This window comes from Pseudescherichia sp. AS216 (assembly GCF_037152055.1).
GTDB lineage: Bacteria > Pseudomonadota > Gammaproteobacteria > Enterobacterales > Enterobacteriaceae > Pseudescherichia.
Map to the genome: position 1 here is coordinate 173,015 of NZ_JBBCMV010000005.1, position 56,493 is coordinate 229,507.

The following is a 56,493-nucleotide window of genomic DNA, read 5'->3' on the forward strand; positions in this document are numbered from 1 at the left end:
CAATGTGGTTGCACTTCCTGAAGAGCAGGAAAGCATGCCTGCGCGCCCCTCTACCTCCTCCAAACCATAACCTCGCAAGAGCTTAGGCCGCGATCGCTAGCCATAGGAAATCGTCCGAATCGCCTGCATTTCCCCTATAAGCATCTATCCTTAATCAGGATGTATCACAGATGGAGACGACTTATGGCAAACGACCAGACGAAAATTCAGGATCCCACTACACAGTATTACACTGAGGGATTTCCGAAGCAGAAACAGCCCGCGCCAGGGGTGCAGGCTAAAATGGATCCCGTCCCAGACTGTGGCGAGAAGAGCTATGTAGGTAGCGGCCGCCTTAAGGATCGTAAGGCACTGGTGACAGGGGGCGACTCCGGCATCGGACGCGCTGCCGCCATCGCTTACGCGCGTGAAGGCGCTGATGTGGTTATCAACTACCTGCCCGCTGAGGAAGAGGATGCGCAGGAAGTCAAAGCGCTGATTGAAGCGGAAGGGCGCAAAGCGGTGCTGATCCCAGGCGATCTGACCGATGAAGCCTTTACCCGCTCCTTGGTTAACCAGGCGCGCGATGCGCTGGGTGGTTTAGATATCCTGGCGCTGGTTGCCGGTAAACAGACCGCCGTGGAAGATATTGCCGATCTTACCTCAGAGCAGTTTGAGCAGACCTATAAAACCAACGTCTTCTCGCTGTTCTGGATCACGCAGGAGGCGCTGAAGTTCCTGCAGCCGGGTGCCAGCATTATCACCACCTCCTCGGTGGAAGCCTACCAGCCAAACGCGACCCTGTTGGACTATGCCTCTACCAAGGCGGCAATCCTAAACTTTACCCGCGGGCTGGCAAAACAGGTGGCCGAGAAAGGCATTCGTGTGAACAGCGTTGCCCCAGGTCCAGTCTGGACTGCGCTGCAGATCTCCGGTGGCCAGCCGCAGGAGAAGCTGCCGCAGTTTGGCCAGTCTACACCGCTGAAACGCGCCGGGCAGCCTGCTGAGGTCGCTGCTGTTTACGTCTACCTGGCAAGCCAGGAGTCGAGCTACGTGACTGCCGAAGTACACGGTGTCACTGGCGGAATGCATTTGAGCTAGTTTTGTAGGCAATAAAAAAGGGGGCCGCCATGGCCCCCTTCTCCTTGTCTGAACACCGCGCTTATTTGGCGCGCGTGACCTCTTCACCCACCAGACCAATCTTCAGATAGCCTGCCTGATGCAGAGTGTCCATCACCTTCATCATCGTTTCGTAATTGACGGTTTTATCCGCCCGGAAGAAGACGGTGGTGTCCTTCTTACCTTCGGTCAGGCTATTCAGCGCGTTAACCATCGTCTCTTCGGTCACCGGATCGTTACCGATAAACATGCTGTTATCCGCTTTCACCGACAGGTAGATCGGCTTCTCCGGACGCGGTTGCGGCTGACTGGAAGAGGCCGGTAGGTTTACCTTCACATCAACGGTGGCCAGCGGGGCCGCCACCATGAAGATGATCAGCAGCACCAGCATGACGTCGATAAACGGCGTCACGTTGATCTCATGCATTTCACCGTTATCGTCCAGATTTTCATTAAGACGCATTGCCATACGGAATTAACCTAAACGTAATTTCTGTGCGGAGTGAACCGGCGCAGCCGACGGGCTGGCAGCCAGGTCGAGATCGCGGCTCTGCAGCAGCAGCACCTGCGCGGCGACATCGCCCAGCATGGCTTTATAGCCGCCGATAGAGCGAGCAAAAATGTTGTAGATCACAACGGCCGGAATAGCAGCCACCAGACCGATAGCCGTTGCCAGCAGCGCCTCGGCGATGCCGGGTGCCACGACAGCGAGGTTAGTGGTCTGCGTCTGGGCGATACCGATAAAGCTGTTCATGATGCCCCATACGGTACCAAACAGGCCGATAAACGGTGAGATGGCCCCAATGGTAGCGAGGAAGCCGTTACCGCGCCCCAGATGCCGGCCCACAGCGGCGACGCGACGCTCCAGACGGAAGCCGGTACGCTCTTTGATGCCTTCGTTATCTTCCGAGCCAGCGGAGAGCTCAAGCTCGTTCTGCGCTTCATTCAGCAGCAGCGTGCTCAGGCTGTTGGCGTGGAAACCGGCTGCGATTTCGCTTGCTTGATCCAGCGTGCGCGCTGCGCTTAACAGCTTCTGCTCGCGCTTAAGGCGGCGCTTATGTGAGAACATCTCCACGCTTTTGCTGAAGAAAATGGCCCAGGTAACTACGGACGCCAGAATCAAACCAATCATCACCAGCTTCACGACGATATCGGCATGGTGATACATACCCCAAACGGAGAGATCCGTCTGCATCAAATTATTACCCACTCTGTATCTCCGGACGCAAATCACAAAATCTTGGCGTAATAATATCAAAACAGCATCGAATTGATAGTAGTTCTCATTAGTATTTACATACTGGCCTAATTTTGACAAAGTTTCCTTGCGCTTACGCAGTAAAAAAGGCGGTAAAGGTAATTTTCAGAGTTTTCGATTCAACATCGTATTAAAAAAATTTCGCTCTCCCTGTGCTTACAGGGGCCAATTTACCTCCTGCCGTGGTAGTCTGGACATCCAGACGTATAAAAATCAGGGTAGCGTGAAGATGACAGCGAAGCACATTGATACCGCGCTGGTAAATGCCGGACGCAGTAAAAAATACACCCAGGGTTCAGTAAACAGCGTGATCCAGCGCGCCTCGTCGCTGGTCTTTGACACGGTGGAAGCCAAGAAGCAGGCAACGCGCGGTCGGGCCAAAGGCGAACTGTTCTACGGTCGCCGGGGAACGCTGACTCACTTCTCCCTGCAGGAAGCGATGTGTGAGCTCGAGGGTGGCGCAGGCTGCGCGCTCTTCCCCTGCGGCGCGGCCGCCGTGGCAAATACTCTCCTCGCCTTTGTTGAGCAGGGCGACCATGTCCTGATAACTAACACTGCCTATGAGCCAACGCAGGACTTCTGTACCAAAATTTTAGCGAAGCTCGGCGTTACGACCGGCTGGTTCGATCCGCTGATCGGTGCGGATATCGCTAATTTGATCCAGCCCAATACAAAAGTGGTGTTTCTCGAAGCGCCCGGCTCTATCACCATGGAAGTCCACGACGTTCCGGCGATTGTGGCGGCGGTCAGACGCGTGGCCCCAGAGGCGATCATCATGATCGACAATACCTGGGCGGCGGGCATCCTGTTTAAGGCGCTGGAGTTTGGAATCGATATCTCCATCCAGGCCGGAACCAAGTACCTGATTGGTCACTCGGATGCGATGGTTGGCACGGCGGTGTCCAATGCCCGCTGCTGGGATCAGCTGCGCGAGAATGCCTATCTGATGGGCCAGATGGTGGATGCGGACACCGCCTACATGACCAGCCGCGGCTTGCGCACTCTGGGCGTGCGCCTGCGTCAGCACCAGGAGAGCAGCCTGGCGATTGCCGAGTGGCTGGCGACGCATCCGCAGGTGGCGCAGGTGAACCACCCTGCCCTACCGGGCAGCAAGGGCCATGAGTACTGGAAGCGGGACTTTACCGGCAGCAGCGGTCTCTTCTCATTTGTGCTGAACAAACGCCTGAGCAACGACGAGCTGGCGGCCTATCTGGATAACTTCAGCCTGTTCAGCATGGCCTACTCCTGGGGCGGCTTTGAGTCACTGATCCTCGCTAACCAGCCGGAGCAGATTGCCGCCATCCGTCCTGAGGGAGAAGTTGACTTCACCGGGACGCTAATCCGCGTACATATTGGTTTAGAAAACGTTGACGATCTGATGGCTGATTTAGCGGCAGGATTCGAGCGTATCGTGTAAAGTGTATGAGGCTGGTACAAATTTAGACAAAACCAGTGGAATTGTCTGCATTTCTTGCGCTAACGATCAAGGTGCTGCGGGCATTTCAGGAGTACAATAAGCCTTAATTACGCGGTTCCACAGGAATGTCCATGGCTGTTATTCAAGAAATTATCGCTGCGCTCTGGCAACACGATTTCGCAGCGTTAGCTAATCCACATGTTGTTGGCGTTGTTTACCTGGTTATGTTTGCGACGCTGTTTTTGGAAAATGGACTGCTTCCTGCCTCATTCCTGCCCGGCGACAGCCTGCTGCTGCTGACCGGGGCGCTGATCGCCCGCGGCGTGATGGACTTTGTCCCGGCGCTGGTGATCCTGACCACTGCCGCCAGCCTTGGCTGCTGGCTGAGCTATATCCAGGGCCGCTGGCTCGGTAATACGCGGGTGGTTAAGGGCTGGCTGGCGCAGCTGCCGGCCAAGTATCACCAACGTGCCACCTGCATGTTTGACAGGCATGGCCTGCTGGCATTGCTGGCCGGGCGCTTCCTCGCCTTCGTGCGCACCCTGCTGCCGACCATGGCCGGTATCTCCGGGCTGTCAAACCGTCGTTTTCAGCTGTTTAACTGGCTGAGCGCCCTGCTGTGGGTAGGCGTGGTTACCGGCCTCGGCTATGCCCTGAGCATGATCCCCTTCGTGAAGCGTCATGAAGATCAGGTCATGACCTTCCTGATGATCCTGCCGGTATTCCTGCTGATCGCCGGGCTGCTGGGCACGCTGGTGGTGGTGATTAAGAAGAAATACTGCAACGCGTGATCTCTTCATTAGGGTAAAAGCCGGATGGCGCTGTGCTTATCCGGCCTGGATCGTCCTCATACCCCTCTAATCCTTGCTGCATCCTCTCCCGGCGTCACGCCAAAGTAGCGCTTGAACTCGCGACTGAACTGCGAAGGGCTTTCATAGCCAACGCGTATCGCCGCCGCACTGGCCTTCATACCGTCGTGGATCATTAGCATTCGCGCCCGATGCAGGCGGTAGGTCTTCAGATATTGCAGCGGCGAGGTGCTGGTCACCGATTTAAAGTTATGGTGAAACGCCGACACGCTCATGTTCGCTTCTGCGGCCAGTTGGTCCACGCTCAGGCTCTCGGTGTACTGGCTTTCGATACGTTTCAGCACCCGGCTGATGAGGCTAAAGTGGGTCTGGCGGCTTACCAGCGCCAGCAGCGCCCCGCCGCACGGCCCGGTCAGCACATGGTAGAGGATTTCACGCACGATCTGCTTACCCAAAATCCGCGCATCCAGCGGCCGGGCCATGACGTCCAGCAGCCGCTCGATGGCGCAAAGGATCTCCCCGGATAGCGTAGCCGAATTGATGCCGCTTGCCGCCATGGCCGGCTGAAAATGCTCATCCTCGCCGATGTCCATCAGCAGCTCCTGCAGCTGCAAAATATCTACGTTCAGACGGATCCCCGCCAGCGGCACCTCTGGCGTGGCGAAGGTTTCGCACTCAAAGGGCAGCGGCACGGTAAGCAGCAGATACTCATTGGTGTCGTAGCGAAAGACACGATCGTTGATATAGCCGATTTTATGCCCGGAAAAGAGGATCACGATGCCTGGCTGGTACATGACTGGCGTACGTGTCCCCGGCTGGGTGCCATAAAGCAGACGCACGTCGGGCAACAGAGCGCTGAGCCTGTTTTCATTACTTTTCAGCTGCTTAATTTGCTCCGTCAGCTGAAGGCAGATCGCTTCGCGGTTCATTTCATCCCACTCCACTCGCGTTTTTTATTGCGTCCAGTGTGCGCGCTTTTGTGCGTTTTCTCCAGTGGGCGGGAGAAATGGGCAAGACATCGGCAGGAATGTGCATTGAGAGCGCCGGACGCGCGGACCACAATAGTCTCCAGCAGGCAGCCCGCTGCCGTTTGTCTTTTCACCGATACAAGGGAAAGCGTCATGAATAACTTTAATCTGCATACCCCCACCCGCATCCTGTTTGGTAAAAACGCTATTGCCGATCTGCGCGACCAGATCCCGGCAGGTGCCCGCGTGCTGATCACCTACGGCGGCGGCAGCGTCAAAAAAACCGGCGTGCTGGATCAGGTCTATAGTGCACTGCACGGCCTCGACGTGCTGGAGTTTGGCGGCATTGAGCCGAACCCCTCTTACGAAACGCTGATGAAAGCGGTAGCCATTGCCCGGGCAGAGAAGATCACCTTCCTGCTGGCGGTCGGCGGCGGCTCGGTGCTGGACGGCACGAAATTTATCGCTGCCGCTGCGCACTACGCTGACGGCATCGATCCGTGGCACATTCTGCAAACTGGCGGTAGCGAAATCAAAAGCGCGATCCCGATGGGCTCCGTGCTGACCCTGCCGGCCACCGGCTCCGAATCTAACAAAGGCGCGGTCGTCTCCCGTAAAGCCACCGGCGACAAGCAGGCGTTCCACTCCCCGTTCGTCCAGCCGGTATTCGCCATTCTTGACCCGGTCTACACCTACACCCTGCCGCCGCGTCAGGTGGCAAACGGCGTGGTGGATGCCTTTGTCCATACCGTTGAGCAGTACGTGACCTATCCGGTCGATGGCAAAATTCAGGATCGCTTCGCGGAAGGTATTCTGCTGACGCTCATCGAGGATGGCCCGAAAGCGCTGCAGGAGCCGGAAAACTACAACGTACGCGCCAACGTGATGTGGGCGGCAACCCAGGCGCTGAACGGCCTGATTGGCGCAGGCGTACCGCAGGATTGGGCAACCCATATGCTGGGCCACGAGCTGACAGCGATGCACGGCCTGGATCACGCTCAAACGCTGGCGGTAGTCCTGCCCGCGCTGTGGAATGAAAAACGCGACGCCAAACGCGGCAAGCTGCTGCAGTACGCCGAGCGCGTGTGGAACATTACCGAAGGCAGCGATGACGAGCGCATTGACGCGGCCATTGCCGCCACGCGTAGCTTCTTCGAGCAGATGGGTGTCCCGACCCGCCTCTCTGGCTACGGCCTCGACGGTAGCTCTATCCCTGCACTGCTTGAGAAGCTGAACGAGCACGGCATGACCCAACTAGGCGAACATCAGGATATTACCCTCGACGTTAGCCGTCGCATCTACGAAGCCGCGCGTTAAAGGTTTTTTCTTCTAATACTTTCGTTTTTGGGCTTTTCGTCCAGACTTAAGTCACTCAACTCCACCTGGGCCAGCCCGGGTGGATTTCATATAAGGAGGAATGCATGGCAAATCCAACCGTGATTAAGCTTCAGGACGGCAACATCATGCCGCAGCTGGGCCTCGGCGTATGGAAAGCGGGCAATGAGGAGGTCATCTCCGCCATTCATAAGGCACTGGAGGTGGGTTATCGTTCGATTGATACCGCTGCAGCCTACAAAAATGAAGAGGGCGTCGGCAAGGCTATCGAAAGCGCCGGGATCCCGCGTAGCGATCTGTTTATCACCACGAAATTGTGGAATGACGATCAGACTCGTCCTCAGGAAGCGTTGCAGGCGAGCCTCGACAAGCTGAAGCTCGATCATGTTGATCTCTACCTGATGCACTGGCCAGTACCGGCTAGCGATCGTTACGTTGAAGCCTGGAAGGGGATGATCAAGCTCCAGGAGCAGGGGCTGGTGAAGAGCATCGGCGTCTGTAACTTCCAGATTAGCCACCTGCAGCGTCTGATCGATGAGACTGGCGTGACGCCGGTGATCAACCAGATCGAGCTGCATCCGCTGTTACAGCAGCGTCAGCTTCATGCCTGGAACGCCACTCACAAGATCCAGACCGAATCCTGGAGCCCGCTGGCCCAGGGCGGCGAAGGCGTCTTCGATCAGAAGATCATTCGCGAGCTGGCTGATAAGTATGGCAAAACCCCGGCGCAGATCGTGATCCGCTGGCACCTTGACCAGGGCCTGGTGGTGATCCCGAAATCGGTTACCCCGGCACGCATTGCGGAAAACTTCAAGGTGTGGGACTTCCGCCTCGATAAAGACGAACTGAGCGAAATCGCGAAGCTTGATCAAGGCAAACGCCTTGGTCCGGATCCGGATCAGTTCGGCGGCTAAGCGCCTCTGCAATCTTTCAACCCGGCCTGTGCGCCGGGTTTTTTATTGCCCATCGCCCTGCACAAGAAATATCCTGCAACAATTCCACTTCATTATTAGGTGTATTTCTTACCCGCCTCAATGCAGCATATTATCGATATAACCCATTGATTATTCATAAAATCTATTTCATTTTTATATTTCATCCGCACGATGAATAAGGATATAGCTGTGGCGGAAACAAAAACGTCGGGCGTCCGTTGGCTCCCGCTCATCATCATCGTTGCCGCTGCGGCGGCTCTCTGGCACCTGACACCTCCCTCTGGCTTGAGCGTAGCGGCCTGGCGCTCGGCTCTGATTTTTGTGGCAACCATTGCCGCCATTGTGGCAAAGGTGCTGCCGATTGGCGCAGTGGGCATTATCGGCATCACCGTCTTTGCACTGGCCTATGCCGCCGGGGACACCACCGCCAGCGGGGCCATTACCACGGCGCTCAGCGAACTGAATAGCTCGCTGATCTGGCTGATCGTCGTCGCCTTTATGATCGCCCGCGGTTTTATTAAAACCGGCCTCGGGCGGCGGATCGCGCTACAGATGATCCGCCTGCTGGGTAAACGTACCCTGGGGCTGGCCTACGGGCTGGCGTTTGCCGATCTGATCCTCTCCCCGGCAATGCCCAGCAATACCGCCCGCTGCGGAGGTGTCATCTACCCCATTGCCGACTCGCTGGCGCGCAGCTTTGGCTCTCGCCCGGATGACGAATCCCGCAGTAAAATCGGCACCTTTCTCATTACCTGTATCGGCAACGTCAACGACGTCACTGCCGCACTGTTCATGACCGGCTATACCGGCAACCTGCTGGCGGTGAAGCTGGCGGCTAACGCCGGTGTAACCTTGACGTGGGGAAGCTGGTTTATGGCTGCCCTGCTGCCCTGCCTGGTATCGCTACTGATCGTCCCACTGCTGGTCTACTGGCTTACCCGCCCGACGATCCGCCATACGCCTGATGCCCCAGCGCTGGCCCGTCAGGAGCTGGCGCAGATGGGCAGCATGTCACGCGGCGAGTGGCTGATGCTCGCTACGGTGGTGGTGCTGCTGATACTGTGGATTTTTGGCGATGCGCTCGGCATCGACCCGACAACGGCGTCGTTTGTTGGCCTCTCCATTCTGCTGCTCTCTGGCGTGCTGAGCTGGGAAGATGTGAAGAGCGAAAAAGGGGCATGGGATACGCTGATCTGGTTTGCAGCGCTATTGATGATGGCCAACCAGCTGAAAAAACTCGGGTTCACCACCTGGTTTGGTAATCTGATTGGCGATAGCCTTGCCAGCTCGCTGCACGGTACCAGCTGGGTGGTGGTTTTGCTCTTGCTGAACGCGGCCTACTTCTACACCCACTACTTTTTTGCCAGCGGCAACGCGCAGATTGCCGCGCTCTACGCAGTGTTTCTTGGCGTCGGGCTGCATCTGGGGATCCCGGCAGCGCCGTGCGCGCTGATGCTGGCGTTTACCAGCAGCCTCTACTGCTCCCTGACTCAGTACACCCACGCTCGCGGCCCGATCCTGTTCGGTGCGGGCTACGTGCCCACCGGGGTTTGGTGGCGCACGGGGTTTCTGGTCAGCCTCTTCAACCAGGCGGTCTTTATTAGCGTCGGACTCGCCTGGTGGAAGATGATTGGGCTGTATTAGCCTTTAGCGCCAGCCTTGCTGCGCACTTTATTGCCTGCCGGCGTCTGGCGCTGGTGGGCAATCGGCGTGTGCTTGGTGAGCGCCGGGCGTGTATGGCGGTTCTGGCGTTTTGCCTCACGCATCTCGTCCAGCGTCGGCGCGGGCACCAGGCAGTCGCGACGGCTACCGATCAGATGCTTTTTACCCATCTCTTCCAGCGCCTGGCGGATCAGCGGCCAGTTTTTCGGATCGTGATAGCGCAGCAGCGCTTTATGCAGGCGACGCTGTTTCTCGCCTTTCGGCACTACGACGTTCTCACTCTTGTAGCCAATTTTACCGAGTGGGTTCTTGCCGGTGTAATACATGGTCGTCGAGTTGGCCAGCGGCGACGGATAGAAGTTCTGCACCTGATCGAGGCGGAAGCGGTGCTTTTTGAGCCACAGGGCGAGGTTCACCATATCTTCATCACGCGTTCCTGGGTGCGCGGAGATAAAGTACGGGATCAGGTACTGCTCTTTACCGGCCTGCTTCGAGTAGGTATCAAACAGCTCTTTGAAGCGGTCGTAGCTGCCCATCCCCGGCTTCATCATCTTCGACAGCGGGCCTTCTTCAGTGTGCTCTGGCGCAATCTTCAGGTAGCCGCCCACGTGATGGGTCGCCAGCTCTTTGATATAGCGCGGATCTTCCACGGCGATATCGTAGCGCACGCCGGACGCGATAAGGATCTTCTTGATCCCCTTCAGATCGCGGGCGCGGCGGTAGAGGTTGATCGTCGGCTCATGGTTGGTATCCATATGCGGACAGATATCCGGGTGGACGCACGACAGGCGGCGACAGGTCTGCTCCGCACGCGGCGACTTGCAGCGCAGCATATACATGTTGGCGGTCGGGCCACCCAGATCGGAGATCACGCCGGTAAAGCCAGGCACGGTGTCACGAATCGCTTCGATCTCGTTGATGATCGACTCTTCAGAGCGGCTCTGGATAATGCGCCCTTCGTGCTCGGTGATGGAGCAGAAGGAGCAGCCGCCAAAGCAGCCGCGCATGATGTTGACCGAGAAACGGATCATCTCATAGGCGGGAATGCGGCTGGTGCCGTAGGCCGGATGCGGCACGCGCTTGTAGGGGAGCGCAAAGACGCTGTCCATCTCTTCGGTAGAGAGTGGGATCGCCGGCGGGTTGATCCAGATGTAGCGATCGCCGTGCTTCTGCATCAGCGCTCGCGCGCAGCCCGGGTTGGTTTCATGGTGCAGGATGCGCGAGGCGTGGGCATAGAGTACCTTGTCAGCCTTCACCTTCTCAAAGGAGGGCAGCAGAACGTAGATCTTTTCCCACGGTTTCGGACGCGGCGGCTGGATGACGACGGCTTTCGCTTCGGTCTTTTTGGGTTCGACAGGTTTGTTGTCGGCACACGGCAGATCGTCCCCGTAAGGATGGGGGATCGGATCAATCTTGCCTGGCATATCAATGATGCGGGAGTCTACCCCACTCCAGCCCGGCAGCGCCTCTTTGACCATAATCGCGGTGTTGCGCACGTCACGGATGCTGGCCACCGGCTCGCCCTGCGACAGACGATGGGCGACCTCAACCAGCGGACGTTCACCGTTGCCGAAGATCAGCATATCGGCTTTGGAATCCACCAGCACCGAGCGACGGACGGTATCTGACCAGTAGTCGTAGTGCGCGGTACGGCGCAGGCTGGCCTCAATGCCGCCAAGGATCACCGGCACATCTTTCCACGCCTCTTTACAGCGCTGGGTATAGGCCAGGGTGGCGCGATCCGGGCGCTTGCCCGCTACGTTATCCGGCGTATAGGCATCGTCATGGCGCAGCTTACGATCGGCGGTGTAGCGGTTGATCATCGAGTCCATGTTGCCCGCGGTAACGCCGAAGAACAGATTCGGTTTGCCGAGGCGCATAAAGTCCTCTTTGCTGTTCCAGTCCGGCTGGGCAATGATGCCGACCCGGAAGCCCTGAGCCTCCAGCATCCGTCCGCAGATCGCCATGCCGAAGCTCGGGTGATCAACATACGCATCTCCGGTAACCAGAATGATGTCGCAGCTATCCCAGCCAAGCTGATCCATCTCTTCTCGTGACATGGGCAAAAACGGCGCGGGGCCGAAACAGGCAGCCCAATACTGCGGCCATGAGAAGAGGTCGCGATCCGGCTGGATCAGGGAAATAGCGCTCATAATGCTTCCGAAGAAAAAATAAACAAAAGGGCGGGGATTATACGCTTGAACAGTGGGGAGAATGAAGAAGTTTCATGCAGACAGATTAACGCCCGGTGGCGCTGCGCTTACCGGGCCTACAGGTTTCAATAAGGTTAAGGAGCCGGGTTCACCAGCAGCTGGCCGATAGAGCCACGGTCTGACATCTCCAGGGTCTGGCTAAAGAACTGGAACGGGAAGTGCGGCCACGAAGGCTGGCCGTAGTAGACCAGCAGCTCAACCTGCCCATCCACCCAGACGGTATCCTTCATGCCCCGATCCTCCGGGAACGGCATCGCGCCGTTGACGTTGCGGATCAGGAAGCTGACGCCCTCAATATGGAACGACTGCGGCGTATCGGCGCGTACCGTCCAGCGCTCCCACGTCCCCTGCTGGGCGGTAATATCAATACGCTTGATATCCCACAGCTGGCCGTTGATCCCCGGATCGTCGCCGAGGGCAATATCGCGGCTGCGCACCGCTGCCCCGCTCATCAGATCCGTCGGCAGCAGCCGCAGCGGCAGCGTATCGGTTACCAGCGGCAGCAGCCCGGTAGGACGCAACGTCAGCACCAGGGTAGAGATCAGAATACTCGATGGCTCAAAGAAACCGCGGATGCGGTCAACGATGCTCGCCGCCTCGCCGCAGGTGATCGACACCTCGTCGCCATCGGTCATATTCACGAGAATTTCACGCCGCTCGCCGGGGGCCAGCGAGAGCTGTTTCACCGATACCGGCGCAGGCAGGAAGCCCTGGTCGCCGGAGATAACATGCAGTGCCCGGCCATCGCTCATCTGCAGCTGATAGCGGCGGGCGTTGGAGGCGTTCAGCAGGCGCAGGCGCACCCAGCCGCGTGACACCTCGACATAGGGGCTCTGCGCGCCGTTAACCAGCAGCGTATCACCAACAAAACCGCCGCTGCCCGGCTCGCTGTACTCCGGTGTGCCGAAGTTATCAAGCCGCTTGTCCTGAATAATAACGGGAAAGTCATCCACGCCGTAGTGATTAGGGATCGGCAGGGATTTACTCACCTCATCCTCAATCAGCCACATTCCCGCCAGGCCGTTATAGACCTGTTCAGCGGTACGGTTTGGCGTGTTGGCGTGATACCAGAGCGTTGCTGCGCTCTGGCGGATCGGCAGCACCGGTGCCCAGTCAGCGCTGGGAGACATCATCCGCGCCGGGCCACCAATCAGGGGGCCAGGAACCTGCAGGCCGCTGATGGTCATGGCGACGTTCTCTGCCAGCCGGTTGCTGTAGATCATCTTCACGTCATCGCCGCTCCAGACGCGAATAGTCGGCCCAAGATAGCGCCCGTTAATGCCCCACACCTGGGCGCGGGTACCCGGCGTAAAGGACCAGTGCGCCCGCTGCAGGGTCAGAAACAGCGGTTGCCCACGGCGAGATTCAACGAGCGGCGGTACAGGCAGCGGCTGCTGCTGTCCGGCAGCGTTGGCCCGCAGCGGAACCGCGCCTACACAAAGCGCAGCGCCGGAGGCCTGGATAAACTGACGCCGACTGAGTGACATATCTTGCTCCCTGTAAAACGGACTAAAGCGCGTAAAAAGGTACGGCTACATCTGGCGCTTGCCAGCGGCCTCGCGGGCGGCGACTTCGCTATCAAGTTCGGCAATCTTTTCCGCCATCAGTGCACGACAGTGGGTTGCCAGCTCGCGCACCTGATCTTTGCCAAACTGGCTGGTGTCCACCGGCGGCAGCATTTCGACGATCACAAGGCCGTTATTTAAACGGTTAAGGTTAATTTTATTGGAGGTGTTCGAAACACATACCGGAATAACAGGCACGCCAGCGGCGATAGCCGCATGGAATGCGCCGGTCTTAAACGGCAGCAGCCCGCGTCCGCGGCTGCGTGTACCCTCCGGGAACATCCAGATAGAGATATCGCGCTTTTGAATGTTTTTGACTACCTGAGCGATGGTTCCGTGCGCTTTGGCGCGGTTATCACGGTCGATCAGCAGGTTACCGGTCAGCCAGTAGAGTTGACCAAAAAACGGGACCCACAGCAGGCTTTTCTTGCCAACGGTGACGGTGCGCGGCTGCACAATGCTGGCTGCGGTGACCATATCGTAGTTGTTCTGATGGTTGCCGATGTAGATCGCATTGCCATACGTCGCCGCCTCCGGCGGCAGACGCAGCTCAACTTTTAAGCCCATAACCGGTGCCAGACGGCCAAACAGATGGCCAAAGGTGGCGACGTGTTTTGGATTCCGTGGGCTAAACAGGCAGTAGATACAGCCAAAGATACAGACCAGGATGCTGTAAATAACAATAATGATTGCACGTAAAATGAATAGCATAGCTACCTCGAAAGCCCGGACACCCGCCCATTATAGTGTAGCGGCTGACGGCGTACGGCTTTGTTCCATCGGGTCCGTGAAAAAGGTATTGTTAATCGTAACCTGCGATTTAACAATGACTTTACGGGAAATTTTATGGATAGCTCCCCCTTCGGCGCGAAGGGGGAGAAGCACACAGGAATTACTCTTCGCTGTCGCCAGGGGTTGCCCGACGCGGCGAGTCGATCTCGACCTTGTCGATACGCTGGAGTCCGCGCATCAGCGTCCCGCGACGGCCACGCTCGCCGTGCACCTTCTGCAACTCTTCCGGGCGCATTTTGATTTTGCGCTTGCCGGCGTGCAGGGTCAGCGTGCTCTGCGGCGGCAGGATAAAGAGGTGCGCCAGGCTATCCTCCCCCTTCGCCGCTTCGGCTGACGGAATGCTGATGATCTTATTCCCTTTACCTTTCGACAGCTGCGGCAGATCGCTAATCGGGAACATCAGCATGCGCCCGGCGGCGGTGATCGCCAGCAGCAGGTCGCTGTCGTCCACTATCTCCAGCGGCGGCAGCACATGCGCGTTTTCCGGCAGGGTGATCAGCGCCTTACCGGCCCGGTTGCGGGCAATCAGATCGTTGAAGGTGCAGACGAAGCCATAGCCCGCGTCAGAGGCCATCAGCAGCTTCTGCTCCTCACCGGCCATCACCATATGCTCAACGGTGGCACCCGGCGGCAGCGTCAGCTTGCCGGTCACCGGTTCGCCCTGCCCGCGCGCCGACGGCAGCGTCAGCGGATCGACGGCGTAGCTGCGCCCGGTGGTATCAATAAACACCACCGGCTGGTTGGTTTTGCCTTTTGCGGACGCTTTCCAGCTGTCGCCCGCTTTGTAGCTCAGGCCCTGGGCATCGATGTCATGGCCTTTGGCGCTGCGCACCCAGCCCATCTGCGACAGCACAATAGTCACCGGCTCGGACGGTAGCATGTCATGCTCGCTCATTGCCTTCGCCTCTTCACGCTCGTGCAGCGGCGAACGGCGATCGTCGCCGAACGCCTCGGCATCGGCCTGCAGCTCTTTCTTCAGCAGGGTGCTCATCTTGCGCTCGGAGGCCAGCGTGCTTTGCAGACGGTCGCGCTCTTTTTCCAGCTCGCTCTGCTCGCCACGGATTTTCATCTCTTCCAGCTTGGCGAGATGGCGCAGCTTAAGTTCGAGGATCGCTTCAGCCTGGGTTTCGCTAATGCCAAAACGCGACATCAGCACCGGCTTAGGTTCATCTTCACCACGGATGATCTCAATCACCTCGTCGATGTTGAGGAACGCCACCAGCAAACCTTCAAGGATATGCAGGCGCTTGAGCACCTTCTCCAGGCGATGGTTCAGGCGGCGGCGCACGGTATCGCGGCGGAACGCCAGCCACTCGGTGAGGATCTCCAGCAGATTTTTCACCGCCGGACGCCCGTCGAGGCCGATCATGTTCAGGTTGATGCGGTAGCTCTTCTCCAGATCGGTGGTGGCGAACAGATGGTTCATCACCTGATCCATATCTACCCGGTTGGAGCGCGGCACCACCACCAGACGGGTCGGGTTCTCGTGATCGGACTCGTCGCGCAGGTCGTCCACCATCGGCAGCTTTTTATTGCGCATCTGGGCCGCGATCTGCTCCAGCACCCGCGCCCCAGAAACCTGGTGCGGCAGGGCGGTAATCACCACCGCGCCGTCCTCTTTTTTCCACACCGCGCGCATGCGCACGGAGCCGCGACCGTTCTGGTAAATTTTACGGATCTCGGCCCGGGAGGTGATGATCTCCGCTTCGGTCGGGTAGTCCGGCCCCTGGACGATATCCAGCAGCTCATCGAGGGTGGTCTTGGGCTGGTCGATTAGCGTAATGGCCGCCTGGGCCACTTCGCGCAGGTTGTGCGGCGGAATGTCCGTCGCCATGCCAACGGCGATCCCGGTGGTGCCGTTCAGCAGAATGTTTGGCAGGCGGGCAGGCAGCATTTTCGGCTCCTGCATCGTGCCGTCAAAGTTAGGCACCCAATCGACCGTCCCCTGCCCCAGCTCACCCAGCAGCAGCTCGGCGTATTTAGAGAGGCGCGACTCGGTGTAACGCATCGCCGCGAAGGATTTCGGATCGTCCGGCGCGCCCCAGTTCCCCTGGCCGTCAACCAGCGGATAGCGATAGGAGAACGGCTGGGCCATCAGCACCATGGCTTCGTAGCAGGCGCTGTCGCCGTGGGGATGGTATTTACCCAGCACGTCGCCCACGGTACGGGCGGATTTTTTAAACTTTGCGCTGGCGCTGAGGCCCAGTTCAGACATGGCGTACACGATACGCCGCTGCACCGGCTTCAGGCCGTCGCCGATAAACGGCAGCGCACGGTCCATGATGACGTACATGGAGTAGTTTAGGTAGGCGTTTTCAGTGAATTCATGTAGCGCGAGGCGCTCTGCCATATCGCTCATTACGTGTGATTCCTCAGCGTTTGCACCCAATTATTCAGGGGCAATATTGCCGCAGATTTTACCTTATCTGCCCTCCTGAGTCACAAGAAAAAGGCCGGATAACCGGCCCTTCAGCGATTTACTTAGCGAGCTTGGTGATCTGCTTCACTTCAATCTCAAACTCGTTCCAGTCTTTGTCAACTTTACCCTGAATTTCAACCTGATCCTGCGGGGTCACGTTCTGGCCGTTCCAGCGTTTTTGATCGATTTCCACATTGACCGTACCGCTGGCATCGCGGAAGACATAGCGATCGTCAGAGAGGCGCTCGATAATGTTGCCCCGCAGCTTCACCCAGCTGTCATCTTTCAGATCTTTCGCCTTCGCCGCGGTGGTCGGGCTGACGCTGTTATCCACAAATCCGCCCGGCTGGGTCTGGTTTTGCGTCTGGGTTGGCGTAGCCGATGGCCCGCTGAAGCCCCCCTCGGCAGCGAAAACGGGGGCGGAGGCCATCATGGCGATGGCGGCAATAGCAGCTAATTTTTTCATCGTGTATCTCCTTTTTGTCTCGAGTCATGCTCCATTAAACAGGGTAGATCTTAACGAGTTCTTAAGCGGAAAATTTAAATTTTTTTACTGTACAGCCGTGGGTTACAGGAGGTTTACTGCCTAAAAGCAGGCTACGGCAAGGAGAGGCAGATGCGAATTTTACTGGTGGAAGATGACAAGCTGATAGGCGATGGCATCAAAGCCGGACTGGGTAAAATGGGCTTTACCGTTGACTGGTTTACCACAGGCGGCATAGGGAGAGAGGCGCTCTATCGCGCGCCTTACGATGCGGTGATCCTCGATCTGACCCTGCCCGAGGTCGACGGGCTGGCGATCCTGCGCGACTGGCGTCAGGCTGGTCGCAGCGAGCCGGTGCTGATCCTGACCGCACGCGACGCCCTCAACCAGCGCATTGAGGGATTACGCCTCGGGGCGGACGACTATCTGTGTAAACCCTTCGCTTTGATTGAAGTGGCGGCGCGACTTGAAGCGCTAATCCGCCGCAGCCATGGCCAGATCCACAGCGAGCTACGCCACGGTAACGTCACGCTCGATCCCACTCGTCTGGTGGCCCTCGTCGCTGGCGAAACGCTGATCCTCAAGCCAAAGGAGTTTGCCCTGCTGGAGCTGCTGATGCGCAATGCCGGGCGCGTGCTGCCGCGCAAAGCGATAGAGGAGAAGCTCTACAGCTGGGATGACGAGGTGTCGAGCAACGCCGTTGAGGTACATATCCATCATCTGCGCCGCAAGCTGGGCGCGGAGTTTATCCGCACCGTGCACGGCATTGGTTACACCCTGGACGGCGAATGAAACTGACGCAACGTTTAAGCCTGCGGGTTCGGCTCACCCTGCTTTTTTGCCTGCTGGCGTTAGCCGCCTGGCTGGTTGCAAGCGTGGCCGCGTGGCAGCAGACCACCCACAAGCTGGATAAGCTCTTCGATACCCAGCAGATGCTTTTTGCCAAACGCCTGCTGGCGATGGATCTCAACGAGGTCCCTGCTCCGCTGCGCCAGGTCTCCACGCCGGACAAGGTCAGACATGGTCATCTCGATGATGACGCGCTGGCTTTTGCTATCTACTCCCGCGACGGCAAACTGCTTCTGCACGATGGCGAAAACGGTCGGGATATACCCTATCACTATCGTCGGGACGGCTTCAGTAACGGGCAGCTCAAAGACGATAACGATGCCTGGCGTCTTCTCTGGCTCACTGCCCCTGACGGGAGATACCGCATTGCGGTGGGCCAGGAGTGGGAGTATCGCGAAGAGATGGCCATGGAGATCGTGACCTCCCAGCTTACCCCGTGGCTTGTGGCGCTGCCGCTGATGCTGCTGTGCCTGGTGGTGTTGCTCAGCCGCGAGCTGCATCCGCTGAAAAAACTGGCGCGGACGCTGCATCAGCGTGCACCAGATACCACCGACATGCTTCCCACTGAGGCGATCCCACCGGAGGTGCGGCCTCTGCTGGACGCGTTAAATAGCCTGTTTGCCCGTACCCAGCAGATGATGGCCCGCGAGCGGCGCTTTACCTCAGACGCAGCTCATGAGCTCCGCACCCCCCTTGCCGCGCTGAAGGTTCAGGCTGAAGTGGCACAGCTCTCATGGGACGATGCCGAGGGTCAGCAGCGTGCGCTGAGCCAGCTGCACTCCGGCATTGATCGCGCGACACGGCTGGTGGATCAGCTTCTTACCCTTTCGCGCCTCGACTCGCTCGATAATCTGGACGATGTCGAGCAGATCCCGCTGGCGGATCTCCTGCAATCGGCGGTAATGGATATTGATGCCTCGGCGCACCGGGCTGGCATTGCCATCCACCTTGGTATCCATGCGCCAGAGGTGACGCGCCCCGGCCAACCGCTGCTGCTCGGCCTGCTGGTGCGTAACCTGCTGGACAACGCGGTGCGTTACAGCCCGCGTGGCAGCCGGATTGACGTCACCCTGGAGCAGTGCTGTTTTACCGTACGCGATAACGGACCGGGTATTCCACCTCAGGCGCTACCGCGTCTCGGCGAGCGCTTTTACCGTCCGCCGGGACAGGAGGAGACGGGCAGCGGCCTGGGGCTGTCGATTGTGAAACGTATTGCCACGCTGCACAACATGACGGTGAAGGTAGACAATGCGGCAGACGGTGGCGCTATGATCCAGGTTAGCTGGTAGCTGGATTATTGCTGTGAGTGCAAAAGTCTTTGCACATTTTGCTTATTTTTCAATAGGGTCGTGACCGTTAGAATAGTCGGCAAATTCGTTTTCTAACGGGAAAAATAATGAGCAACATCTTAATTATCAACGGCGCTAAAAAATTCGGCCACTCTAACGGCCAGCTGAATGACACCATGACCGACGTGGCCGCCAGCTTCCTGCGCGACAGCGGTCACGACGTGAAAGTGGTTCGCACCGATGGCGACTACGACGTGAAAGAGGAAGTGCAGAACTTCCTGTGGGCCGACACCGTGATCTGGCAGATGCCGGGCTGGTGGATGGGTGCACCGTGGACGGTGAAAAAGTACATTGATGACGTCTTTACCGAAGGTCATGGCTCCCTGTACGCCAGCGATGGTCGTACCCGCTCCGACGATGCGAAAAAATATGGCTCTGGCGGCCTGATTCAGGGCAAAACCTACATGCTGTCGCTGACCTGGAACGCACCGCTACAGGCCTTCACCGATAAAGAGCAGTTCTTCCATGGCGTCGGCGTTGACGGCGTTTACCTGCCGTTCCACAAGGCAAATCAGTTCCTTGGAATGGACGCGCTGCCGACTTTTATCGCTAACGATGTGATTAAAATGCCGGACGTGCCTCGCTATACCGCAGAATATCGCAAGCATCTTGCGGAAATTTTTGCTTAACTGTTTGGCGGTACAAAGAAGGAGTTGACCATGTTGACAGTGATTGCAGAGATTCGCACCCGTCCGGGCCAGCATCATCGCCAGGCCGTGCTGGACGAGTTTGCGAAAATTATCCCCACCGTATTAGAGGAAGCGGGCTGCCACGGCTATGCGCCAATGGTAGATACCGCCGCTAACGTGAGCTTTCAGGCCACCAATCCGGACTCTATCGTGATGGTGGAGCAGTGGGAGACCGTTGCTCATCTTGAAGCGCACCTGCAAACCCCGCACATGAAAGCGTGGGGCGAGGCGGTTAAAAGCGACGTGTTAGAAACCCATATCCGAATTCTGGAGCAAGGGGTTTAATCAGGCGGGGGCCAGGCCCCCGCATGTTATACGACGTAGGCCCGGTAAGCACAGCGCCACCGGGCGTTTACCCCCCGTACCCGTTACCAGTAGAGCTTCCAGCTCTGGCTAAACCGCATCAGCGCCTCGACGTAGAAGTAATCTCCCCAGCTAGCACACTCATCCACGCCCTTGTTACTGGCGAGATGGTACACCGAGTGCTTCAGCAGCCCGTTGCCAGGTTCGTTAACCCCCATCAGATAGTGCTTATTTAGCGACGACATGATGTGCATCGCCCACTGCTGATAGCGGGCGCGATCGGGATCGCTCACCGGCAGCTGCTTCACCAGCTCCAGCAGGCCGCAGACGGCAATGGCGGCGGACGAGGAGTCCCGCAGCGCATCGCTGCCCACTAAGGCCAGATCCCAGTGGCAGACGCCATCTTCCGGCAAGCGGTTAAGGAAGTAGTTCGCCAGCCTTTTTGACAGCGCAACCATCGTTCTATCACCGGTGTAGAGGTAGCTCAGCAGGAAGCCGTAGATCCCCCACGCCTGCCCCCGCGACCAGCACGAATCATCGGCATAGCCCTGCTGGGTATTGCCGTAGCGCGGTGCACCGGTCTGCACGTCCATGTAATAGGTGTGAAAGGTCGACGCATCGTCGCGGATCAAATATGCCGCCGCCTGCTGAACGTGGGCCTGCGCCGCCTCGGCAAAGCGCGGATCGCCGGTCTGCTCGCTGGCCCAGTAGAGCAGCGGCAGGTTCATGTTGCAGTCGATGATCATCCTTCCCGCCTGCTGTGGATCGCTAAGATCGCCCCACGCCTGGATGATCTGCGCCTTTTGATGGAACCGCTCCAGCAGCGCCTCGGCTGCCTGAAGCGCAAAGCCGCGCGCGTCGCGGTTGCCGGTCAAGCGCCAGGCCGCCACGCAGGAGAGCGTATAGAGAAAACCGAGATCGTGGGTGTTGGTATCCTGCCGTCCGGCAATGCGTAGCCCAAAGGAGCGCACGTGCTTCTCCGCCAGCGCGCGATAGGACGCCTCGCCGCTCAGCTCCCACGCCAGCCACAGCTGGCCGGTCCAGAAGCTGGTGGTCCACTCCACGTTATCGGTGAGCGGGTAGTAGCCTTTGACGCAGGTTTCGGCTGGAAACTTTTCACCGAACTCCGTTAAATGACGGCTTATCAGTTCAAGAGTCTGACGGCGGGCGGTAATCAGCTCATCCTGAAAGGCGTGCTCATCCACCGGCACGGGAACCTCTCCCAGACGCTCCTCAACGATACGATTTAACATATTCCGGTCCTTCTTCTTGTGAATAAATGATCTACCCGGCGACGTTGACCGCAGGCGCACCGCGCCGCTTGCTCTGACAGGCCGACAGGGTAAAGGCAGAGATAAGGGTAAAGGTCAGGGCTATCGCGCCCATGATGATATAGGTCTGCTCAAAGCCGATTTTGTCGTAGAGGATCCCTGCCGGGGAGGAGACCACCACGTTGCCGACGTAGAGCATCGCCTGGTAACCCAGCAGGTACATGGTGGCGTTCACACGCTTATCGAAATGCTCAGCGATGTATTTAAAGACCGACACCAGCAGGAGGCAGATCTCCAGACCGTAGAGCGGCTTGAGCACGGAGATTAAGAGGTGGGAATCACACAGCCCGGAGATGATCAGCCGCGCGCCCACCACCAGCCCAACGATCAGCAGCCCGCGCTTGGCCCCGACGTAGTTCACAAACATTGGGATGATCATGTACATCACAAACTCCATCCCCGACTGCACGGTGCCCAGGTAGCCAAACACGGCGTTGCCCTGATGCACATCGTCAAAGAAGGTAACGAAGTAGCGGGAGAACTGCTGCTCGGCGATAAACATCATCCACGCTACGCCCGCCACATAGAGGCAGAAGGCCCAGAACTTGCGGTTTTTCAGCAAGGCATAGACGTCGGCGGGAACGATCTTCTCCTTCGCCAGCACCTCGCCCGCACGCTCGGTTCGCGTATCCACCTTCAGGCTAAACAGCACCACCAGCATCACGAGGGAGGCCACGCTGCCCATGATGAAGTTATAGGCCGGAGAGAGGTTAAACAGCAGACCAGAGAAGGAGGAAGCCACCGCCCAGCCCAGCGATCCCCACATGCGGATCTGGCCAAACTCCATGCCGTTCAGGCGGCTGTAGCGATCGGTATAGGATTCGCAGGCCGCCACGCCCGCGTACCAGGCAAAGCTTAAATAGATTGCGCCGACGACGATCCCCAGCAGCGTATTGGAGAGCAGCAGCGGCTGGTAGACGTAGATAAAGAACGGTGCCATCAGGGCTGACACGGCAACCACGAAGTAGAGCAGATATTTGCTCATGCCGATCTTATCCAGAATGTAGCCGTAGATCGGTTTCAGGATCACCGAGAAGATGCCGTTGACGGCAAACACCGTGCCGATCACCGTCCCGCTCAAGTTCGCTTTTTGCCCGAGCCAGATGGCCAGCAGCCCAATGCTGGCCGACCAGGTAAAGAAGTAGAGAAAGATAAAGGAGCTGATTTTGTAATATTCAGTCCGGTTGGTTTTAATTATTTTATCCATACTATCCTCGACGAAAGCATGTAGGGGTCAGAGTTTTTTATAACGTAATGACTAACGCCGTTGGGTGGCCAACGTGGCGCACCGTCAGCGTTTCGTTATCCAGAAGCACCTCGGGGAGAGAGGTCATATCGCTGTATGCTGGATCGCCCGCGATAGCCGCGCAGCAGAGCCAGTGACGCCCCGGCGTCAGGGTGGTGGTTAATACCGGGATCGCCGCACACTCGGCAAACATCACGCTGCTGTTGGGCGGCGTGATCACGCAGTCGCCGTGACGCGCAAGGCCGAACGAGAGATCGTAGATAGCGCTGCTGCCGTTCACGGCGTGCACCACGCAGCCGGAAGGCTGGCTCTGGTGTAGGGCTTTCATCACCGCGAAACCACCCTCGACGCTGTTCAGATGACGCGCGGTATCGATGCGGTGCAGGCGCAGATGGCCGTCGCCGCAGGGGATCAGCCAGGTAGCAACCTGCACGTCATGCCACGGCGACCAGCGCGAGAAGATGTAATCATCGTGAACGTGGATCTCGTCGCAGCCGCGGCGGCCCCGGTAGTACTCATCCCCCTCCGCCAGCAGCAGCATGCTGTCGCAGGCGGCGTGCTTGATCCCGTAGCGACCGCGCTCGATGGTGAAACCGAAGCGGCTGGAGTAGGCAAACTTGGTGTATTTCGCCTCGGTATTGACGTAGTTGTTCAGTTCAAGCTGGCCAGAGGCGAGCATGCAGACGTGTCGCGAGGCTTCACTGTGCATCAGGATCTGCCCGGCATGGGGAAGCGCCCGCCGCGCCGCCAGCGTCGGTAAAGGCTGCTCCTCCACCTGCCAGAACGGATGCGCTTCGGGGAGAGCGAGGATCAGGAACACCTTTAATGCCCAGTAGGGCGAGCCGGGAGAGTTGTAGTCTTCGCACATCGTGAGGTTCGGGTAGGCAAAGCCGAGGGTCAGAATGCCGTCCCGGTCAAAGACAGGCTGCGCCAGCCACCAGCGCAGGTGGCGAAGAACGATCCCTTTCACTATTCCCGGCGTAAATACGTCCAGTTCGGCAAAGGCCACCGCGCTCCAGAAGGCCACCATCGCAAAGCGGTAGGTCAGGCTGCGGCCAAAGGGCACCGACTCTCCCTCTGCCGCCGACATGTAGATAAAGTCCTGGGCGAACCGCTGCGCTCTCTCCCGCAGGATAGCAGCACGATGCGGATCGTCCTCGGCATTGAGCGTGGCGTAAATTAGCCCGTAAAAGTGAAACGCCATTGAGATGTAGTAATCCCTGGGCCGTCCCGGACCGTCGGAGTACCAGCCGTCGCCAAGATAGTAAGCCTCCATCATCGTAAAGCGCCGCTCTACCGCATCACGATCCCAGGGTAGACCGGCGCGTTTAAAGCCAAGCTGCACCATGATGGCAAAGTAGTTCCAGTTGCTGTCGGGCATTTCAGCGTCGGTAATTTGGTTGAGCCAGGCGTGGAGGTTCGCCTGCTCGCGCGGGGTAAAGCAGGCCAGCAGGCGATCCCGCATCAGCGCCAGGCCTAAGCCATAGGCCGCCATCTCCACTAGCCGCTGGTCGTAAGGCCCGGTCTTGCCCCAGTAGCCTGGGCTGTGCGGGTCGGTCCCCTGCTTGATGGCGGCGATGTATTTACCGCTGAGCGGCGTCTCCTCTCCGCCCGCCAGCAGTGGAAACAGGCCCCACAGCGCGCGCGACAACCCTTCCATGTTGGCGATTTCAACGCTGTAGTGGGCGCAGGTGCTGCCTAATGCGAAGCGTGACTGCCCCTCGGGAAACTGTTTATCCAGCGCGCTCAGCATGTCCGTTACCAGCTCAACCATATGCTGTCGGGACGACAATACATTTGATGTTTCCATTTCCGCATCAGCCTCTTAACAAAGTGGCTCAAGGATAGTGAATCGTTGGCGCGTAGAAATGTTAGCCACGTCACAGCCGAGAAAGATGAATAAACTCGCAGTTGAGAAAATTTAAAAAGGTGGTTTATAAAGGCGTGCAGAGGGGTAAAAGTTGAGTTTTATTGCACTATGCGCGATGAGCCAAAATCTGATTATCTGGAGCTGATTACCTTAAACGACGCCGTGGTGTCGTTCAGTCGCCTGTTTGCCAATACCGTGCGCTATCACCACTGGCACCAGTGCCTGGAGATCCTCTACGTTGAGGAGGGCTTTGGGGTAGCGATCGTCGATAATCGCCACTACACCATGCGGCCAGGGCGGCTCTTCTTCTTTCCCCCCTTTACCCTGCACAAGGTGATGGTGGATGAGCAGGCCGAGGCGATCTATCGGCGCACCATTATCCATCTCGATCACCACGCGGTGCTGAAGGCGCTGCGTGATTTCCCCCAGGCCCAGCAGCGATTACAGACGCTCTCCCGGCGCGGCGGTCCGGCGTGGGTGGCAGACGTCGCGGCCTGCCATAGCCATATCGACTATCTGTTTAGCTGCTACCCGCAGCCGATGAACAGCGAAAGCGTCGCCAGCCTGCTCATCAGCCTGTTTGCCATGCTGCCTGCCGATCGCGACGGCGCGCCCGGCGACAGCCGCAGCATTGCCAGTCAGGCGATGATCTGGCTCGATGAGCACTATCAGCATAAATTTAGCCTCGACGCCCTCGCGCAGGAGCTGGGTAAATCGCGCAGCTACGTGTCGCGAAAGTTTCATGCTGAAACGGGCGAGAAGATCCACGACTATCTGAATACGCTGCGGCTGCGTAAGGCCTGCGAGTGCCTGCTGCACAGCGACGAGAGCGTGCGTGATATCGCCGCGCGGGTGGGCTTTTCCGACGTGACCTGGTTTATTAGCTCCTTTAAGCGAGGCATCGGCGAGACGCCACTCCAGTACCGGAAAAATCACGCGGCGGCCTAGAGCATCTACCAGCCGCAGACGTTGGTCTCTTCGTCGGATTCATAGCCGCGCACGATATTAATCAGATCCTTCACCGTGTCCGCCGCCGTGGTGGCATCCTCTAATTCAGCAAGGCGGGAAAAGTCTTTATCGGCGGATACGCCGTTATTGTTGTTCGTTACCGTCAACGTAAAACCGTTCTCGCTTTCACTTTTATCTGCCAGCATGTTGATAAGCTCCGCTACCGCCGTATGGGCGAGAGCCGGTACGTAGAGCGACATCGGCTTCAGATAGGTTTTCTCCGCGGTTGCGTCGCTGCCGCAGTTTGTCACTGTTAAGGCGTAGCCTCTGTTTTCTGTGGTCATGATATTTACCTCAACCTTCAATTAACACCTTGGGATCGACCCAAAAATCGACGTTAAATACCGTATCGTCCGACAAAGCTTCGATGCGGTGCCACTTCTCTGCAGGAAATACGCCAAACTGCCCTGCTTCAATGGTCAGGGTCTCTACCGGCTCCGGGCTGGTCTCATCGGCATACCCGTAATAGCGGATAGTGCCCTGCATGACGCAGAGGCGTGGATTAACGCCCTGGCGGGTGCCCGCGTCCAGATGACGTTGCCAGATAGAGGCCGGGGCGGTCTCTTTCGTCCACAGGGGCGTCGAGCGAACGTGAACATAGTGGGTAGGTATGACAATGCGCTGCATGATTCATCCTCTTGTTAAGACATTTTGCGAGAAAAGAATGTTGCAGATCATATACCTGTTCTAAGTGGAATATGAGTCGCCTAAAGGGGTAGCGGAGGGGGTAAAAAAAAGCCCCGCAGTGCGGGGCTGGTTTATCAGGCTTCGATATCGGCCATATCGCCTTTTTCCTGTAGCCAGTTGCGCCGGTCTTCCGAACGCTTCTTGGCCAGCAGCATATCCATGATGGCGTTGGTGCGCTGATCGTCCTCGTCGCTGATGGTGAGCTGCACCAGGCGGCGGGTGTTGGGATCGAGCGTCGTCTCACGCAGCTGCATCGGGTTCATCTCCCCCAGCCCTTTAAAGCGCTGAACGTTAGGCTTGCCCTTCTTACGCTTCAGCTGCTCCAGCACGCCCGCTTTCTCCTCTTCGGTCAGGGCATAGTAAACCTCTTTGCCCAGATCGATACGGTAGAGCGGCGGCAGCGCCACGTAGACGTGACCATGCTTCACCAGGGTACGGAAGTGCTTCACAAACAGGGCGCAGAGCAGCGTCGCGATGTGCAGACCATCGGAGTCCGCATCGGCGAGGATGCAGATCTTGCCGTAGCGCAGCTGCGTCAGATCTTCACTGTCTGGATCGATGCCGATGGCCACCGAGATGTCGTGCACCTCCTGCGAGGCCAGCACTTCATCAGAGGAGACCTCCCAGGTGTTGAGGATCTTACCCTTCAGCGGCATGATCGCCTGGAACTCACGGTCGCGCGCCTGCTTGGCCGAGCCGCCCGCCGAGTCACCCTCTACCAGGAACAGCTCGGTGCGATTGAGATCCTGCGCGGTACAGTCCGCCAGCTTGCCGGGCAGCGCCGGGCCGCTGGTGAGCTTTTTACGCACTACCTTCTTCGCCGCCCGCAGACGACGCTGGGCGCTGGAGATAGCCATCTCGGCCAGCATCTCCGCCGCCTGCACGTTCTGGTTCAGCCACAGGCTGAAGGCGTCTTTTACTACGCCGGAAACGAACGCGGCGCACTGGCGCGACGACAGGCGCTCTTTGGTCTGCCCGGCAAACTGCGGATCCTGCATCTTCACCGACAGCACGTAGGCGCAGCGGTCCCAGATATCCTCTGCCGACAGCTTGACGCCGCGCGGCAGGATATTGCGGTATTCGCAGAACTCACGCATCGCGTCCAGCAGCCCCTGACGCAGGCCGTTGACGTGCGTCCCACCCTGCATGGTCGGGATGAGGTTAACGTAGCTCTCGGTGAGCAGCTCCCCGCCCTCCGGTAGCCACAGCAGCGCCCAGTCCACCGCCTCGGTATCACCGGCAAAGGCCCCAATAAAGGGCTTCTCCGGCAGCGTCGGCAGGCCGTTAACCGCTTCGGCAAGGTAGTCGTTGAGGCCGTCGGCGTAGCACCAGCGCTGCTCGCTGTCGTTGACCTTATCCTTAAAGACAATCTCTACGCCGGGGCAGAGCACCGCTTTGGCCTTCAGCACATGGGTCAGGCGCGATACCGAGAAGCGCGGGCTGTCGAAAAAGCTTTCGTCAGGCCAGAAGTGAACGCTGGTTCCGGTGGCGCGCTTCGGCGTGCTGCCTACCACGGAGAGATCTTTCACCTTGTCGCCGTTGGCAAAAGCAATGTTATAGATCTTGCCGTCGCGCTTGACGTTAACCTCAACGCGCTTTGACAGGGCGTTAACCACCGAGATCCCCACGCCGTGCAGGCCGCCGGAGAACTGATAGTTTTTGTTGGAGAACTTACCGCCCGCGTGCAGGCGGCAGAGGATCAGCTCAACGGCGGGAACGCCCTCTTCCGGGTGGATATCCACCGGCATACCGCGCCCGTCGTCGATGACTTCCAGCGACTGATCGGCGTGCAGGATCACCTCCACGCGTTTGGCGTGTCCGGCCAGCGCTTCATCCACGCTGTTATCGATAACTTCCTGACCAAGATGGTTAGGACGAGTAGTGTCGGTATACATCCCCGGGCGGCGGCGGACCGGCTCAAGCCCGGTTAATACCTCAATGGCATCAGCGTTATAGGATTGCGTCATGGTGTATTCGTAGATAGTGACAGCATCGACCCCTGCGAGGCTCAGTGCAGCCCGAGGAAATCGATAATCTGTGAAAAGTGATCGTCAAAGCCCACAAAGGCATGGTTTCCGCCTTCTTCAACCGTTTGACGGCACGAGGCGTAGTACGCAACGGCCTGACGGTAATCCAGCACTTCATCACCCGTTTGCTGCAGCAGCCAGATTAAATCTGCTGCCTCCAGCGGATCGATCTGCATGGTTTTGAGATCGTAAATATGGCGTGACTCTAGCACATATTGCTGTCCGGTGTAGGGGTTCTCGTTGCGGCCCAGATAATCGGCCAGCAGTTCAAACGGACGCACCGCCGGATTCACCACCACCGCTGGCAGCATAAAGCACTGGGAGAGCCAGGTGGCATAGTAGCCGCCGAGCGAGGAGCCCACCAGCCCCAGCGGCTCGCCGCCGTGCCCCAGCACCAGCGACTCCAGCAGCTCGGCGGCATCCGCCGGATAGGGCGGCAGCTGCGGCACCACCATCTCAATCTGTGGATGGTGCACCGCCAGCCACTGCTGTAGCGCCACCGCCTTTGCCGAACGCGGTGAGCTGTTAAACCCGTGTAGATAGAGAAGCGTCGCCATCAGTAGCCTTCCGATGCCGTGTCCGGACTGAAGCGGCTGCTCTGCAGACGGCTGACTTCGGTATGCAGCGTGCCGTCGGCGTTAAGCTCCAGCCAGCGCCAGCCCGGCGCGATGGTATCCAGGGTAAAGTTGGCGCAGTGCGGCTTAAACTGGACGCAGGTCGACGGCGTCGCCAGCAGACGGCGGCCGTTCCAGTCGAGATCCTGCTCCTGATGAATATGGCCGCACAGCAGGTGCCTTACCCGGGGATAGCGCACCAGCACGTTGTCCAGCTCCTGCGAGTTACGCAGGCTGTGCTGATCCAACCAGCTGCACCCCGCCGGTAGCGGGTGGTGATGCAGCAGCAGCAGGGTATAGCGCTCCGGCACCTCTGCCAGCTTTTTCTCCAGCCACTCTAGCTGAAACTCACTCAGTTCACCGTGTGGAACGCCAAACACCTGGCTGTCGAGCAGCAGTATCTGCCAGCTCTCGCCAGCGAAGACCCGCTTGGCACCCGAGATGCCAGCCTCCTGCAGCGCGCTGTACATGGCGGGCTGAAAGTCATGATTGCCGGGTAGCCACACGCAGGGCACGTCGAAGCTGGCGATCCCCTCAGCAAAGTGCTGATAGGCCGCAGCAGAGTGATCCTGTGCCAGGTCGCCGGTAGCGACGATTAAATCGCAGTGACGCTGCTCGGCCCGGATGGCTTCCAATACCGCCTGATAGCTCTCCCAGGTATTGACCCCTAACAACGTTTCATGCTTTTCGGCAAACAGGTGAGTATCGGTTATTTGTAAGATCCTGATGCTGGCCTCACCCGCCAGATTCAGGTTTAACAGGCTTTCCAAATGGTGTCCTTAGGTAGGTTTCACGATGCTAACAAACCGGAATCGCCATTGCTCCATGTGCTAAACAGTACCTAAGCCAGTCGGCCAGAAACTGATTAATTTGATGCTTTTCGTCGCGTTGGTGCAACTTTTTATTTGGGTAATCATACCGCGCTTTAAAGCGAAAGATCTGCTGGCTTGAACACACTTCAGCGACCATAGCATCGTGATAGAGGCGTACCGTTAACGACGGCATGCTCCAGTAGCTGATCGCCGGTGCTGTCTGCACGATCTCCACCAGCGTAGTGTAGCGGGTTGATTCTGTAATCGTTACTCGGTATTGCGCATTGGCCACCTGATAGCTCACTGTTTCGCCGGGTGCGTCATTGCGTGGCAGCAGGCGGCGTAGCTGGGCGAAGTTGGTTTCGCACAGGCGCATCATTTCAGGAAAGTCAGGTGTATAACGCTTCATTTTTTCCACTCAGTTCTCAACTTTTCGTAGTGCAGCTGCAGCCATTGCAGGGCGATGACCGACGCGGCGTTGTCTATTTTCCCCTCTTCAACCCACTGGTAAGCCTGTTCCCGGCTCACCACATGAACACGAATATCTTCGTTTTCGTCCACCAGGCCATGTATACCTTTGGCCTGCGTGGCATCCACTTCGCCAACCATTAACGATAAGCGCTCGCTGGTGCCGCCAGGGCTGGCCAGATAGCTCATAAACTCTTTTACCCGGCCAACCTGCAGCCCGGCCTCTTCTACGGCTTCGCGGCGGGCAACGTCTTCTACGCTCTCGCCCTCTTCGATCATGCCAGCAACCAGCTCCAGCAGCCAGGGGGTTTCACTGGTGTCGTAAGCCGGAATACGGATCTGCTCGATCAGTACCACCTCGTCGCGCGCAAGGTCATAGGGTAGCAAGACGGCGGCATGGCCGCGCTCAAAAATTTCACGCGTCACCTCCCCGCTCATCTCACCGTTAAAAAGCCGATGCCGAAAGCGCCACCGCTTCAGAGAAAAAAAACCGTTATAGAGTGTTTCGCGTGCAATAATTTCTACATCATTTTTAGTGAAAGTTACTGCTGATGGCTCGGGTTTCTTCATGGTTTCATCCTGCTGGCAAATAATGACGAAATTATGGATTTCCAGTCTGTAAGACTGCCGTTTCCCATGCTATATGGTAGATTGGTGCAAATTAACGCCGGATGGCACTTAACGCCAACCTTTTGCAGCGACACTTTCTGCTAGAATCGGCCTTATTTTTTAAATTTCATTAGCGCTAACAAAGCTTCGTAACAAGGAATGCAAATGAAGAAATTGCTCCCCATGCTTATCGGCCTGAGCCTGGCCGCTTTCAGTACGATGAGTCAGGCAGAGAACCTGCTTCAGGTTTATCAGCAAGCGCGTCTCAGCAACCCTGAACTGCGCAGATCTGCCGCGGATCGCGATGCCGCATTTGAGAAAATCAACGAAGCGCGCAGCCCATTACTGCCCCAGCTCGGTTTGGGCGCAGACTACAGCTACAGCAACGGCTTCCGCGACCAGAATGGTCTCAATAGCAACTCCACCAGCGCCTCTTTACAGCTGACCCAGACCCTGTTTGATATGACAAAATGGCGCGCCCTGACCCTGCAAGAGAAATCAGCAGGCATTCAGGATGTGACGTTCCAGACCGATCAGCAGACGCTGATCCTCAACACCGCCACTGCCTATTTTAACGTATTAAGCGCCATCGATGCGCTCTCTTATACCGAAGCGCAGAAACAGGCTATCTATCGCCAGCTGGATCAAACTACCCAGCGCTTTAACGTGGGCCTGGTTGCCATTACCGACGTGCAGAACGCCCGCTCTCAGTATGATACCGTGCTGGCAGACGAAGTGACCGCCCGTAACAACCTGGACAACGCCGTTGAGCAGCTGCGCCAGGTGACCGGCAACTACTATCCGGAGCTGGCGTCGCTGAACGTCGACCGCTTCCAGACCGACAAGCCGCAGCCGGTTAATTCCCTGCTGAAAGAGGCCGAAAGCCGTAACCTCTCTCTGTTGCAGGCGCGTCTCTCCCAGGATCTGGCCCGCGAGCAGATTCGCCTGGCGCAGGATGGTCACTTGCCGACCCTGGATCTTACCGCGTCAAGCAGCGTCTCTGACACCTCCTACAGCGGCTCCCGCACCAGCGGTGCCCAGGGCGCAGCCTATGACGACAGCAACATCGGCCAGAACAAGATCGGCCTGAACTTCTCCCTGCCGCTCTATCAGGGTGGCCTGGTGAACTCGCAGGTGAAACAGGCGCAGTACAACTTCGTGGGTGCAAGCGAGCAGCTGGAAACCGCTCACCGCAGCGTGGTGCAGACCGTACGTTCATCCTATAACAACGTGAACGCCTCCATCAGCAGCATCAATGCTTACAAGCAGTCCGTGGTCTCTGCCCAGAGCTCGCTGGATGCAACCGAAGCAGGCTACTCGGTGGGTACCCGTACCATCGTTGACGTGCTGGATGCGACCACCACGCTCTACAACGCCAAGCAGCAGCTCTCCAGCGCGCGTTACAACTACCTGATTAACCAGCTGAACATCAAATCTGCTCTCGGTACGCTGAACGAGCAGGACCTGATGGCTCTGAACGGTGCCCTGGGTAAACCGGTCTCCACCACGCCGGAAGCCGTCGCCCCGTCAACGCCTGACCAGGACGCCCGCGTGCAGAACAGCGCCCCGGATAGCAACGGCAATGGTAACGGTAACGGTCTGCTCAACGCGGCGCTGCCACGCTAAGCACGCACCTTTGAAATTGCTGTAAAAACGAGATGGGGGCACCAGCCCCCGTTTCAACGTAAGACAACGTAAAGATCCCTGCTCCAGACCCGCATTCCGCCTCATTGCGCTTCAATTTCGACCACTCATCCTCTATCCTGAGCAGTAGCTACCTCGCTTTAACTCTGGGTATTAAAAGAGACATATGAAACGGACAAAAACGATTAATCATGCGACGTTCCGCAAAAGCTGGGGCGCTCGCCATCTGACTCCCGTCGCCTTCGCCCTTACCGCCGCGTTTATGCTGGCGGGCTGCGAACAGAGCGATGAGACGGTATCGATGTATCAAAACGCCGACGACTGCTCTACGGCCAATCCAGGCAAAAGCGCCGAATGTACTACCGCATACAACAACGCCCTGAAAGAGGCCGAGCGCACCGCGCCGAAATATAAGACGCGTGAAGACTGCGTCGCCGAGTTTGGTGAAGGCCAGTGCCAGCAGGCACCTGCTCAGGCGGGTATGGCACCGGAAAACCAGGCTCAGGCCCAGCAGAGCAGCGGCAGCTTCTGGATGCCGCTGATGGCGGGCTACATGATGGGACGCCTGATGGGCGGCGGTGCGGGCTTTGCCCAGCAGCCGCTGTTTAGCTCGCGTAACCCGGCGAGCCCGGCCTACGGTCAGTACACCGACGCCTCTGGTAAAGGCTACGGCGCCGCCCAGCCTGGCCGTACTGCGACCGTCCCTAAAACTGCGCTGGCCCCGAAACCGGCCACGACCTCTACGGTCACGCGCGGCGGCTTTGGTGAGTCGGTTGCTAAGCAGTCCACCATGCAGCGTAGCGCCGCAGGCACCTCCTCTTCACGCTCAATGGGGGGCTAAGCCTCATGGAACGAGTCACTATTGACGAGCGCCCGGACTGGCGCGAAAAAGCGACCGAGTACGGTTTTAATTTTCACACCATGTACGGTGAGCCGTACTGGTGTGAAGAGGCCTACTACAAATTCAGCCTTGCGCAGATCGAGAAGCTTGAAGAGGTTACCGCCGAGCTGCATCAGATGTGCCTGAAGGTAGTGGAGAAGGTCGTTGCCAGCGATGAGCTGATGACCAAATTCCGCATTCCGAAACACACCTGGAGCTTTGTGCGCCAGGCGTGGCAGACGCAGCAGCCGTCGCTCTATTCCCGCCTCGATCTGGCGTGGGACGGCGTAGGTGAACCCAAGCTGCTGGAGAACAACGCCGACACCCCGACCTCGCTGTATGAAGCCGCGTTCTTCCAGTGGATCTGGCTGGAAGACCAGCAGAACGCGGGTAAGCTGCCGCCACAGAGCGATCAGTTCAACAGCCTGCAGGAGAAGCTCATCGAGCGCTTCGGCGAGCTGCGCGAGCAGTACGGCTTTAACCTGCTGCATCTGGCCTGCTGCCGCGATACCGTTGAAGATCGCGGTACGGTGCAGTATCTGCAGGACTGCGCCGCCGAAGCGGGCGTCGCCAGCGAGTTCCTCTACATCGAAGATATTGGGCTGGGTGAAAAAGGCCAGTTCACCGATCTTCAGGATCAGGTGATCAGCAACCTGTTCAAGCTCTACCCGTGGGAGTACATGCTGCGTGAGATCTTCTCTACCAAGCTGGAAGATGCTGGCGTGCGCTGGCTGGAGCCGGCCTGGAAGAGCATTATCTCTAACAAAGCGCTGCTGCCGATGCTGTGGGAGATGTTCCCGGATCATCCAAACCTGCTGCCCGCTTACTTTGCCGAAGACGACCATCCGCCGCTGGAGAAGTACGTTGTTAAACCGATCTTCTCGCGGGAAGGCGCTAACGTCTCTATCGTGGAAAATGGCCAGACTATCGAGCAGGTAGAGGGCCCCTACGGTGAAGAGGGCATGATCGTCCAGCAGTTCTATCCGCTACCTAAATTTGGCGACAGCTACGTGCTGATCGGCAGCTGGCTGATCAACGATCAACCTGCCGGGATTGGTATTCGTGAGGATCGGGCGTTGATCACCCAGGATCTCTCCCGCTTCTATCCGCACATTTTTATCGAGTAGCTGTACCTCGTAGGCCCGGTAAGCGTAGTGCCACCGGGCGTTTAGTTTATTAGCCCACCTGCACCGACAGCATGCTGATGCTGCCCATCTCCATCCCCTCTACCGGGATTGTCATCGGTTCTGCACCGTCCCATGCGCCGAGCACGTAGAGCAGCGGCAGGAAATGCTCCGGCGTCGGGTTCGACAGCGAGCCACCCTCGTGCTGCAGATAGTTCACCAGCGGATGCTGCTCAACCGGCCCCTGCCAGGTGAGGTTAGCCTTCACGTAATCATTAAACGACTCCGCCCACGCATAGGGCGTGCTCTCGCCGTGCCAGCGCGCGGTACGCAGGTTATGCACCACGTTGCCGCTCGCCACCAGCATAATGCCTTCATCGCGGAGCGTCGCCAGCCTGCGGCCCATCTCATAGTGCCAGGCGGCGGGTTTGGTACTGTCCACGCTCAACTGCACCATAGGGATGTCGGCGTCCGGGTACATCTTGATCAGCACGCCCCAGGAGCCGTGGTCAAACCCCCACGCCTCTTTGTCCAGCGCAACCGGGATCGGTGCCAGCAGATCCACCAGCCGCTGTGCCAGCTCAGGAGAGCCAGGTGCGGGATAGTGCGTGTCAAAGAGTGCCTGCGGGAAGCCGCCAAAGTCATGAATCGTCTTTGGAGTTTCCATTGCCGTCACGCCGGTGCCACGGGTGAACCAGTGGGCGGAGATCACCACAATCGCCTTTGGACGCGGCAGCGTCTGCCCCAGCTTGCCCCAGGCACGAGTATAGCTATTATCTTCCAGCACGTTCATCGGGCTGCCGTGGCCCAGAAACAGCGCTGGCATACGAGACGCAGACATGATGATATCCTCAGAAAAAGTGTCATTTTGTTAGAAGCAGAGTACGCTTTTCTCGTAGAGGATGAACTCAGATAAGCGTGATGAAGATCATCAGATAATTTGAATGTAAGAAATGCGTAAAGAGTGACTTACCCTCTCGCCTTACGGAGCAGTGTTAAATAATATTAATGAGAATCATTATCACAAGGAGTTCTGAATGTCGGTCCCGTTGATTCTGACCTTATTAGCCGGTGCGGCCACCTTTATTGGCGCGATCCTCGGCGTGCTTGGCCAGAAGCCTTCTAACCGCGTGCTGGCCTTTTCGCTGGGATTTGCCGCCGGGATTATGCTGCTGATCTCGCTAATGGAGATGCTCCCCGCCGCGCTCGGTACGGAAGGGATGTCGCCGGTGCTTGGCTACGGCATGTTTATCGTCGGCCTGCTGGGCTACTACGGCCTCGATCGTCTGCTGCCGCATGCCCATGCGCAGGATCTTATGCGCGCCAGCAGCAAAACGATGCCGAGCAATATCAAGCGTACGGCGATCCTGCTCACCCTTGGCATTAGCCTGCACAACTTTCCTGAAGGCGTGGCCACCTACGTGACGGCCAGCAGCAACCTTGAGCTGGGGCTGGGGATCGCCCTGGCGGTAGCGCTGCACAACATTCCCGAAGGGCTGGCGGTGGCAGCGCCGGTCTATGCCGCCACGGGCTCAAAGCGTAAAGCGGTAATGTGGGCGGGGATCTCAGGCCTGGCGGAAATTCTCGGCGGCGTACTGGCATGGTTGATCCTCGGCAGCCTGGTTTCGCCGGTGGTGATGGCGGCGATCATGGCGGCGGTGGCCGGGATCATGGTGGCGCTGTCGGTAGATGAGCTGATGCCGCTGGCGAAAGAGATCGATCCCAACAACAACCCGAGCTACGGCGTACTATGCGGTATGTCGGTGATGGGGCTGAGCCTGGTACTGTTGCAAAGCATCGGCTTTGCGGGCTAATCAGACGAAACATTAGAAACAACAAAGCCGGGCATGCCCGGCTTTGCTTTATATTACGCTAGCGCTTAGCTGGCTTTGCGTTCCTGCTCGCGGCGGTAGGCCACCAGATCTTCAATGGTCACAACGGCCATATCATGGGCTTTCGCAAATTCGATGCACTCCGGCGCGCGCGCCATAGAGCCGTCATCGTTGGTCAGCTCACAGAGCACGCCCGCAGGCTTGAAGCCCGCCAGCGTCACGAGGTCAATGGTTGCCTCGGTGTGGCCGCCGCGGGTCAGCACCCCACCCGGCTGCGCGCGCAGCGGGAAGACGTGGCCAGGACGGTTGAGATCGGACGGCTTAGCACCGTCGGCAATGGCGGCACGCACGGTGGTCACGCGGTCAGCGGCGGATACGCCGGTGGTCACGCCGGTAGCGGCTTCGATGGTCACGGTAAAACCGGTGCCGTAGGCGCTGGTGTTGTTCTCCACCATCATCGGCAGATCGAGCTGTTTACGACCTTCTTCGGTCAGGCAGAGGCAGACAATGCCGCTGCCGTGGCGAATAGTCAGCGCCATCTGCTCAACGGTCATGGTTTCTGCGGCGAAGATCATATCGCCTTCGTTTTCACGATCCTCGTCGTCGAGCACCATGACTCCGCGCCCGTTGCGCAGTGCGTCTAAAGCGTGTTCCACACGTTCGAATGGCGTGCCAAAAGAGGAAAGCAGCGTCTGATTCATGGTAATAAAAACCTCATTAAAATTATGGTTACCAGAATCAGGGCAGTCTTAGGAGTACCGCAAGCGGCAAAAAAATAACGTGAGCGGGCACAAACCCGGCTGGATCGTTACTCTCTCCCATCCGGACTTTAACCGTCGGCCCCGGAATTACACCGGATCTGCTGACCTTCATGCATGACGTGATGCCGTGCGTGAAGCGCTCGCGGGCTTTCAGCACAGGCTGATTTACCGCCGGTGGGGAATTTCGCCCCGCCCTGAGAATAAGCGGATTAACTATAACGCTATTGATTATCTCCGGCAATCCATTCACCGACACAATTGTGCTTTCATAGGGCATAATCCACGTTACACTAAATCACGCTACACTAATGTTAATACTTACCAGTTCAGGGAAACTACTATGATTGACCCGAAAAAAATTGAACAGATCGCCCGCCAGGTTCATGAATCTATGCCAAAAGGCATTCGTGATTTCGGCGAGGATGTAGAGAAAAAGATCCGCCAGACGCTGCAATCCCAGCTGGCGCGACTCGACCTGGTGAGCCGTGAAGAGTTTGATGTCCAGACGCAGGTTCTGCTGCGCACCCGTGAGAAACTGACTGCGCTGGAGCAGCGGATCAGCGATCTGGAGAACCGCCCGGCCACCGCGTCGGCTGAACCCACTCAGGCGCAGGATCTGCCGAGCGAAGTGAAACCCGCACCGGCTATTCCGCCGGTGGAGAATATTGACTGACCCTGTAGTCGGTATTGCCCGGTGGCGCTAACGCTTACCGGGCCTACCGGATCAGTTTTTCTGGATCTTCTTGATGATGTTGGTGGTTGAGCAGCCATCTTCGAAGTTCAGCACCTGCACGTCACCGCCGCTAGCCCACACCTCTTTGCTGCCCGCAATATCTTCCGGCTTGTAGTCACCGCCTTTCACCAGCAGATCCGGCAGGATCCCGGCGATCAGGCGCTGCGGCGTATCCTCTTCGAACGACACAACCCAGTCCACGGCCTCCAGCGCGCCGAGCACGATCATACGCTGCTCAAGCGGGTTAACCGGGCGGGTCGGCCCTTTCAGGCGGCTGGTCGAGGCATCGCTGTTCACCGCCACGATCAGGCGATCGCCGAGCTTGCGGGCGTTAGCCAGGTAAGAGACGTGGCCTGCGTGCAGAATATCGAACACGCCGTTAGTCATCACCACCTTCTCGCCACGCTTGCGCGCAGCCGCCACCGCCTGCTTCAGCTCCTCTTCGTTCATTACGCCGAAGCCGGTTTCTGAACGACCGCGTACGGCGTTCTCCAGCTCAATAGGCGAAACGGTAGAGGTACCCAGCTTGCCGACCACGACACCCGCCGCGGCGTTTGCAAAGTAGCAGGCCTCTTCCAGCGAGTTGCCCGCCGCCAGCGTTGCTGCCAGCACGCCAATGACCGTGTCGCCCGCGCCGGTCACGTCATAGACCTCCTGCGCCTGGGTCGGCATATGCAGCGGCGCTTTGCCCGGCTGCAGCAGGGTCATGCCCTGTTCGGAGCGGGTCACCAGCAGCGCGGAGAGATCGAAATCGGCGATCAGCTTCATGCCACGCTCAACGATCTCCGCTTCGTTTTTACACTTCCCGGCCACCGCCTCGAACTCGGAGAGGTTCGGCGTCAGCAGGGTTGCGCCACGATAGCGCTCGAAATCGTTGCCTTTTGGATCGATAAGCACCGGCACGTTGGCTTTACGCGCCAGGGCGATCATCTGCTGAACGCTGGCCAGCGCGCCCTTGCCGTAGTCGGAGAGGATCAGCGCGCCGATACTGCCCAGCGCCTGGCTAATGCGATCGTGCAGCGGCTCGGGGTCCACGCCCTCAAAGCCCTCCTCGAAGTCGAGGCGGATCAGCTGCTGGTTGCGTGACAGCACACGCAGCTTGGTGATAGTAGGATGGGTCGGAACAGAGACGAAATCGCACTTAACGTTGACGTCGGCCAGCGTTTTGCTCAGCGCGCGCGCGGCGTCATCGATGCCGGTCAGGCCAACCAGACGCGAATGGGCACCGAGAGAGGCAATGTTCATCGCCACGTTCGCCGCGCCGCCAGGCCGCTCTTCAACCGCATCGACCTTGACCACCGGTACAGGCGCTTCCGGTGAGATACGGCTGGTCGGGCCATACCAGTAGCGATCTAACATCACGTCACCGACGACCATCACCCCTGCACGTTCAAACTCTGGCAGCGTTACTTTCATTCCTGTCCCCTCGAAATGCAAAATTTGCGCGCGATAATATCATACTTAACTTTGCGCGCACGGTTTTAGCAGCCACTTCTGCCAGCTGGCGCTGACCTGTCCACGCTCTTCGGCAAACTCCGTTTCCGGCACGTGGCCAGGCTGCTCCTGCAGCGCCAGATGGTGCAGCGCATCGCGTAGCGTGGTATAGGCGTGGGTCAGCGCCTGCGCCTCCTGCTCATCCATAATGTCGTTCTGTGCCAGCAGTTCGAGAATACGCACGTTATCAGACCAGCGCGTCAGCTTTGGCTTCTGGTGCGCGTGGCCCAGCACCAGATACTGGGCGATAAACTCAATGTCGGTAATGCCGCCCGCGTCGGCCTTGAGGTCGAAACGCTCCCGGTGCTTGTTGCCAAGATGGGCGCGCATCTTCTCGCGCATCTCCCGCACCTCGGTTTGCAGTTTCTCCCCGTCGCGGGGGGTCATCAGAATGGTGCGGCGGATCTCATCGAAGCGGGATTTCAGCTGCGGATCGCCGTATACCACCCGGGCGCGAACCAGCGCCTGGTGCTCCCACGTCCACGCCTCATTCTGCTGATAGTCCGCAAACGCATCGGCGGTGGTGACCAGCATCCCTGCCGCGCCAGAGGGCCGCAGGCGGGCGTCCACCTCGTAGAGAATGCCCGACGAGGTGCGAGTGCTGAAGAGGTGCATAATGCGCTGGGCGAGGCGCAGGTAGAACTGGCGGCCATCGATCTCCCGCTCGCCGTCGGTCATCACGTCTGCCGGACAGTCGTGCAGAAAGACCAGATCGAGATCGGAGCTGTAACCCAGCTCCCAGCCGCCGAGCTTGCCGTAGCCCACCACCGCAAAGCCGCGCCCCTCCCGATCGCGCAGGTGCTTTGGCTGACCAAAGCGCGCCACCATCTGGGTCCAGGCCTGCTGGACTACCGCGTCGATCATCGCCTCCGCCAGCCACGTTAAGTGATCGCTCACTTTCATCACCGGCAGGGTACCGGCAATATCCGCCGCCGCCACGCGCAGCAGCTGCGCCTGCTTGAACTGGCGCAGGGCCTCCAGCTGCTGCTCTTCGTCCTCCTCCGGCACGCGGAGCAGATACTGGCGCAGCTCGTCCCGGTAGGCGTCCATCGCCGTCGGCTGGTAGAGCGTACTGGGATCCAGCAGCTCATCCAGCAGCAGCGGATAGCGCGCCAGCTGGCTGGCGACCATTGGCGAGGCGGCACAGAGGGAGATCAGGTGCTTGAGCGCGCCGGGAAACTCGCTCAGCAGCTCAATATAGGTGGTGCGGGTGACAATTCCGCTCAGGAGCGGCATCAGCCGCGCCAGCGGCACCGGCGCATCGGCACGGGGGCAGACCTGGCTGAGCAGGTGCGGCATCAAATGATCGAGCACCTGGCGACCGCGCGGGCCAATGGTCCTGCGCGTCAGCTCCCGACGAAAATCGGCGATCAACGCTACCACCCGGATACGATCGCCATCCGTAAGATGCGCCAGCACCGGTGTAGCGTCATCGTCTTCCAGCGTGTCCTGCCACAGCTCGCGCCACTGCTCCGACAGCTGCTCGTCCTGGGTGTCGGTATCGTCATCGCCAATCAGCTCGTTAAAGATACGCCGCACGGCAGCCATGTGCTGATCCAGGGTGTCGCTAAGCGCCTGCCAGTCGGCGACGCCCATTCCCCAGGCCAGCCGGGCACGGTTAAGCTCATCCCCCGGCAGGGTCTGGGTCTGCTCGTCGTTGATGCTTTGCAGGAGATTCTCCAGCCGACGCAGCCAGAGGTAGGCTTCCCGCAGCGTGTCGGCATCTCCGGCAGGCAGAAGATGAAGCTGATCGATGGCGATCAGCGTCGGCAGCAGCGAGCGCTGCTGGAGCGACGGCTCGCGGCCGCCACGGATCAGCTGGAACACCTGGACAATAAACTCTACCTCGCGGATGCCGCCCGCCCCCAGCTTGATGTTGTCTTTCAACCCGCGTCGCCGCACTTCGCGGGCAATCATGCTCTTCATGTTGCGCAGCGACTGGATGACGCTGAAATCGATATAGCGACGGAAAATAAAGGGACGCAGCATGGCCCGCAGCTCGGTAGCGTAGACGCCGTCGTTGTCGCCCATGATCCGCGCCTTAACCATCGCGTAGCGCTCCCAGTCGCGCCCCTGCTCCTGGTAATAATCCTCCAGCGCAGCAAAGCTCAGCACCAGCGGGCCGCTGTCGCCAAAGGGGCGCAGGCGCATATCCACCCGGTAGACAAAGCCGTCCTGGGTGGGCTGGTCGAGCACCTTAATCAGCCGCTGTCCGAGGCGAGTGAAGAACTGGGCGTTGTCCAGCTCGCGACGCCCGCCGCGGGTTGCCCCGTTCTCCGGCCAGGAGAAGATGAGATCGATATCCGAAGAGAAGTTCAGCTCGTTCCCGCCCAGCTTGCCCATGCCAAGGATCAGCAGCGGCTGCGGCGTGCCGTCGGCGCTACACGGCGTGCCCCACTCCCGACAGCAGGCATCGTAGAGCCAGTCGCGGGCGCTGACGATCAGCGTCTCCGCCAGGGCGCTAAGCTGCTGAAGCGTGCTCTCTTCGGTTACCAGCCGCAGGGCCTGGGCCCAGGCGATGCGTACCATAATGCGGCGGCGGAACAGGCGCAGCTCGCGCATCAGCGACGCTTCGTCACTGACCTCCGCCAGCGCCGCCTTGATCCAGGCAGGATAGCTCTGCCACTCCTCCGCCTGCGGCGGCTCGCTCTCCAGCGCCGTCAGCCACTCGGGGTGCGCGGCAATGCTGGCCTGCACAAAGTCACTAAAAGTGAGCACTGACTTCGCCTCTGCACTGAGCGTTGAGGCGGAGAGTGTATCCGGCAGACGTTCGATAAGCGTCTGCCAGTGCTGCTGAAGCGGCGTAGAGAGCGGCATCATGGGGGGATCCTTTGCCTGAGTTAGCGTTTTCCGCTGTGCAGCCAGAACGGCTCTTGCACAATGGCTTCGTTACGGAAGTGTTCAATTTCAATGCGCTGGCGGGTTTTGATGGCGTGCTGCAAGCCCTGCCAGTTCTCCAGCCATGCTCTGGCGCGGACGCCGTCGTAGTAGCCCGCCAGCAGCAGCATACTATCGATGTCGCGCGCCAGGCGCGGGAGCTGATCCTGGTACTTATCCATTAGCGGCTGGGCAAAGTTACGTTTCAGCTCGGCGGCGTGCCGGGACAGGTTGATGTCTGCAAAACGCTTAAACGAGTCGTTGATTTTGGCCTGTGCCTTGTCATCAAGGAACGTCCGCCAGGCGCGCGTCACCAGCCACTCGGTCAGGGCCAGCTTCGCCGCGGCGATCTCCGGGCTGTACACCGCCGTCACGGCGGAGACGGCGGTGGTCAGGGTCGCCTCGGATTGGATCAGCAGATCGCGTAAGCGAGCGCTCGCTTTTCGCGGCACAATGCCGCCAAACAGCATCAGGGTGTGGCGCACCAGGGCGATAGCCGCCAGGGTCTCCGCCTGCGCTTTTTTATCGCCGCGCACCCATAGCTCTTCATGGTACTGCCACTGGGAGAGCGCCAGCTCCAGCGCGGCCTCCAGCCCCTGCTCGACGCTCGCCTTCGGCGCAACGGTCAGGATCTCCGTGGCCCGCAGCGGACGCGGCGGATTGCCTTTCGCCAGATGGTAGCCGCGAGCAGCCTTGCTCAGGCTGCCCTGGCGCAGGCCGGTCTGGGTCACCAGCTGGCGCGCCAGCTTTAATACGTCCTCCGCCGCGCCGCTCAGCAGCTCCAGCTCCAGCTCGCAGATCGGTTCCGCCAGCTCGCCCGCCTTCACTTCTCCGAGATCCAGCGCAATTTCAATTCGGCTGTCGCCAACGTTAATCAGCCACTTCTCACGATCGAAGTGGGTGCTGAACAGCGGGCTGACGCGCTCGGCAAGATCCGCTGGCAGGGCTCCCTCCGGCCAGGCCTCGGCCGGGAAGCGGCTGAGATCCAGCTCCGGCTTATCAATGGCAACGTTGTACTCTGGACGCTGATGCAGCCCGCCCACGGTGCGGCCGGCGGTTTTGATCGTCATCTCATAGCGATCCTGTGCGCCACGAATGCGCAGGCCCATGTCATGGCTACGCAGCCAGCTATCCGCCGTCTCGTAGTAGATATTGAGCAGGGTCGCAGGTGCAACGTGCTCATCCGTCAGGGTATGCAGATGGCTGCGCAGGGCATCCACGCGGGATGGGTCAACGATAAATTTCAGTTCGATCTCTTGAGTCATGGCCTTGTACTTATGGTTATGTCACATCAGTGAAATTTTCGGCGAACTTACGCCCTTGATGTTTGTCAGTAGATAGTATTTTGCGCCAAATTTCCACGGTGCGGATCGTTTGCGACCCAGATGATTCTGATTGATACCGAATCCTTTGCGTCGTCAGACTGATGCCACTACTATCGTTCCACTTTTTTTATGACAACAAATGACTGCTGATGCCTAAATTACGCCTGACTGGACTGTTTTTACTTGTATGCGTTTCTGCCGTGGCCCATGCCGAAGAAAAGCGTTACGTTTCGGATGAACTGAATACCTGGGTTCGTAGCGGCCCGGGGGATCACTATCGCCTCGTGGGTACGGTTAACGCGGGTGAAGAGGTTGCACTGCTGCAAACCAACGGGGACTCAAACTACGGTCAGGTGCGTGACAGCAGCGGTCGTACCGCCTGGATCCCGTTGAAGGAGCTGAGCAGCGAGCCAAGCCTGCGCACCCGCGTGCCGGATCTGGAGAACCAGGTTAAGACCCTGACCGATAAGCTGACCAATATCGACAATACCTGGAACCAGCGCACCGCCGATATGCAGCAGAAGGTCGCCCAGAGCGACAGCGTGATCAACGGCCTGAAAGAAGAGAACCAGCAGCTTAAAAATCAGCTGATCGTCGCACAGAAGAAGGTGAGTGCCGCGAACCTGCAGCTGGACGACAAGCAGCGCACCATCATTATGCAGTGGTTTATGTACGGCGGCGGCGTGCTCGGCGCAGGGCTGTTCCTGGGTCTGGTACTGCCGCACATCATCCCTAGCCGCAAGCGTAAAGACCGCTGGATGAGCTGAACCAGATTAGCCATTTTCTCTACACTTAACGTATCATCAGTTAAAAGTATGTTAGGAGAGTGGCGTAGTGAAGAGTTATCTGGTCGGTGGTGCTGTTCGGGATGCGTTGTTAGGGCTACCGGTTAAAGATAAAGACTGGGTGGTTGTGGGTGCGACCCCACAGGAGATGCTGGACGCGGGCTACCAGCAGGTTGGCCGCGATTTCCCGGTGTTCCTCCACCCAAAAAGCCGGGAGGAGTACGCCCTGGCGCGTACCGAACGGAAATCCGGCTTTGGCTATACCGGCTTCTCCTGCTATGCCGCGCCCGACGTCACCCTGGAGCAGGATCTGCTTCGCCGCGACCTCACCGTTAACGCCCTGGCTCAGGACGCGGACGGCAAAATCATCGATCCCTATAATGGCCTGGCGGATCTCAAGAGCCGCACCCTGCGCCATGTCTCTCCCGCCTTTGGGGAAGATCCCCTGCGCGTGCTGCGCGTAGCACGCTTTGCCGCCCGCTATGCCCATCTCAGCTTCCGTATTGCCGACGAAACCATGGCGCTAATGCGCGAGATGACCGCCGCCGGCGAACTGGAACACCTGACGCCGGAGCGTGTCTGGAAAGAGACGGAAAACGCCCTCGCCAGCCGTAATCCGCAGGTCTACTTTATGACGCTGCGCGAGTGCGGCGCGCTAAAGGTGCTGTTCCCTGAGCTCGATGTTCTGTTTGGCATCCCTGCCCCGGCAAAGTGGCACCCGGAGATCGATACCGGCATCCACGTGCTGATGACGGTCTCGATGGCAGCGATGCTCAGCCCGGATATCGACGTACGCTTCGCCACGCTGTGCCACGATCTCGGCAAGGGCCTGACCCCACCGGCGCTGTGGCCGCGCCACCACGGGCATGGCCTGGCAGGCGTCAAGCTGGTCGCCAACCTGTGCGAACGCCTGCGCGTGCCTAACGAGCTGCGCGATCTGGCCAAGCTGGTGGCGGAGTACCACGATCTGATCCACACCTTCCCGATCCTGAAACCGCAGACCATTGTGAAGCTGTTCGATGCTATCGACGCCTGGCGTAAGCCCCAGCGCGTGGAGCAGATTGCCCTGACCAGCGAAGCCGACGTACGCGGCCGCACTCATTTTGAGGCCAAAGACTATCCGCAGGGACGACTGCTGCGCGAAGCATGGGAGGTGGCGAAGGCGGTATCGACCAAAGAGGTGGTAGCAGCAGGGTTTAAGGGGGCTGAAATCCGCGAGGAGCTGACCCAGCGGCGAATTGATGCGGTAGCGAAATGGAAAGCGGCACGCTGCCCTCAGCCACAGGCGTGAGGGCAGCCGCCTGAACGCTTAGAAGAAGACGACGTAGACCGCGGCCGCCACAATAAAGCGGTAGATAGCGAATGGAATAAACGAGATCCGCTTAATCAACTGCAGGAAGGTTTTGATCGCCACCAGCGCCACGATGAAGGCGGTGATAAAGCCAACGGCAAACATCGGGATATCGGCAGTGGTCAGGAAGTGGTAGCTCTTATAGAGATCCAGCGCGGTTGCGCCCATCATCATTGGCACGGCCAACAGGAACGAGAACTCTGATGCGGCATAGCGGCTAACGCCCATTAACATGCCCCCGGAGATGGTCGCGCCGGAGCGGGAGAAGCCCGGCCACAGCGCCAGACACTGGAAGCAGCCAATCATAAAGGCCTGACGATAGGTCATATCATCCAGACCCGGTGCGCGCGGGATCTTCGGCTTCAGGCACTCGGCGGCAATCAGCAGTAAGCCCCCAACCACCAGGGCGTACATGACGTTGATGGGGTTGAACAGGCTCTTGATCATGTCATGGAAAACCAGCCCCAGCACCACCGCCGGGATCATCCCCAGCAGGATATGGATCAGCGTCAAGCGCCCTTTGCCTTCGCCCTCGTGCGGCGGATGGCCAAAGTGGATGCCGATCAGGCCAAACAGGCGACGCCAGAACATCACCACCACCGCCAGGATCGAGCCCAGCTGGATCACCACCTCAAAGGTTTTGGCCGTATCGCCTTCGAACCCCAGCAGGTGGCCGACGATGATCATGTGGCCAGTACTGGAGACCGGTAAAAACTCAGTTAACCCTTCGACAACGCCCAGAATGGCCGCCACCAGGAGGGTGTGCATATCACTCATCACTTAAACCCCTAAAAGACATAAAAAAACGGCTTCTACATCCGCAAGCCGTGAAAAGGCACGCAGGTAAGACCCATATAGTGCCGTTTGGTTTAATAATTATAAATTTAAAAGTTTTCTTTCAGACTACTGCCACGCTCAATAATAACCCCGACGTTAGTCGCCCGAGCCACTGCTCCCGGCTTGCTGACCTTGATCCGCAGCCAGGGCGAGTTGAACCGGCTCAGCAGCAGATCCGCCACCTCTTCCGCTACCCGCTCCACCAGCGCAAAACGCTGGCCTTCCACGTGCCCTACCACCGCATCGGCAATGTCGGCATAGCTCAGACAGTCGTTAACGTCATCGCTTTTCGCCGCCGCCCGGTTGTCCCACGCCATTTCGATATCGAACACCAGCTTCTGCTCGATAGTCTGCTCCCAGTCGTAAACACCGATCGTGGTGATTACCGAAAGTTGCTCTATAAATACAATGTCCATCACGCACCGCCCGCTTTTTGGCTAACCTGGATACCACTTTCAAAAAATTATGCGTATTATCCACGGATGCTGAGAATAAAACGACATTTTCAAAACGGAACAGCGTTATGAGTGCAATCGCGCCTGGAATGATCCTCCTCGCGTACCTTTGCGGCTCAATCTCCAGCGCCATTCTGGTCTGCCGCATCGCGGGTCTGCCCGATCCTCGCGAGAGTGGCTCCGGCAATCCCGGAGCGACCAATGTCCTGCGAATTGGCGGCAAGGGTGCAGCCGTAGCGGTACTGATTTTTGACGTGCTGAAAGGCATGCTGCCGGTGTGGGGAGCTTACGCGCTGGGCATCACGCCGTTCTGGCTGGGGCTGATTGCTATCGCCGCCTGCCTGGGCCACATCTGGCCGGTATTCTTTGGTTTTAAAGGCGGCAAAGGCGTTGCCACCGCGTTTGGCGCGATTGCGCCGATTGGCTGGGATCTTACCGGAGTAATGGCCGGGACCTGGCTGCTAACCATTCTGCTGAGCGGCTACTCGTCGCTGGGGGCGATTATCAGTGCGCTGATCGCCCCGTTCTACGTCTGGTGGTTCAAGCCGCAGTTTACCTTCCCGGTCTCGATGCTCTCCTGCCTGATCCTGCTCCGTCATCACGACAATATCCAGCGCCTGTGGCGACATCAGGAAACCAAAATCTGGACCAAGCTGAAGAAAAAGCGCGAGAAAGACAGGGAAGTGAAAGAGGAAGAGTAGGCCCGGCAGTAGTCCGCCGGGCTAACAGGCAATTATGCCGCAGGCAGCTCCGCCAGCGGCCAGCGCGGACGCACGGTCACGCTGAGATCCGCCAGGCTACCCGCTTTCAGGCGCACCATACCCGCATAGGCGATCATCGCCCCGTTATCGGTACAGAACTCCGGACGCGCATAGAACACTTCACCCCGACGCTTCTGCATCATCTCTGCCAGCTTCGCCCGCAGCGTGCGGTTAGCGCTGACGCCGCCCGCCATCACGAGGCGCGTAAAGCCGGTCTGATCCAGCGCGCGCTTGCACTTGATCATCAGCGTATCCACCACCGCATCCTCAAAGGCGCGGGCGATATCCGCTCGGGTCTGATCGTCACTGCCGTTGTTACGAATGGTGTTGGCGGCAAAGGTCTTGAGGCCAGAGAAGCTAAAGTCCAGCCCTGGACGATCGGTCATCGGGCGCGGGAAGACAAAGCGCCCTTCTGTGCCGTCGGCGGCCATCTTCGACAGCATTGGCCCGCCGGGATAGTCCAGCCCCAGCAGCTTCGCCGTCTTATCAAAGGCTTCACCCGCGGCATCGTCAATGGATTCGCCCAGCAGTGCGTACTGACCGATGCCGGTCACGCCGATCAGCTGGGTGTGGCCGCCGGAGACCAGCAGTGCCACAAACGGAAACTCGGGCGGGTTCTCTTCCAGCATGGGTGCCAGCAGGTGGCCCTCCATGTGGTGAACCGCAATGGCCGGCACGTTCCAGGCGAACGCCAGCGAGCGCCCTACCGTGGCCCCCACCAGCAGCGCACCGACCAGGCCAGGGCCTGCGGTGTAGGCGACGGCGTCAATATCGCTGGCGGCCAGATTCGCCTCTTTCAGCGCAGCCTGGATCAGCGGCACGGTTTTGCGCACGTGATCGCGGGAGGCCAGCTCCGGCACCACGCCGCCGTAGTCAGCGTGCAGTTTCACCTGACTATACAATTGGTTGGCTAAAAGCCCGTTTTCATCGTCGTAGATGGCGATGCCGGTTTCATCGCAGGATGTTTCAATTCCCAGTACACGCATGGCTATTCTTTACCTCTTTGCAATACCGCGCAGTGTAGGGTCCCGGACGGTGGTTGTAAAACTATTGTTCAACCCAGGCACAGAGGTCGTGTATACTCCCCCTCCTTATGAGAGCGCCCTTGTAAAAAGGGCTGCGGTGCTTTACAAAGCAGCAGCATTTGCAGTAAAATTCCGCACCATTTTGAAATAAGCTGGCGTTGATGCCAGCGGCAAACCGAATTAATCAAAGGTGAGAGGCACATGCCGGTAATTAAAGTACGTGAAAACGAGCCGTTCGACGTAGCTCTGCGTCGCTTCAAGCGTTCCTGTGAGAAAGCAGGTGTTCTGGCGGAAGTTCGTCGTCGTGAGTTCTATGAAAAACCGACTACCGAACGTAAACGCGCCAAAGCTTCTGCTGTGAAACGTCACGCGAAGAAACTGGCTCGCGAAAACGCACGCCGTACTCGTCTGTACTAATTAGCTGAGGGTGTTGACCCTCAGTTTACAGGCAGAGTTGTAGTTGTAAGGCCGTGCTTCCGAAAGGAATGCGCGGCTTATTTTCGTTTATAATCTGACATACCTTAACGCATCACGCTAAAGGTAGACGGGGCCTATGGCTGGACGAATCCCACGCGTTTTTATTAATGACCTGCTGGCACGCACCGACATCATCGATCTTATCGATGCGCGAGTGAAGCTAAAAAAGCAGGGCAAGAATTATCATGCGTGCTGTCCGTTCCATAACGAAAAAACCCCCTCTTTCACCGTAAACGGTGAGAAACAGTTTTACCACTGCTTCGGCTGCGGCGCCCACGGCAACGCTATCGACTTCCTGATGAACTACGACAAGCTCGAGTTCGTCGAGACGGTTGAAGAGCTGGCGGCGATGCACAACCTCGACGTGCCGTATGAAGCGGGCAATGGTCCAAGCCAGATTGAGCGCCACCAGCGGCAGACGCTTTACCAGCTGATGGACGGGCTAAGCGCGTTTTATCAGCAATCTCTGAACCAGCCAGCGGCTGAACCTGCGCGCCAGTATCTGGCCCAGCGCGGCTTAAGCAGCGAGGTGATTTCACGCTTCGCCATTGGCTATGCTCCACCCGGCTGGGACAACGTTTTAAAACGCTTCGGCGGCAACGGTGAGAATCGCCAGTCGCTAACCGACGCGGGCATGTTAGTCACTAACGATCGCGGGCGTACCTACGATCGATTCCGCGAACGCGTGATGTTCCCTATCCGCGACAAACGTGGCCGGGTGATTGGTTTTGGTGGTCGTGTCATGGGCGATGCCATGCCGAAATACCTTAACTCCCCGGAAACCGATATTTTCCATAAGGGTCGCCAGCTGTATGGCCTTTATGAAGCGCAGCAGGATAACGCTGAGCCGCCGCGCCTGCTGGTGGTTGAAGGCTATATGGACGTGGTCGCGCTGGCGCAGTACGACATTAACTATGCCGTCGCCTCGCTGGGTACATCTACCACCGCCGAGCATATTCAGCTGCTGTTCCGCGTCACCAACAGCGTGATCTGCTGCTACGACGGCGACCGTGCAGGCCGCGAAGCCGCATGGCGCGCATTAGAAACGGCATTGCCGTACATGACGGACGGACGTCAGCTACGCTTTATGTTCCTGCCCGACGGTGAAGATCCGGATACGCTGGTGCGTAAAGAGGGCAAGGCGGCATTTGAAGCGCGGATGGAGCAGGCTCAGCCGCTCTCCACGTTTCTGTTTAACAGCCTGATGCCGCAGGTGGACTTGAGTACCCCGGATGGCCGCGCGCAGTTGAGTACCCTGGCGCTGCCGCTGATAAGCCAGGTCCCGGGCGAGACGCTGCGCATCTACCTGCGACAGGAGCTGGGTAACAAATTAGGCATTCTTGACGATAACCAGCTTGAACGTTTAATGCCTAAACAGTCCGAAAATGGCCAGCCGCGCCCGGCACCGCAGCTAAAACGTACTACCATGCGTATACTGATAGGATTGCTGGTGCAAAATCCTGAGCTGGCCCCGCTGGTCCCACCGTTGGACGGTCTGGATCCAGCCAGGCTGCCTGGACTGAGCTTATTCGTCCAGTTGGTCAGCACTTGTCTGTCACAGCCAGGCCTGACCACCGGACAGCTTTTAGAGCAGTATCGCGGCACAAATGAGGCCGTCACCCTTGAAAAGCTGTCCATGTGGGACGATATAGCAGATAAGGACATCGCAGAAAAGACCTTTACCGATGCGTTGAACCATATGTTCGACACGGTGCTTGAGCTACGGCTCTCTGAATTGATCGCCCGCTCGCGGACCCACGGGTTAACGCCAGCAGAGCGCGAAGAGGTGCGTGTGATTAACGAGGCACGTGCCCGGAAGTGAATTTAACGGCTTAAGTGCCGAATATCGTTCGGGTAGATCCCGACAGCCGCCATGAGGGCAGCGGCAAAAATATAAGCACGCCCTCGCTTTAAAGGTTGGCAGCAGCAACGCCGACACCAAATAAACGAATTAAGTGTGGATACCGTCTTATGGAGCAAAACCCGCAGTCACAGCTGAAACTTCTTGTCCAACGTGGTAAGGAGCAAGGCTATTTGACCTATGCCGAGGTCAATGACCATCTGCCGGAAGATATCGTCGACTCCGACCAGATCGAAGACATCATCCAAATGATCAACGACATGGGCATTCAGGTGATGGAAGAAGCACCTGATGCCGACGATCTGCTGCTCGCTGAAAACTCAAATAACACGGATGAAGATGCGGAAGAAGCAGCGGCTCAGGTTCTGTCGAGTGTTGAATCTGAAATCGGGCGCACCACTGACCCGGTTCGTATGTACATGCGCGAAATGGGTACGGTTGAACTGCTGACCCGTGAAGGCGAAATCGACATCGCAAAACGCATTGAAGATGGTATTAACCAGGTTCAGTGCTCCGTTGCCGAATATCCAGAAGCGATCACCTACCTGCTGGAGCAGTACGATCGCGTCGAAGCGGAAGAAGCACGCCTCTCTGACCTGATCACCGGCTTTGTCGATCCGAACGCCGAAGAGGATCTGGCCCCAACCGCGACGCACGTTGGCTCCGAGCTCTCTCAGGAAGAGCTGGATGACGACGAAGATGAAGATGAAGACGAAGAGAGCGACGACAGCAGCGACGATGACAACAGCATCGATCCAGAGCTGGCTCGCGAGAAGTTTGGCGAACTGCGTGCCCAGTACGAAGTTACCCGCGACACCATCAAAGCGAAAGGCCGCAGCCATGCCGCCGCTCAGGAAGAGATCCTCAAGCTTTCTGATGTGTTCAAGCAGTTCCGTCTGGTGCCGAAGCAGTTTGACTACCTGGTAAACAGCATGCGCGTCATGATGGACCGCGTACGTACCCAGGAACGCATCATCATGAAGATGTGCGTTGAGCAGTGCAAAATGCCGAAGAAGAACTTCATCACTCTCTTCACCGGTAATGAAACCAGCGAGACCTGGTTCAATGCTGCGCTGGCAATGAACAAGCCGTGGTCTGAGAAGCTGCAGGACGTGGCTGAAGACGTGCATCGTGGCCTGCAGAAGCTGCAGCAGATTGAAGAAGAGACCGGCCTGACCATCGAGCAGGTTAAAGACATCAACCGTCGCATGTCGATCGGCGAAGCGAAAGCCCGTCGTGCGAAGAAAGAGATGGTGGAAGCGAACCTGCGTCTGGTTATCTCTATTGCTAAGAAGTACACCAACCGCGGCCTGCAGTTCCTCGACCTGATTCAGGAAGGCAACATCGGCCTGATGAAAGCGGTTGATAAGTTTGAATACCGTCGTGGTTATAAGTTCTCGACCTATGCTACCTGGTGGATCCGTCAGGCGATCACCCGATCTATCGCGGACCAGGCGCGTACCATCCGTATCCCGGTGCATATGATTGAGACCATCAACAAGCTCAACCGTATCTCCCGTCAGATGCTGCAGGAGATGGGCCGCGAGCCGACGCCGGAAGAGCTGGCCGAGCGCATGCTGATGCCGGAAGATAAGATCCGCAAGGTGCTGAAAATCGCTAAAGAGCCGATCTCTATGGAGACGCCGATTGGTGATGATGAAGATTCGCATCTGGGTGATTTCATCGAGGATACCACCCTCGAGCTGCCGCTGGACTCTGCCACTACCGAGAGCCTGCGTGCCGCAACGCACGACGTGCTGGCTGGCCTGACTGCCCGTGAAGCGAAAGTGCTGCGTATGCGTTTTGGTATCGATATGAACACTGACCACACTCTGGAAGAGGTAGGTAAGCAGTTCGACGTTACCCGTGAACGTATCCGTCAGATCGAAGCGAAAGCGCTGCGTAAGCTGCGCCACCCGAGCCGCTCTGAAGTGCTGCGTAGCTTCCTCGACGATTAATCGCTACCGCGAAAAAAAAGCCCTCCTCGGAGGGCTTTTTTATTGACCGCGGAATAGCATGCACATTATTGGCATTTGGCACATGTAGGCCTGATAAGCGTAGCGCCATCAGGCGTAATGCCGTTCTGCCGGGTGGCGCTGCGCTTACCCGGCCTACAATCCCCTTGCTATTAATGCCTGGTCTAACTCCCGGTAAGCCTCCACCAGCTTATCCAGCGTTGCGCGGTTTAACCCGCTGGGGTTCGGCAGGACCCATACCTCGGTAGCCCCGATGGTAATCTGCTGTTTTCCCCATGCCACGCCGCGCTGGCTAAACGCCTGCTCAAAGGCCTGCTTGCCGAGGATCGCCAGCGCGTCCGGCTGGTAGTCCTCAATTTTCTTGATCAGGTCCCGTCCGCCCGTGCGCAGCTCGTGCAACGCCACTTCGCTGGCCTGCACCGTTGGGCGCTCTACCAGCATGGTGATGCCGCAGCGCGTATCCAGCAGCCGCTGCTCCTCTTCCGGCTTCAGCTGCTGCTCCGTGAAGCCCGCCTGGTGGATCACTTTCCAGAAGCGATTACCGGGGTGCGCGAAGTGGTACCCTGTATGTGCCGACGATTTGCCTGGATTGATGCCGCAAAACACCACCCGCAGGCCCGGCGCGAGAATATCGTTTATCATCATTGCTCCAGGTAAGTTGACTAAAATGTAGGTATAACGGGTTGATTATAGGTTGTTTATAAAAGCACCATGCACACCCGAATGACTGGATTGCAGTCACCAGTTACATTATAATCCCTCGCCACGGCCCCTTAGCTCAGTGGTTAGAGCAGGCGACTCATAATCGCTTGGTCGCTGGTTCAAACCCAGCAGGGGCCACCAGATACAGCACGGGCTGGAGAGAAATCTCCAGCCCTTTTTCTTTTTTGGGATACTCCCAACAGCTAATCGTAAAGCCATCGTCCAGCTCTCTCTGACTCAATAAGCATTCTTACGGTCAGCGGATCTGGTGGGGTGCGATCTGTTTTCAGCTTTGCCGGCAAAAGAAAATTAGGTAGGAAAGGAATACCGACCGGAGGGTAATACTTCAGCCAGTCAATACTGCTGCAATCCACTCCATAACGTTCAGAAAAGCGCTCCATCATTGCAAAAACATCTTCGAAAACAGTCATCGAATCTCCGGATGTAAGGGAGTCATCAATCCCAAGCCTGTTTGCCGAAAGTTCATCTCTAACGAACTGCAAAATTTCTGCCTCTTTATCGCCATTCATACCCGATGCTCCGGTTTTACGATAAGATTGAAACGCCATATGCTGTTCCGAGTGATCATAATCAAGTCGTATGCAGTAATAATCACACCTACCCATGAATACAGTTGCATCTGGGTCACCAGATCATTGCCAGCACTAGCCCCGCACAGCATCACGAAAATTACGTAACGCATGCAAAACGATCAGTAACTAAAGGGGAGCTCGTATTTTAGAAGCGCGTTTATTGGTGCTTCTCACGCGTTATAGCACGATAAATTTTACCCACTACATACACGGTCAGAATCCCGAATAATATCGATGAAACCGCAAAAAAAAGCATCGCCGAGAGGAAAGGACTGAACAAACCGCCAAGGCTCGTAAAATCGCTAAGCCTGGCAAGAGTATCATTGGGAACCTTCCTTAATATAATCTCAGGAATTATTAGGAATGAAATAATTGCCACTGTAACATAAATGAGTATTTTTCGACTTTTTTTCATCTTTAACCTTGCTCATGTGAGCGACCATGCTCAATCATTAGCCAACAATGTTACAACAAGGCATCTCGAAATGGCACAAAAGTGTCTTAAGTGGAAATCAGAAACAGACAGAAATATGGCGATAGCTGTAACAAGGGCATTAAGAGAGATTCATGAAGGCCAACTGATCATAATTAATTCTGCCATGAAATGATGTCGCCCAGACCTGAGAGCAGACCAGGAAAATAGCTCTCATCAATATTGAAGGAATCCTCAAGCGTAATACTGTCAGCATGGTTCTCAGGCTTCAGAACCATCCTGACGCCAACAGTACCGGCAAAATGTGCCTGGTGAAAATTAAGGGCTACCTCATCGAATGCCGAGGTTAAATTAATATCCTTAAATTTCATCCCATTTTTTATGGCCTGATGGAAACCATACATATCATTCCTGGACTGCTGCAACTGCCCGACAAAAAATTCTGCTGCAAACTCAGTTTTTAAGGCAGGAATTGAGAATTCAACCCATACCATAATACGGCTATAGGCTAGCTCCTCGGACTCAGTCAGTCTTTCATAGGGCATTAATTTAAGATGTCTGGTACCACTTGTGATATCTATCATCACTCCCCCTTTACGACATGAACTGAAAATGCATGATAGTGCAGTCAGCCTCCCTAACCAAAGCCTCAAGGCAGCATGACTTTTAAATGTAACTACCTTTATTGTGCCTGTCTTCTCGCACGCTTCGTTCGCTCCCAATGCTCAATGATTGGCCTTGATTAGCTGCGTGATCGGGTTAAGTACCGGTAAATTTTTTTCGTTAAGAAAATGATAAGTATCCCGAAAAAAATGGAGGTTAAACCAAGAAAAATGAGCAGCGAGAGAAGATGACTGAAGAGCCCTCCAAGGCTTGTAAAGTCACTCAGCCGCGCAAACTGCTCTGGCGTCAGTACACGAATAACCACTTCTGGAATGGTTAGAAAAGAAATAATCACTACTAAAACATATATTTTTATCCTACCACTTTTCTTCATTGTCTTCCATGCTACTTCTGATGGTGAGGATCAATTATTTACGGATAAATAATACCAGACATGTTCACTTACCTCTTAATTTTGCTGCGCCGTATGAAAGTACGTAACTGACAATGAATGCCTCAAGGCATCCAGCTAACTTCATCCACATACTTTCGAACCAGAAAAAGAGCCTATAGCAAAAATCACAGCCAGAAAGGTAATGATTCCCTCAAGGGCATGGGACATTAACAATTTTGCAAGTTTCATTTCCAGTTATCCCTTAAAATGATGTTTGCCCGATAAAGTGTTACATACCCTGATGGCCTTATCGCTACCCATGGAGCTCTTATGTCCCTAACCAGTCTTAACTGCCCCCTAATCATTGCCTCAGTGGAAGTCTCTGATGGTCAAGGGCATATTGGCATGACAATTTGTCCGGGAAAACATCAGCAAAATGCTTTGTCAGGACAGTTTCAGCGAGACCTCGCGCTTGACCTGGATTTTATAAAATCCTGGGGAGCCTCTGCCGTAGTGAGCCTGATGACGGATGAGGAACTTACCAGTTTACACGTCGGAGCCCTTGGTACTGAAGTTGAAGCCAGAGACATGGATTGGTTTCAGTTGCCTATTACTGACGGGACAATGCCGGACGAAACGTTTGAACGGCGCTGGGTTTATGCTGGCCTACGCTTACGTACGCTTCTTCGTGAAGGAAAACGCATTCTTGTGCATTGCCGTAGTGGGCTCGGGCGCACCGGACTCATTTCAGGA

The 56,493-nt window shown here is 57.6% G+C and carries 53 protein-coding genes, 1 tRNA gene and 1 riboswitch (2 of these 55 only partly in view); of the genes, 25 read left to right on the forward strand and 29 right to left on the reverse strand.

Annotation, left to right across the window (positions count from 1 at the left end):
* Window positions 1–70, forward strand: the end of a protein-coding gene (locus tag WFN61_RS15765) for a cytoplasmic protein (RefSeq protein ID WP_257759009.1). It extends 380 nt beyond the left edge of the window; 70 of the gene's 450 nt are visible here — the last part of the coding sequence; its start codon lies off the left edge, out of view; it ends in the stop codon at window positions 68–70.
* A 113-nt stretch (window positions 71–183) separates the two neighbouring features.
* Window positions 184–1,080 carry an SDR family oxidoreductase gene (locus WFN61_RS15770; protein ID WP_144817604.1) on the forward strand — a complete coding sequence of 299 codons (897 nt, stop codon included), beginning with the start codon at window positions 184–186 and terminating at the stop codon, window positions 1,078–1,080.
* Window positions 1,081–1,141: 61 nt separating this feature from the next.
* Here the strand turns inward: WFN61_RS15770 and exbD are convergent, their stop codons facing one another.
* Together exbD and exbB are read right to left on the reverse strand one after the other, a co-directional pair.
* Entirely contained in the window at window positions 1,142–1,567 is a 426-nt protein-coding gene (gene exbD / locus WFN61_RS15775) for a TonB system transport protein ExbD (protein ID WP_312632706.1), read from the reverse strand.
* 6 nt (window positions 1,568–1,573) lie between these two features.
* On the reverse strand, window positions 1,574–2,308 hold the full coding sequence (gene exbB / locus WFN61_RS15780; protein WP_222889563.1) for a tol-pal system-associated acyl-CoA thioesterase: 735 nt from the start codon (window positions 2,306–2,308) through the stop codon (window positions 1,574–1,576).
* Window positions 2,309–2,585: 277 nt separating this feature from the next.
* Between exbB and metC the strand changes: the two genes are divergently transcribed.
* Window positions 2,586–3,773, forward strand: a complete 1,188-nt coding sequence (metC, locus tag WFN61_RS15785; protein ID WP_312282452.1) for a cystathionine beta-lyase — start codon at window positions 2,586–2,588, stop codon at window positions 3,771–3,773.
* 131 nt (window positions 3,774–3,904) lie between these two features.
* A complete protein-coding gene (gene yghB, locus WFN61_RS15790; RefSeq protein WP_312632704.1) occupies window positions 3,905–4,564 on the forward strand; it encodes a DedA family general envelope maintenance protein YghB in 660 nt (219 codons plus the stop codon).
* Between the two features lie 56 nt (window positions 4,565–4,620).
* On the opposite strand, the gene WFN61_RS15795 is transcribed toward yghB, so the two are convergent.
* A complete protein-coding gene (locus WFN61_RS15795; protein WP_144817600.1) occupies window positions 4,621–5,511 on the reverse strand; it encodes an AraC family transcriptional regulator in 891 nt (296 codons plus the stop codon).
* A gap of 192 nt (window positions 5,512–5,703) precedes the next feature.
* On the opposite strand from WFN61_RS15795, the gene yqhD reads away from it, so the two are divergent.
* The 3 genes from yqhD (at window position 5,704) to WFN61_RS15810 (ending at window position 9,464) form a co-directional block, all read left to right on the forward strand.
* Entirely contained in the window at window positions 5,704–6,867 is a 1,164-nt protein-coding gene (gene yqhD / locus WFN61_RS15800; protein WP_312632703.1) for an alcohol dehydrogenase, read from the forward strand.
* Window positions 6,868–6,971: 104 nt separating this feature from the next.
* On the forward strand, window positions 6,972–7,799 hold the full coding sequence (gene dkgA, locus WFN61_RS15805; RefSeq protein ID WP_257759003.1) for a 2,5-didehydrogluconate reductase DkgA: 828 nt from the start codon (window positions 6,972–6,974) through the stop codon (window positions 7,797–7,799).
* A 192-nt stretch (window positions 7,800–7,991) separates the two neighbouring features.
* Entirely contained in the window at window positions 7,992–9,464 is a 1,473-nt protein-coding gene (locus tag WFN61_RS15810; RefSeq protein WP_337038922.1) for a DASS family sodium-coupled anion symporter, read from the forward strand.
* Here WFN61_RS15810 and WFN61_RS15815 read toward each other — a convergent pair.
* The 5 genes from WFN61_RS15815 to WFN61_RS15835 form a co-directional block, all read right to left on the reverse strand.
* Window positions 9,461–11,635, reverse strand: a complete 2,175-nt coding sequence (locus WFN61_RS15815; RefSeq protein WP_337038923.1) for a YgiQ family radical SAM protein — start codon at window positions 11,633–11,635, stop codon at window positions 9,461–9,463. The genes WFN61_RS15810 and WFN61_RS15815 overlap by 4 nt on opposite strands.
* Before the next feature lie 134 nt (window positions 11,636–11,769).
* A complete protein-coding gene (ftsP, locus tag WFN61_RS15820; protein WP_312235685.1) occupies window positions 11,770–13,182 on the reverse strand; it encodes a cell division protein FtsP in 1,413 nt (470 codons plus the stop codon).
* 45 nt (window positions 13,183–13,227) lie between these two features.
* Window positions 13,228–13,971 (reverse strand): 1-acylglycerol-3-phosphate O-acyltransferase, encoded by a 744-nt coding sequence (locus tag WFN61_RS15825; RefSeq protein ID WP_312632699.1) that lies wholly within the window; start codon window positions 13,969–13,971, stop codon window positions 13,228–13,230.
* A 181-nt stretch (window positions 13,972–14,152) separates the two neighbouring features.
* Window positions 14,153–16,411: a DNA topoisomerase IV subunit A gene (gene parC, locus WFN61_RS15830; protein ID WP_144817592.1), complete on the reverse strand. Its 2,259-nt coding sequence runs from the start codon at window positions 16,409–16,411 to the stop codon at window positions 14,153–14,155.
* 118 nt (window positions 16,412–16,529) lie between these two features.
* Complete coding sequence (locus WFN61_RS15835; RefSeq protein WP_337038924.1) at window positions 16,530–16,937, reverse strand: YgiW/YdeI family stress tolerance OB fold protein; 408 nt, start codon at window positions 16,935–16,937, stop codon at window positions 16,530–16,532.
* Window positions 16,938–17,087: 150 nt separating this feature from the next.
* On the opposite strand from WFN61_RS15835, the gene qseB reads away from it, so the two are divergent.
* The 4 genes from qseB to WFN61_RS15855 all read left to right on the forward strand — a co-directional run bounded on the left by qseB (window position 17,088) and on the right by WFN61_RS15855 (window position 20,127).
* Entirely contained in the window at window positions 17,088–17,747 is a 660-nt protein-coding gene (gene qseB / locus WFN61_RS15840; RefSeq protein ID WP_337038925.1) for a quorum sensing response regulator transcription factor QseB, read from the forward strand.
* A complete protein-coding gene (qseC, locus tag WFN61_RS15845; RefSeq protein WP_144817589.1) occupies window positions 17,744–19,093 on the forward strand; it encodes a quorum sensing histidine kinase QseC in 1,350 nt (449 codons plus the stop codon). Before qseB ends, qseC begins: the two co-directional genes overlap by 4 nt.
* Before the next feature lie 107 nt (window positions 19,094–19,200).
* Window positions 19,201–19,782, forward strand: a complete 582-nt coding sequence (locus WFN61_RS15850; protein ID WP_042390338.1) for an NAD(P)H-dependent oxidoreductase — start codon at window positions 19,201–19,203, stop codon at window positions 19,780–19,782.
* Window positions 19,783–19,812: 30 nt separating this feature from the next.
* Window positions 19,813–20,127 carry a putative quinol monooxygenase gene (locus WFN61_RS15855; RefSeq protein WP_042390335.1) on the forward strand — a complete coding sequence of 105 codons (315 nt, stop codon included), beginning with the start codon at window positions 19,813–19,815 and terminating at the stop codon, window positions 20,125–20,127.
* 83 nt (window positions 20,128–20,210) lie between these two features.
* Here WFN61_RS15855 and WFN61_RS15860 read toward each other — a convergent pair whose 3' ends face one another.
* From WFN61_RS15860 to WFN61_RS15870, 3 genes are read right to left on the reverse strand one after another with little or no spacing between them, the layout of a single operon-like run.
* Window positions 20,211–21,398 carry a glycoside hydrolase family 88 protein gene (locus WFN61_RS15860; protein WP_312177675.1) on the reverse strand — a complete coding sequence of 396 codons (1,188 nt, stop codon included), beginning with the start codon at window positions 21,396–21,398 and terminating at the stop codon, window positions 20,211–20,213.
* Between the two features lie 31 nt (window positions 21,399–21,429).
* Window positions 21,430–22,683 (reverse strand): oligosaccharide MFS transporter, encoded by a 1,254-nt coding sequence (locus tag WFN61_RS15865; RefSeq protein WP_042390331.1) that lies wholly within the window; start codon window positions 22,681–22,683, stop codon window positions 21,430–21,432.
* A 37-nt stretch (window positions 22,684–22,720) separates the two neighbouring features.
* Complete coding sequence (locus WFN61_RS15870) at window positions 22,721–24,532, reverse strand: DUF2264 domain-containing protein (protein WP_337038926.1); 1,812 nt, start codon at window positions 24,530–24,532, stop codon at window positions 22,721–22,723.
* A 168-nt stretch (window positions 24,533–24,700) separates the two neighbouring features.
* Between WFN61_RS15870 and WFN61_RS15875 the strand changes: the two genes are divergently transcribed.
* Window positions 24,701–25,540 (forward strand): helix-turn-helix transcriptional regulator, encoded by an 840-nt coding sequence (locus tag WFN61_RS15875; RefSeq protein WP_257758994.1) that lies wholly within the window; start codon window positions 24,701–24,703, stop codon window positions 25,538–25,540.
* 5 nt (window positions 25,541–25,545) lie between these two features.
* Here the strand turns inward: WFN61_RS15875 and WFN61_RS15880 are convergent, their stop codons facing one another.
* The 7 genes from WFN61_RS15880 to nudF form a co-directional block, all read right to left on the reverse strand.
* On the reverse strand, window positions 25,546–25,884 hold the full coding sequence (locus WFN61_RS15880; RefSeq protein ID WP_312632693.1) for a DUF1869 domain-containing protein: 339 nt from the start codon (window positions 25,882–25,884) through the stop codon (window positions 25,546–25,548).
* A gap of 10 nt (window positions 25,885–25,894) precedes the next feature.
* Window positions 25,895–26,227, reverse strand: coding sequence for a DUF1971 domain-containing protein (locus WFN61_RS15885; protein ID WP_144817584.1), 333 nt, complete (start codon window positions 26,225–26,227; stop codon window positions 25,895–25,897).
* 134 nt (window positions 26,228–26,361) lie between these two features.
* Complete coding sequence (parE, locus tag WFN61_RS15890) at window positions 26,362–28,254, reverse strand: DNA topoisomerase IV subunit B (protein WP_144817583.1); 1,893 nt, start codon at window positions 28,252–28,254, stop codon at window positions 26,362–26,364.
* A gap of 41 nt (window positions 28,255–28,295) precedes the next feature.
* The gene (gene yqiA, locus WFN61_RS15895) at window positions 28,296–28,871 is read right to left on the reverse strand and encodes an esterase YqiA (RefSeq protein ID WP_238082980.1); all 576 of its coding nucleotides are present in this window, start codon (window positions 28,869–28,871) and stop codon (window positions 28,296–28,298) included.
* Window positions 28,871–29,698 carry a 3',5'-cyclic-AMP phosphodiesterase gene (gene cpdA, locus WFN61_RS15900; RefSeq protein ID WP_144817581.1) on the reverse strand — a complete coding sequence of 276 codons (828 nt, stop codon included), beginning with the start codon at window positions 29,696–29,698 and terminating at the stop codon, window positions 28,871–28,873. Before cpdA ends, yqiA begins: the two co-directional genes overlap by 1 nt.
* A 28-nt stretch (window positions 29,699–29,726) precedes the next feature.
* On the reverse strand, window positions 29,727–30,149 hold the full coding sequence (locus WFN61_RS15905) for a DUF1249 family protein (RefSeq protein WP_042390317.1): 423 nt from the start codon (window positions 30,147–30,149) through the stop codon (window positions 29,727–29,729).
* A complete protein-coding gene (nudF, locus tag WFN61_RS15910) occupies window positions 30,146–30,778 on the reverse strand; it encodes an ADP-ribose diphosphatase (RefSeq protein WP_222889545.1) in 633 nt (210 codons plus the stop codon). Before nudF ends, WFN61_RS15905 begins: the two co-directional genes overlap by 4 nt.
* Window positions 30,779–30,982: 204 nt before the next feature.
* Here nudF and tolC point away from each other — a divergent pair, with 204 nt between their 5' ends.
* The 3 genes from tolC (at window position 30,983) to WFN61_RS15925 (ending at window position 34,468) form a co-directional block, all read left to right on the forward strand.
* Window positions 30,983–32,443, forward strand: coding sequence for an outer membrane channel protein TolC (tolC, locus tag WFN61_RS15915; protein WP_436880902.1), 1,461 nt, complete (start codon window positions 30,983–30,985; stop codon window positions 32,441–32,443).
* 184 nt (window positions 32,444–32,627) lie between these two features.
* The gene (locus WFN61_RS15920; protein ID WP_144817578.1) at window positions 32,628–33,302 is read left to right on the forward strand and encodes a DUF1190 family protein; all 675 of its coding nucleotides are present in this window, start codon (window positions 32,628–32,630) and stop codon (window positions 33,300–33,302) included.
* 5 nt (window positions 33,303–33,307) lie between these two features.
* Complete coding sequence (locus tag WFN61_RS15925) at window positions 33,308–34,468, forward strand: glutathionylspermidine synthase family protein (RefSeq protein WP_144817577.1); 1,161 nt, start codon at window positions 33,308–33,310, stop codon at window positions 34,466–34,468.
* A 49-nt stretch (window positions 34,469–34,517) separates the two neighbouring features.
* Here WFN61_RS15925 and ygiD read toward each other — a convergent pair whose 3' ends face one another.
* Window positions 34,518–35,306 carry a 4,5-DOPA dioxygenase extradiol gene (gene ygiD, locus WFN61_RS15930; protein WP_337038927.1) on the reverse strand — a complete coding sequence of 263 codons (789 nt, stop codon included), beginning with the start codon at window positions 35,304–35,306 and terminating at the stop codon, window positions 34,518–34,520.
* A gap of 196 nt (window positions 35,307–35,502) precedes the next feature.
* Here ygiD and zupT point away from each other — a divergent pair, with 196 nt between their 5' ends.
* Entirely contained in the window at window positions 35,503–36,279 is a 777-nt protein-coding gene (gene zupT / locus WFN61_RS15935) for a zinc transporter ZupT (protein WP_042390307.1), read from the forward strand.
* A gap of 65 nt (window positions 36,280–36,344) precedes the next feature.
* On the opposite strand, the gene ribB is transcribed toward zupT, so the two are convergent.
* A complete protein-coding gene (ribB, locus tag WFN61_RS15940; protein WP_144817575.1) occupies window positions 36,345–36,998 on the reverse strand; it encodes a 3,4-dihydroxy-2-butanone-4-phosphate synthase in 654 nt (217 codons plus the stop codon).
* Window positions 36,999–37,103: 105 nt separating this feature from the next.
* Window positions 37,104–37,264: riboswitch (FMN riboswitch) on the reverse strand.
* Window positions 37,265–37,398: 134 nt separating this feature from the next.
* On the opposite strand from ribB, the gene ubiK reads away from it, so the two are divergent.
* Window positions 37,399–37,731 (forward strand): ubiquinone biosynthesis accessory factor UbiK, encoded by a 333-nt coding sequence (gene ubiK, locus WFN61_RS15945; protein ID WP_144817574.1) that lies wholly within the window; start codon window positions 37,399–37,401, stop codon window positions 37,729–37,731.
* 51 nt (window positions 37,732–37,782) lie between these two features.
* Here the strand turns inward: ubiK and hldE are convergent, their stop codons facing one another.
* Genes hldE through WFN61_RS15960 form a run of 3 tightly spaced genes read right to left on the reverse strand, consistent with a single transcriptional unit; the run spans window position 37,783 to window position 43,427 of the window.
* On the reverse strand, window positions 37,783–39,207 hold the full coding sequence (gene hldE / locus WFN61_RS15950; RefSeq protein WP_312632689.1) for a bifunctional D-glycero-beta-D-manno-heptose-7-phosphate kinase/D-glycero-beta-D-manno-heptose 1-phosphate adenylyltransferase HldE: 1,425 nt from the start codon (window positions 39,205–39,207) through the stop codon (window positions 37,783–37,785).
* 45 nt (window positions 39,208–39,252) lie between these two features.
* Window positions 39,253–42,105: a bifunctional [glutamate--ammonia ligase]-adenylyl-L-tyrosine phosphorylase/[glutamate--ammonia-ligase] adenylyltransferase gene (gene glnE / locus WFN61_RS15955; protein WP_337038928.1), complete on the reverse strand. Its 2,853-nt coding sequence runs from the start codon at window positions 42,103–42,105 to the stop codon at window positions 39,253–39,255.
* A gap of 20 nt (window positions 42,106–42,125) precedes the next feature.
* The gene (locus WFN61_RS15960; RefSeq protein WP_312177686.1) at window positions 42,126–43,427 is read right to left on the reverse strand and encodes a CYTH domain-containing protein; all 1,302 of its coding nucleotides are present in this window, start codon (window positions 43,425–43,427) and stop codon (window positions 42,126–42,128) included.
* Window positions 43,428–43,636: 209 nt separating this feature from the next.
* On the opposite strand from WFN61_RS15960, the gene WFN61_RS15965 reads away from it, so the two are divergent.
* Entirely contained in the window at window positions 43,637–44,254 is a 618-nt protein-coding gene (locus WFN61_RS15965; RefSeq protein WP_042390297.1) for a TIGR04211 family SH3 domain-containing protein, read from the forward strand.
* Window positions 44,255–44,321: 67 nt separating this feature from the next.
* Window positions 44,322–45,563 carry a multifunctional CCA addition/repair protein gene (locus tag WFN61_RS15970; protein ID WP_238082956.1) on the forward strand — a complete coding sequence of 414 codons (1,242 nt, stop codon included), beginning with the start codon at window positions 44,322–44,324 and terminating at the stop codon, window positions 45,561–45,563.
* A gap of 18 nt (window positions 45,564–45,581) precedes the next feature.
* Here WFN61_RS15970 and bacA read toward each other — a convergent pair whose 3' ends face one another.
* Both bacA and folB read right to left on the reverse strand, forming a co-directional pair.
* Window positions 45,582–46,400 carry an undecaprenyl-diphosphate phosphatase gene (bacA, locus tag WFN61_RS15975; RefSeq protein ID WP_144817570.1) on the reverse strand — a complete coding sequence of 273 codons (819 nt, stop codon included), beginning with the start codon at window positions 46,398–46,400 and terminating at the stop codon, window positions 45,582–45,584.
* Between the two features lie 107 nt (window positions 46,401–46,507).
* Complete coding sequence (folB, locus tag WFN61_RS15980; RefSeq protein ID WP_257758983.1) at window positions 46,508–46,876, reverse strand: bifunctional dihydroneopterin aldolase/7,8-dihydroneopterin epimerase; 369 nt, start codon at window positions 46,874–46,876, stop codon at window positions 46,508–46,510.
* 107 nt (window positions 46,877–46,983) lie between these two features.
* On the opposite strand from folB, the gene plsY reads away from it, so the two are divergent.
* Entirely contained in the window at window positions 46,984–47,616 is a 633-nt protein-coding gene (plsY, locus tag WFN61_RS15985; RefSeq protein WP_144817568.1) for a glycerol-3-phosphate 1-O-acyltransferase PlsY, read from the forward strand.
* A gap of 32 nt (window positions 47,617–47,648) precedes the next feature.
* Here plsY and tsaD read toward each other — a convergent pair whose 3' ends face one another.
* Window positions 47,649–48,662 (reverse strand): tRNA (adenosine(37)-N6)-threonylcarbamoyltransferase complex transferase subunit TsaD, encoded by a 1,014-nt coding sequence (tsaD, locus tag WFN61_RS15990; RefSeq protein WP_144817567.1) that lies wholly within the window; start codon window positions 48,660–48,662, stop codon window positions 47,649–47,651.
* 240 nt (window positions 48,663–48,902) lie between these two features.
* Between tsaD and rpsU the strand changes: the two genes are divergently transcribed.
* The 3 genes from rpsU (at window position 48,903) to rpoD (ending at window position 52,997) form a co-directional block, all read left to right on the forward strand.
* Window positions 48,903–49,118, forward strand: a complete 216-nt coding sequence (gene rpsU / locus WFN61_RS15995) for a 30S ribosomal protein S21 (protein ID WP_001144069.1) — start codon at window positions 48,903–48,905, stop codon at window positions 49,116–49,118.
* Window positions 49,119–49,254: 136 nt separating this feature from the next.
* The gene (dnaG, locus tag WFN61_RS16000; protein WP_257758982.1) at window positions 49,255–51,000 is read left to right on the forward strand and encodes a DNA primase; all 1,746 of its coding nucleotides are present in this window, start codon (window positions 49,255–49,257) and stop codon (window positions 50,998–51,000) included.
* A gap of 149 nt (window positions 51,001–51,149) precedes the next feature.
* On the forward strand, window positions 51,150–52,997 hold the full coding sequence (gene rpoD, locus WFN61_RS16005) for an RNA polymerase sigma factor RpoD (RefSeq protein ID WP_144817565.1): 1,848 nt from the start codon (window positions 51,150–51,152) through the stop codon (window positions 52,995–52,997).
* 153 nt (window positions 52,998–53,150) lie between these two features.
* Here the strand turns inward: rpoD and mug are convergent, their stop codons facing one another.
* Window positions 53,151–53,657: a G/U mismatch-specific DNA glycosylase gene (gene mug, locus WFN61_RS16010; protein ID WP_144817709.1), complete on the reverse strand. Its 507-nt coding sequence runs from the start codon at window positions 53,655–53,657 to the stop codon at window positions 53,151–53,153.
* A gap of 125 nt (window positions 53,658–53,782) precedes the next feature.
* Between mug and WFN61_RS16015 the strand changes: the two genes are divergently transcribed.
* A tRNA-Ile gene (locus tag WFN61_RS16015) sits at window positions 53,783–53,858 on the forward strand.
* Between the two features lie 62 nt (window positions 53,859–53,920).
* Here the strand turns inward: WFN61_RS16015 and WFN61_RS16020 are convergent.
* Window positions 53,921–54,286: a DUF1493 family protein gene (locus WFN61_RS16020; protein ID WP_337038929.1), complete on the reverse strand. Its 366-nt coding sequence runs from the start codon at window positions 54,284–54,286 to the stop codon at window positions 53,921–53,923.
* 612 nt (window positions 54,287–54,898) lie between these two features.
* Window positions 54,899–55,327, reverse strand: coding sequence for a hypothetical protein (locus WFN61_RS16025; protein WP_312632687.1), 429 nt, complete (start codon window positions 55,325–55,327; stop codon window positions 54,899–54,901).
* Window positions 55,328–56,070: 743 nt separating this feature from the next.
* On the opposite strand from WFN61_RS16025, the gene WFN61_RS16030 reads away from it, so the two are divergent.
* Window positions 56,071–56,493 carry the 5' end (the start) of an ADP-ribosylglycohydrolase family protein gene (locus tag WFN61_RS16030; protein ID WP_337038930.1) on the forward strand. It continues 1,635 nt past the right edge of the window, so 423 of the gene's 2,058 nt are visible here — the first part of the coding sequence; the start codon lies at window positions 56,071–56,073; its stop codon lies beyond the right edge, outside the window.

Bases quoted from the DNA above. Each gene is read 5' to 3' on its own strand.
- WFN61_RS15770 (WP_144817604.1), top strand. From the start codon at position 184: ATGGCAAACGACCAGACGAAAATTCAGGATCCCACTACACAGTATTAC.
- exbD (WP_312632706.1), bottom strand. From the start codon at position 1,567: ATGGCAATGCGTCTTAATGAAAATCTGGACGATAACGGTGAAATGCAT.
- metC (WP_312282452.1), top strand. From the start codon at position 2,586: ATGACAGCGAAGCACATTGATACCGCGCTGGTAAATGCCGGACGCAGT.
- yghB (WP_312632704.1), top strand. From the start codon at position 3,905: ATGGCTGTTATTCAAGAAATTATCGCTGCGCTCTGGCAACACGATTTC.
- WFN61_RS15795 (WP_144817600.1), bottom strand. From the start codon at position 5,511: ATGAACCGCGAAGCGATCTGCCTTCAGCTGACGGAGCAAATTAAGCAG.
- yqhD (WP_312632703.1), top strand. From the start codon at position 5,704: ATGAATAACTTTAATCTGCATACCCCCACCCGCATCCTGTTTGGTAAA.
- dkgA (WP_257759003.1), top strand. From the start codon at position 6,972: ATGGCAAATCCAACCGTGATTAAGCTTCAGGACGGCAACATCATGCCG.
- WFN61_RS15810 (WP_337038922.1), top strand. From the start codon at position 7,992: ATGAATAAGGATATAGCTGTGGCGGAAACAAAAACGTCGGGCGTCCGT.
- WFN61_RS15815 (WP_337038923.1), bottom strand. From the start codon at position 11,635: ATGAGCGCTATTTCCCTGATCCAGCCGGATCGCGACCTCTTCTCATGG.
- ftsP (WP_312235685.1), bottom strand. From the start codon at position 13,182: ATGTCACTCAGTCGGCGTCAGTTTATCCAGGCCTCCGGCGCTGCGCTT.
- WFN61_RS15825 (WP_312632699.1), bottom strand. From the start codon at position 13,971: ATGCTATTCATTTTACGTGCAATCATTATTGTTATTTACAGCATCCTG.
- parC (WP_144817592.1), bottom strand. From the start codon at position 16,411: ATGAGCGATATGGCAGAGCGCCTCGCGCTACATGAATTCACTGAAAAC.
- WFN61_RS15835 (WP_337038924.1), bottom strand. From the start codon at position 16,937: ATGAAAAAATTAGCTGCTATTGCCGCCATCGCCATGATGGCCTCCGCC.
- qseB (WP_337038925.1), top strand. From the start codon at position 17,088: ATGCGAATTTTACTGGTGGAAGATGACAAGCTGATAGGCGATGGCATC.
- qseC (WP_144817589.1), top strand. From the start codon at position 17,744: ATGAAACTGACGCAACGTTTAAGCCTGCGGGTTCGGCTCACCCTGCTT.
- WFN61_RS15850 (WP_042390338.1), top strand. From the start codon at position 19,201: ATGAGCAACATCTTAATTATCAACGGCGCTAAAAAATTCGGCCACTCT.
- WFN61_RS15855 (WP_042390335.1), top strand. From the start codon at position 19,813: ATGTTGACAGTGATTGCAGAGATTCGCACCCGTCCGGGCCAGCATCAT.
- WFN61_RS15860 (WP_312177675.1), bottom strand. From the start codon at position 21,398: ATGTTAAATCGTATCGTTGAGGAGCGTCTGGGAGAGGTTCCCGTGCCG.
- WFN61_RS15865 (WP_042390331.1), bottom strand. From the start codon at position 22,683: ATGGATAAAATAATTAAAACCAACCGGACTGAATATTACAAAATCAGC.
- WFN61_RS15870 (WP_337038926.1), bottom strand. From the start codon at position 24,532: ATGGAAACATCAAATGTATTGTCGTCCCGACAGCATATGGTTGAGCTG.
- WFN61_RS15875 (WP_257758994.1), top strand. From the start codon at position 24,701: ATGCGCGATGAGCCAAAATCTGATTATCTGGAGCTGATTACCTTAAAC.
- WFN61_RS15880 (WP_312632693.1), bottom strand. From the start codon at position 25,884: ATGACCACAGAAAACAGAGGCTACGCCTTAACAGTGACAAACTGCGGC.
- WFN61_RS15885 (WP_144817584.1), bottom strand. From the start codon at position 26,227: ATGCAGCGCATTGTCATACCTACCCACTATGTTCACGTTCGCTCGACG.
- parE (WP_144817583.1), bottom strand. From the start codon at position 28,254: ATGACGCAATCCTATAACGCTGATGCCATTGAGGTATTAACCGGGCTT.
- yqiA (WP_238082980.1), bottom strand. From the start codon at position 28,871: ATGGCGACGCTTCTCTATCTACACGGGTTTAACAGCTCACCGCGTTCG.
- WFN61_RS15905 (WP_042390317.1), bottom strand. From the start codon at position 30,149: ATGAAGCGTTATACACCTGACTTTCCTGAAATGATGCGCCTGTGCGAA.
- nudF (WP_222889545.1), bottom strand. From the start codon at position 30,778: ATGAAGAAACCCGAGCCATCAGCAGTAACTTTCACTAAAAATGATGTA.
- tolC (WP_436880902.1), top strand. From the start codon at position 30,983: ATGAAGAAATTGCTCCCCATGCTTATCGGCCTGAGCCTGGCCGCTTTC.
- WFN61_RS15920 (WP_144817578.1), top strand. From the start codon at position 32,628: ATGAAACGGACAAAAACGATTAATCATGCGACGTTCCGCAAAAGCTGG.
- WFN61_RS15925 (WP_144817577.1), top strand. From the start codon at position 33,308: ATGGAACGAGTCACTATTGACGAGCGCCCGGACTGGCGCGAAAAAGCG.
- ygiD (WP_337038927.1), bottom strand. From the start codon at position 35,306: ATGTCTGCGTCTCGTATGCCAGCGCTGTTTCTGGGCCACGGCAGCCCG.
- zupT (WP_042390307.1), top strand. From the start codon at position 35,503: ATGTCGGTCCCGTTGATTCTGACCTTATTAGCCGGTGCGGCCACCTTT.
- ribB (WP_144817575.1), bottom strand. From the start codon at position 36,998: ATGAATCAGACGCTGCTTTCCTCTTTTGGCACGCCATTCGAACGTGTG.
- ubiK (WP_144817574.1), top strand. From the start codon at position 37,399: ATGATTGACCCGAAAAAAATTGAACAGATCGCCCGCCAGGTTCATGAA.
- hldE (WP_312632689.1), bottom strand. From the start codon at position 39,207: ATGAAAGTAACGCTGCCAGAGTTTGAACGTGCAGGGGTGATGGTCGTC.
- glnE (WP_337038928.1), bottom strand. From the start codon at position 42,105: ATGATGCCGCTCTCTACGCCGCTTCAGCAGCACTGGCAGACGCTTATC.
- WFN61_RS15960 (WP_312177686.1), bottom strand. From the start codon at position 43,427: ATGACTCAAGAGATCGAACTGAAATTTATCGTTGACCCATCCCGCGTG.
- WFN61_RS15965 (WP_042390297.1), top strand. From the start codon at position 43,637: ATGCCTAAATTACGCCTGACTGGACTGTTTTTACTTGTATGCGTTTCT.
- bacA (WP_144817570.1), bottom strand. From the start codon at position 46,400: ATGAGTGATATGCACACCCTCCTGGTGGCGGCCATTCTGGGCGTTGTC.
- folB (WP_257758983.1), bottom strand. From the start codon at position 46,876: ATGGACATTGTATTTATAGAGCAACTTTCGGTAATCACCACGATCGGT.
- plsY (WP_144817568.1), top strand. From the start codon at position 46,984: ATGAGTGCAATCGCGCCTGGAATGATCCTCCTCGCGTACCTTTGCGGC.
- tsaD (WP_144817567.1), bottom strand. From the start codon at position 48,662: ATGCGTGTACTGGGAATTGAAACATCCTGCGATGAAACCGGCATCGCC.
- rpsU (WP_001144069.1), top strand. From the start codon at position 48,903: ATGCCGGTAATTAAAGTACGTGAAAACGAGCCGTTCGACGTAGCTCTG.
- dnaG (WP_257758982.1), top strand. From the start codon at position 49,255: ATGGCTGGACGAATCCCACGCGTTTTTATTAATGACCTGCTGGCACGC.
- rpoD (WP_144817565.1), top strand. From the start codon at position 51,150: ATGGAGCAAAACCCGCAGTCACAGCTGAAACTTCTTGTCCAACGTGGT.
- mug (WP_144817709.1), bottom strand. From the start codon at position 53,657: ATGATAAACGATATTCTCGCGCCGGGCCTGCGGGTGGTGTTTTGCGGC.
- WFN61_RS16020 (WP_337038929.1), bottom strand. From the start codon at position 54,286: ATGGCGTTTCAATCTTATCGTAAAACCGGAGCATCGGGTATGAATGGC.
- WFN61_RS16025 (WP_312632687.1), bottom strand. From the start codon at position 55,327: ATGATAGATATCACAAGTGGTACCAGACATCTTAAATTAATGCCCTAT.